The organism is Pseudomonas sp. R45(2017) (assembly GCF_002112305.1).
In the GTDB taxonomy this organism is placed as follows: domain Bacteria; phylum Pseudomonadota; class Gammaproteobacteria; order Pseudomonadales; family Pseudomonadaceae; genus Aquipseudomonas; species Aquipseudomonas paraglycinae.
Genome location: NZ_NEHH01000011.1, coordinates 57,264 through 114,934, shown reverse-complemented (window position 1 = coordinate 114,934; position 57,671 = coordinate 57,264). Strand labels below are relative to the sequence as shown.

General features: G+C 61.6%; 47 protein-coding genes (2 of these 47 cut by a window edge). 18 read left to right on the top strand and 29 right to left on the bottom strand.

Annotated features, from left to right (window positions below; genetic code table 11):
* Window positions 1-1,038 carry the 5' portion of a dihydrolipoyl dehydrogenase gene (gene lpdA, locus CAF74_RS23925; RefSeq protein ID WP_085747982.1) on the bottom strand. It extends 363 nt beyond the left edge of the window, so the window shows 1,038 of its 1,401 coding nt (coding positions 1-1,038); it begins with the start codon at window positions 1,036-1,038; its stop codon lies off the left edge, out of view.
* Between the two features lie 210 nt (window positions 1,039-1,248).
* Between lpdA and hflK (CAF74_RS23920) the strand changes: the two genes are divergently transcribed.
* From hflK (CAF74_RS23920) to cfaB, 5 genes are all read left to right on the top strand, one after another.
* A complete protein-coding gene (hflK, locus tag CAF74_RS23920; protein ID WP_085747981.1) occupies window positions 1,249-3,195 on the top strand; it encodes a protease modulator HflK in 1,947 nt (648 codons plus the stop codon).
* Window positions 3,192-4,238 carry a protease modulator HflC gene (hflC, locus tag CAF74_RS23915; protein WP_085747980.1) on the top strand — a complete coding sequence of 349 codons (1,047 nt, stop codon included), beginning with the start codon at window positions 3,192-3,194 and terminating at the stop codon, window positions 4,236-4,238. The genes hflK (CAF74_RS23920) and hflC overlap by 4 nt, the downstream gene beginning before the upstream one ends.
* Window positions 4,235-5,293 (top strand): protease modulator HflK, encoded by a 1,059-nt coding sequence (gene hflK, locus CAF74_RS23910; protein WP_085606271.1) that lies wholly within the window; start codon window positions 4,235-4,237, stop codon window positions 5,291-5,293. The genes hflC and hflK (CAF74_RS23910) overlap by 4 nt, the downstream gene beginning before the upstream one ends.
* Window positions 5,290-7,197 (top strand): heavy metal translocating P-type ATPase, encoded by a 1,908-nt coding sequence (locus tag CAF74_RS23905; protein ID WP_085747979.1) that lies wholly within the window; start codon window positions 5,290-5,292, stop codon window positions 7,195-7,197. The genes hflK (CAF74_RS23910) and CAF74_RS23905 overlap by 4 nt, the downstream gene beginning before the upstream one ends.
* Window positions 7,198-7,374: 177 nt before the next feature.
* Window positions 7,375-8,562 carry a C17 cyclopropane fatty acid synthase CfaB gene (gene cfaB / locus CAF74_RS23900; RefSeq protein WP_085747978.1) on the top strand — a complete coding sequence of 396 codons (1,188 nt, stop codon included), beginning with the start codon at window positions 7,375-7,377 and terminating at the stop codon, window positions 8,560-8,562.
* Between the two features lie 2 nt (window positions 8,563-8,564).
* Here the strand turns inward: cfaB and cls are convergent, their stop codons facing one another.
* Window positions 8,565-10,004 carry a cardiolipin synthase gene (gene cls / locus CAF74_RS23895; RefSeq protein WP_085747977.1) on the bottom strand — a complete coding sequence of 480 codons (1,440 nt, stop codon included), beginning with the start codon at window positions 10,002-10,004 and terminating at the stop codon, window positions 8,565-8,567.
* 146 nt (window positions 10,005-10,150) lie between these two features.
* On the opposite strand from cls, the gene CAF74_RS23890 reads away from it, so the two are divergent.
* On the top strand, window positions 10,151-10,669 hold the full coding sequence (locus CAF74_RS23890; protein WP_007954220.1) for a DUF3617 domain-containing protein: 519 nt from the start codon (window positions 10,151-10,153) through the stop codon (window positions 10,667-10,669).
* Window positions 10,670-10,714: 45 nt separating this feature from the next.
* Here the strand turns inward: CAF74_RS23890 and CAF74_RS23885 are convergent, their stop codons facing one another.
* Genes CAF74_RS23885 through folE2 form a run of 6 tightly spaced genes read right to left on the bottom strand, consistent with a single transcriptional unit; the run spans window position 10,715 to window position 15,927 of the window.
* Window positions 10,715-12,052, bottom strand: a complete 1,338-nt coding sequence (locus CAF74_RS23885; protein ID WP_085747976.1) for a dihydroorotase — start codon at window positions 12,050-12,052, stop codon at window positions 10,715-10,717.
* 3 nt (window positions 12,053-12,055) lie between these two features.
* Complete coding sequence (locus CAF74_RS23880) at window positions 12,056-12,616, bottom strand: carbonate dehydratase (protein WP_011336655.1); 561 nt, start codon at window positions 12,614-12,616, stop codon at window positions 12,056-12,058.
* Window positions 12,613-13,488, bottom strand: coding sequence for a metal ABC transporter substrate-binding protein (locus tag CAF74_RS23875; RefSeq protein WP_085747975.1), 876 nt, complete (start codon window positions 13,486-13,488; stop codon window positions 12,613-12,615). Before CAF74_RS23875 ends, CAF74_RS23880 begins: the two co-directional genes overlap by 4 nt.
* A gap of 11 nt (window positions 13,489-13,499) precedes the next feature.
* Window positions 13,500-14,366, bottom strand: coding sequence for a metal ABC transporter permease (locus CAF74_RS23870; RefSeq protein ID WP_085747974.1), 867 nt, complete (start codon window positions 14,364-14,366; stop codon window positions 13,500-13,502).
* Window positions 14,366-15,034 carry a metal ABC transporter ATP-binding protein gene (locus tag CAF74_RS23865; protein ID WP_085747973.1) on the bottom strand — a complete coding sequence of 223 codons (669 nt, stop codon included), beginning with the start codon at window positions 15,032-15,034 and terminating at the stop codon, window positions 14,366-14,368. The genes CAF74_RS23870 and CAF74_RS23865 overlap by 1 nt, the downstream gene beginning before the upstream one ends.
* A complete protein-coding gene (gene folE2, locus CAF74_RS23860; protein WP_085747972.1) occupies window positions 15,031-15,927 on the bottom strand; it encodes a GTP cyclohydrolase FolE2 in 897 nt (298 codons plus the stop codon). Before folE2 ends, CAF74_RS23865 begins: the two co-directional genes overlap by 4 nt.
* 84 nt (window positions 15,928-16,011) lie before the next feature.
* Here folE2 and CAF74_RS23855 point away from each other — a divergent pair, with 84 nt between their 5' ends.
* A complete protein-coding gene (locus CAF74_RS23855; protein ID WP_085747971.1) occupies window positions 16,012-17,211 on the top strand; it encodes an N-acetylmuramoyl-L-alanine amidase in 1,200 nt (399 codons plus the stop codon).
* On the opposite strand, the gene CAF74_RS23850 is transcribed toward CAF74_RS23855, so the two are convergent.
* Window positions 17,208-17,582, bottom strand: a complete 375-nt coding sequence (locus tag CAF74_RS23850) for a glutamine synthetase (RefSeq protein WP_085747970.1) — start codon at window positions 17,580-17,582, stop codon at window positions 17,208-17,210. The genes CAF74_RS23855 and CAF74_RS23850 overlap by 4 nt on opposite strands.
* Before the next feature lie 224 nt (window positions 17,583-17,806).
* Between CAF74_RS23850 and zigA the strand changes: the two genes are divergently transcribed.
* Together zigA and CAF74_RS23840 are read left to right on the top strand one after the other, a co-directional pair.
* A complete protein-coding gene (gene zigA, locus CAF74_RS23845) occupies window positions 17,807-19,012 on the top strand; it encodes a zinc metallochaperone GTPase ZigA (protein WP_085747969.1) in 1,206 nt (401 codons plus the stop codon).
* Window positions 19,012-19,662, top strand: a complete 651-nt coding sequence (locus CAF74_RS23840; RefSeq protein WP_085747968.1) for a DUF1826 domain-containing protein — start codon at window positions 19,012-19,014, stop codon at window positions 19,660-19,662. Before zigA ends, CAF74_RS23840 begins: the two co-directional genes overlap by 1 nt.
* Window positions 19,663-19,693: 31 nt before the next feature.
* Here the strand turns inward: CAF74_RS23840 and CAF74_RS23835 are convergent, their stop codons facing one another.
* A complete protein-coding gene (locus tag CAF74_RS23835; protein WP_085747967.1) occupies window positions 19,694-20,023 on the bottom strand; it encodes an NADH:ubiquinone oxidoreductase in 330 nt (109 codons plus the stop codon).
* Window positions 20,024-20,048: 25 nt separating this feature from the next.
* Here CAF74_RS23835 and CAF74_RS23830 point away from each other — a divergent pair, with 25 nt between their 5' ends.
* The gene (locus CAF74_RS23830) at window positions 20,049-21,020 is read left to right on the top strand and encodes a GTP-binding protein (RefSeq protein ID WP_085747966.1); all 972 of its coding nucleotides are present in this window, start codon (window positions 20,049-20,051) and stop codon (window positions 21,018-21,020) included.
* A 1-nt stretch (window position 21,021) separates the two neighbouring features.
* On the opposite strand, the gene CAF74_RS23825 is transcribed toward CAF74_RS23830, so the two are convergent.
* Window positions 21,022-21,435: a DUF3301 domain-containing protein gene (locus CAF74_RS23825; protein WP_085747965.1), complete on the bottom strand. Its 414-nt coding sequence runs from the start codon at window positions 21,433-21,435 to the stop codon at window positions 21,022-21,024.
* Between the two features lie 117 nt (window positions 21,436-21,552).
* Between CAF74_RS23825 and pdxY the strand changes: the two genes are divergently transcribed.
* Window positions 21,553-22,425 (top strand): pyridoxal kinase PdxY, encoded by an 873-nt coding sequence (pdxY, locus tag CAF74_RS23820; protein WP_085653923.1) that lies wholly within the window; start codon window positions 21,553-21,555, stop codon window positions 22,423-22,425.
* Between the two features lie 102 nt (window positions 22,426-22,527).
* Here pdxY and CAF74_RS23815 read toward each other — a convergent pair whose 3' ends face one another.
* Window positions 22,528-23,010 (bottom strand): acyl-CoA thioesterase, encoded by a 483-nt coding sequence (locus CAF74_RS23815; protein WP_003229693.1) that lies wholly within the window; start codon window positions 23,008-23,010, stop codon window positions 22,528-22,530.
* Window positions 23,011-23,292: 282 nt separating this feature from the next.
* Between CAF74_RS23815 and CAF74_RS23810 the strand changes: the two genes are divergently transcribed.
* Window positions 23,293-25,056: a cation:proton antiporter gene (locus CAF74_RS23810; protein ID WP_085686044.1), complete on the top strand. Its 1,764-nt coding sequence runs from the start codon at window positions 23,293-23,295 to the stop codon at window positions 25,054-25,056.
* A gap of 21 nt (window positions 25,057-25,077) precedes the next feature.
* On the opposite strand, the gene CAF74_RS23805 is transcribed toward CAF74_RS23810, so the two are convergent.
* The 4 genes from CAF74_RS23805 to uvrD all read right to left on the bottom strand — a co-directional run bounded on the left by CAF74_RS23805 (window position 25,078) and on the right by uvrD (window position 29,355).
* On the bottom strand, window positions 25,078-25,485 hold the full coding sequence (locus tag CAF74_RS23805; RefSeq protein WP_007954245.1) for an SMI1/KNR4 family protein: 408 nt from the start codon (window positions 25,483-25,485) through the stop codon (window positions 25,078-25,080).
* A 138-nt stretch (window positions 25,486-25,623) separates the two neighbouring features.
* Window positions 25,624-26,502 (bottom strand): Tim44 domain-containing protein, encoded by an 879-nt coding sequence (locus CAF74_RS23800; protein ID WP_085747964.1) that lies wholly within the window; start codon window positions 26,500-26,502, stop codon window positions 25,624-25,626.
* Between the two features lie 175 nt (window positions 26,503-26,677).
* Window positions 26,678-27,118 (bottom strand): EamA family transporter, encoded by a 441-nt coding sequence (locus tag CAF74_RS23795; RefSeq protein WP_064379739.1) that lies wholly within the window; start codon window positions 27,116-27,118, stop codon window positions 26,678-26,680.
* A gap of 53 nt (window positions 27,119-27,171) precedes the next feature.
* Window positions 27,172-29,355 (bottom strand): DNA helicase II, encoded by a 2,184-nt coding sequence (gene uvrD, locus CAF74_RS23790; RefSeq protein WP_007954248.1) that lies wholly within the window; start codon window positions 29,353-29,355, stop codon window positions 27,172-27,174.
* A gap of 259 nt (window positions 29,356-29,614) precedes the next feature.
* On the opposite strand from uvrD, the gene CAF74_RS23785 reads away from it, so the two are divergent.
* The 3 genes from CAF74_RS23785 (at window position 29,615) to CAF74_RS23775 (ending at window position 33,820) form a co-directional block, all read left to right on the top strand.
* The gene (locus CAF74_RS23785) at window positions 29,615-32,488 is read left to right on the top strand and encodes a bifunctional diguanylate cyclase/phosphodiesterase (RefSeq protein WP_085747963.1); all 2,874 of its coding nucleotides are present in this window, start codon (window positions 29,615-29,617) and stop codon (window positions 32,486-32,488) included.
* A gap of 150 nt (window positions 32,489-32,638) precedes the next feature.
* Window positions 32,639-33,505, top strand: coding sequence for a transcriptional regulator HexR (gene hexR, locus CAF74_RS23780; protein WP_007954250.1), 867 nt, complete (start codon window positions 32,639-32,641; stop codon window positions 33,503-33,505).
* A gap of 108 nt (window positions 33,506-33,613) precedes the next feature.
* Window positions 33,614-33,820 (top strand): PA3496 family putative envelope integrity protein, encoded by a 207-nt coding sequence (locus tag CAF74_RS23775; protein ID WP_007954251.1) that lies wholly within the window; start codon window positions 33,614-33,616, stop codon window positions 33,818-33,820.
* Here the strand turns inward: CAF74_RS23775 and CAF74_RS23770 are convergent.
* Window positions 33,762-34,724, bottom strand: coding sequence for a LysR family transcriptional regulator (locus tag CAF74_RS23770; protein ID WP_039765068.1), 963 nt, complete (start codon window positions 34,722-34,724; stop codon window positions 33,762-33,764). The two genes, CAF74_RS23775 and CAF74_RS23770, sit on opposite strands and share 59 nt — an antisense overlap.
* Before the next feature lie 190 nt (window positions 34,725-34,914).
* Between CAF74_RS23770 and CAF74_RS23765 the strand changes: the two genes are divergently transcribed.
* Window positions 34,915-36,330: an acetyl-CoA carboxylase biotin carboxylase subunit gene (locus CAF74_RS23765; protein WP_007954255.1), complete on the top strand. Its 1,416-nt coding sequence runs from the start codon at window positions 34,915-34,917 to the stop codon at window positions 36,328-36,330.
* An 11-nt stretch (window positions 36,331-36,341) separates the two neighbouring features.
* Window positions 36,342-38,150, top strand: a complete 1,809-nt coding sequence (gene oadA, locus CAF74_RS23760) for a sodium-extruding oxaloacetate decarboxylase subunit alpha (protein WP_011336637.1) — start codon at window positions 36,342-36,344, stop codon at window positions 38,148-38,150.
* 104 nt (window positions 38,151-38,254) lie between these two features.
* On the opposite strand, the gene CAF74_RS23755 is transcribed toward oadA, so the two are convergent.
* From CAF74_RS23755 to CAF74_RS23735, 5 genes are all read right to left on the bottom strand, one after another.
* Window positions 38,255-39,721, bottom strand: coding sequence for an autotransporter domain-containing protein (locus CAF74_RS23755; protein ID WP_085747962.1), 1,467 nt, complete (start codon window positions 39,719-39,721; stop codon window positions 38,255-38,257).
* Between the two features lie 200 nt (window positions 39,722-39,921).
* Window positions 39,922-42,879 carry an autotransporter domain-containing protein gene (locus CAF74_RS23750; protein ID WP_085747961.1) on the bottom strand — a complete coding sequence of 986 codons (2,958 nt, stop codon included), beginning with the start codon at window positions 42,877-42,879 and terminating at the stop codon, window positions 39,922-39,924.
* Window positions 42,880-43,100: 221 nt separating this feature from the next.
* Window positions 43,101-43,772 carry a GNAT family N-acetyltransferase gene (locus tag CAF74_RS23745; RefSeq protein WP_085747960.1) on the bottom strand — a complete coding sequence of 224 codons (672 nt, stop codon included), beginning with the start codon at window positions 43,770-43,772 and terminating at the stop codon, window positions 43,101-43,103.
* Window positions 43,773-43,784: 12 nt separating this feature from the next.
* Window positions 43,785-44,231: a GNAT family N-acetyltransferase gene (locus CAF74_RS23740; protein ID WP_085747959.1), complete on the bottom strand. Its 447-nt coding sequence runs from the start codon at window positions 44,229-44,231 to the stop codon at window positions 43,785-43,787.
* 10 nt (window positions 44,232-44,241) lie between these two features.
* Entirely contained in the window at window positions 44,242-44,865 is a 624-nt protein-coding gene (locus CAF74_RS23735; protein WP_085747958.1) for an FMN-binding negative transcriptional regulator, read from the bottom strand.
* Between the two features lie 92 nt (window positions 44,866-44,957).
* On the opposite strand from CAF74_RS23735, the gene CAF74_RS23730 reads away from it, so the two are divergent.
* Window positions 44,958-46,511: a PLP-dependent aminotransferase family protein gene (locus CAF74_RS23730; protein WP_085747957.1), complete on the top strand. Its 1,554-nt coding sequence runs from the start codon at window positions 44,958-44,960 to the stop codon at window positions 46,509-46,511.
* On the opposite strand, the gene CAF74_RS23725 is transcribed toward CAF74_RS23730, so the two are convergent.
* The 7 genes from CAF74_RS23725 to aspA all read right to left on the bottom strand — a co-directional run.
* Window positions 46,508-51,121 carry a dermonecrotic toxin domain-containing protein gene (locus tag CAF74_RS23725; protein ID WP_085748074.1) on the bottom strand — a complete coding sequence of 1,538 codons (4,614 nt, stop codon included), beginning with the start codon at window positions 51,119-51,121 and terminating at the stop codon, window positions 46,508-46,510. The genes CAF74_RS23730 and CAF74_RS23725 overlap by 4 nt on opposite strands.
* 117 nt (window positions 51,122-51,238) lie before the next feature.
* Complete coding sequence (locus CAF74_RS23720) at window positions 51,239-52,342, bottom strand: polyamine ABC transporter substrate-binding protein (protein WP_085747956.1); 1,104 nt, start codon at window positions 52,340-52,342, stop codon at window positions 51,239-51,241.
* Window positions 52,339-53,364 carry a histone deacetylase family protein gene (locus CAF74_RS23715; RefSeq protein ID WP_007954279.1) on the bottom strand — a complete coding sequence of 342 codons (1,026 nt, stop codon included), beginning with the start codon at window positions 53,362-53,364 and terminating at the stop codon, window positions 52,339-52,341. The genes CAF74_RS23720 and CAF74_RS23715 overlap by 4 nt, the downstream gene beginning before the upstream one ends.
* A gap of 132 nt (window positions 53,365-53,496) precedes the next feature.
* Window positions 53,497-54,495 carry an AraC family transcriptional regulator gene (locus CAF74_RS23710; RefSeq protein ID WP_085747955.1) on the bottom strand — a complete coding sequence of 333 codons (999 nt, stop codon included), beginning with the start codon at window positions 54,493-54,495 and terminating at the stop codon, window positions 53,497-53,499.
* Between the two features lie 88 nt (window positions 54,496-54,583).
* Window positions 54,584-55,588 (bottom strand): asparaginase, encoded by a 1,005-nt coding sequence (locus CAF74_RS23705; RefSeq protein ID WP_085747954.1) that lies wholly within the window; start codon window positions 55,586-55,588, stop codon window positions 54,584-54,586.
* A 100-nt stretch (window positions 55,589-55,688) separates the two neighbouring features.
* A complete protein-coding gene (locus CAF74_RS23700; protein WP_085747953.1) occupies window positions 55,689-57,134 on the bottom strand; it encodes a sodium:alanine symporter family protein in 1,446 nt (481 codons plus the stop codon).
* A gap of 442 nt (window positions 57,135-57,576) precedes the next feature.
* Window positions 57,577-57,671: the 3' portion of an aspartate ammonia-lyase gene (gene aspA, locus CAF74_RS23695; protein ID WP_039765095.1), read on the bottom strand. Its footprint extends 1,330 nt past the window's final position; the window shows 95 of its 1,425 coding nt (coding positions 1,331-1,425); its start codon lies off the right edge, out of view; its stop codon occupies window positions 57,577-57,579.

The window sequence follows — 57,671 nt, the reverse complement described above, 5'->3', positions numbered from 1 at the left end:
CAGGTCGTAATTGACCTCGCCGGCCTTGCCGACGATCTGTTCGATGCAGGCCATGGCTTCGTCTTCGGCCTTGTGCGCGAGCATCGGCCCGGACGTCACGTCACCAATTACCCACACGCCGGGTGCTTCGGTGCGATGCTGTTTGTTGGCGAGCATGCCGCGTTTGTCGGTGCTCAGGCCGACGTTTTCCAGGCCCAGGCCCTGGGTGTACGGACGACGCCCGATGGCCACCAGCACGTAGTCGGCTTCAAGGATTTCCGCGCTGCCGCCAGCGGCGGGTTCGACGCTGAGCTGTACGCCAGTGGCCGAAGAAGTGGCACTGGTCACTTTCGAGCTCAGCTTGAAGCTGATCCCCTGTTTGCTCAGCGAGCGTTGCAGAGTCTTACCGGCTTCGCCGTCGACGCCGGGGCAGATGCGATCGAGGTATTCCACCACCGTCACCTGCGCGCCGAGCCGGCGCCAGACCGAGCCGAGTTCGAGACCGATCACGCCCGCACCGATCACCACCAGATGCTTGGGCACTTCGCTCAAGGACAGCGCACCGGTCGAGTCGAGGATGCGCTTGTTGTCGATCTCCACACCGGGCAGGGGAGTGGGCTCGGAGCCGGTGGCGATGACGATGTCTTTTGCGGTGAGCTCGATCCTGCTGCCCTGATCGCCGGTCACGCTGACTTTTCCGGGACCGTCGATGTGGCCCCAGCCCTTGATCCAGTCGACCTTGTTTTTGCGGAACAGGAATTCGATGCCTTTGGTCAGGCCGCTCACGCTTTCGTCTTTCTGCTTCATCATTTGCGCGAGGTTGAGCGTGGGTTTGACCTCGATGCCCAGATTGGCGAACTCCGCGCCCAACGCCGCTTCGTAGAGCTCTGACGCATGCAAAAGCGCCTTGGACGGCATGCAGCCGACGTTCAGGCAGGTGCCACCCAGCGTGGCGCGGCCTTCGACACACGCGGCCTTGAGACCCAGTTGGCCGGCGCGGATCGCTGCGTTATAACCGCCGGGGCCACCGCCCAGAATCACCACGTCATAGTTGCTCATGCTCTTGCTCCTGGCTGAAGGATGCGGATCAGTAAAAGTAGTTCGTGCTAAAAATTACGAGCGTAATATGAGCGTTTCCCGACATTTCGGTCAAGGCTTCAGGCAAGCGACAGGTTGCGCATCTTTGAATGATGCAAATGAGTACAAATATTTCACGACTTTCGTTATATCGTAACGATATGTGCAGTGAGCCAAGGGTTTTGGGGGGATATGCAAGTCGATCTGGATGAAGGCACGCCAGTGACCGGGTTGCCGCGCTTTCAGCAAGCGGCGACGCAGGGCCGGCGCTTGCGTCGCCTGGCGATCGGTCTGGGTGCGTTGGCCGGGGCAGGGTGGGTGCTGGCGTTTTTTGTCGGGCTGTTTGCACCGCAATCGCTGTGGCCCGCGTTGCTGGTCAATCAGAGCGCGGCATTGCTGGTGCTGGTGGCCGGGCTGCAATCGGCGAGGTGGGTGACACAATGGCGGGCGCGGGTGATCAATCCCGTCGTGCCGGTGACGGCTGCTGAAGAACCTGCGCCGGATGGCTGGTACGAGCGACTGCTGGATCGCATGAGTCAGCGCAGTCTGCACCTGCTAGGGCAGATCGGCGCGGCCACATTGTGGCTGGGCGGGTGGTCGTTGCTGGTGCTGTTAAGCATCGAGCAAATGTGGAGCCTGACGCTGCCGGCGGCGGGAGTGGGGTTGTCCGCCACGGTCGGCGCGGCCATCGCGTTGCTGCTGGCGTTCGCTCTGCTGGTGCTGGAGCGGCAACTGGCGCAGGAAAACCCGGCGCAATGGCCCGAGGCCGAAGCGCTGGCACAACTGACGCGGGTGGCAATCATCAGTCTTGTGCTGGGCGCGTTGTGCCTGTTGTTCGCCAGTGACAGTGCAATCTGGCCGGTGCGTCTGGCAGTGCTGATTGGCATTCTGCCGGGTTTGGTCGCTGTGGAATTGCTGCTGCGTGCCTTGCTGTCGCTGTTCAGCCCGCGCCGCGAACAACTCGAACCGGTGCTGCTGGCGCGCAGTTTCGTTGCCGATTTGCTGCGCTGGCCGCCACAACCTTTGCTCGCGTTACAGCATGAATTGCACAACCGCTTCGGCATCGATCTGCGTCAGATCTGGGCCTTCAGTTACATGCGCCGCGCCTTCTTGCCGGTGTTGGTGTTGGTGGCAGCGGTGGGCTGGTTGCTCACCGGCCTTCACGAAATACCGATGCAAAGCCGTGGCATCTACGAGCGCTTCGGCAAACCGGTGCAGGTGTTCGGTCCGGGTTTGCACGCTGGTTTGCCCTGGCCGTTGGGTCGTGTGCTGAACGTTGAAAACGGCGTGGTGCATGAACTGGCAACCAGTGTCGGCGAGAACCCGGCACTCGTGCAGTTGGATCCGGCAGAAGGCCCGGCGCCATTTACTGCCAACCGTTTGTGGGACGCCAGCCACGTCAATGACAAGTCCCAGGTTATCGCCAGCAGCCGGGGCGATCAGCAGAGCTTTCAGATCGTCAACATGGACGTGCGCTTCGTCTATCGCATCGGCCTGAGCGATCAAGCCGCACTGGCCGCCAGCTACAACAGCGCGGATGTGCCGACGCTGATCCGCAGCACCGCCAGCCGGATTCTGGTGCATGACTTTGCCTCGCGTACCCTCGACGGATTGCTTGGCGAGGACAGGACCGGGCTCGCCGAAGAAATCGGCCGTGCCGTGCAAAGCGATCTGCAGAAACTCGACAGCGGTGTGGAAATTCTTGCCACGGTGGTCGAAGCGATTCACCCGCCGGCCGGGGCGGCCAATGCCTATCACAGCGTGCAAGCGGCGCAGATCGGCTCTCAGGCGTTGATCTCCCGCGAGCGCGGCGCTGCCGCCGAAGCGAGTAACCAGGCGCAGTTGCAGGCCAGCCTCGCTCGGGATCAGGCCAGTGCCAACGCCCATGAAATCAACGCCACCGCCCGAGCGGCGGATCTGAAATTCAGCGCCGAACAAAAGGCCTACGCCAGTGCCGGCCAGGCCTTCGTGCTGGAGCAATACCTCAGCCAACTCAGCCAGGGTTTGAGCAAAGCCAAACTGTTGGTACTCGACCATCGTCTGGGCGGCAGCAGTAACGCACCGACCATCGACCTGCGTACGTTCACGCTGCCGGCAGATCCGGCGCGCACCACCGCTCAGCCAGGAGCCACCCATTGAGCCAGTCGCACACTCACGATCACCATGACCACAGCGGCCACGATCATGCTCATGCCGGCGGTCATCACCATCACGGGCATCATCACCATCACCACGGTGCGCCGGAGGAGGTGGGTCCTTTTCCGTGGAGACGCATGGGCTGGGCAGCGTTACTGGTGGCGTTCGCCATCGCGGCGGCGAGCCTGGTGCAAGTGCGCTCCGGTGAAGCCACGGTCATCACCCGGTTCGGCAATCCATCCCGCGTGTTGCTGGATCCGGGTCTGAGCTGGCGCTGGCCGGCGCCGTTCGAAGCGGCGATTCCGGTGGATCTGCGTTTGCGCACGACCTCCAGCGGCTTGCAGGATGTCGGCACCCGCGACGGTTTGCGCATCATCGTTCAGGCTTACGTGGCCTGGCAGGTGCAGGGCGATCCTGACAACGTGCAGCGCTTCATGCGCGCTGTGCAGAACCAGCCGGACGAAGCGGCCCGGCAGATTCGCACGTTTGTCGGCTCGGCACTGGAAACAACCGCCAGCAGTTTCGATCTGGCCAATCTGGTGAACACCGATGCCAGCCAGGTTCGCATCGCCGATTTTGAAGCGCAGTTGCGTCAGCAAATCGATCAGCAGCTGCTCGCCACTTACGGCGTGCGCGTGGTGCAAGTGGGCATCGAACGGCTGACCTTGCCATCGGTGACCCTCACCGCAACGGTTGACCGGATGCGTGCCGAGCGTGAAACCATTGCCACCGAACGCACGGCTATCGGCAAACGTGAAGCGGCGCAAATCCGCTCCGCCGCCGAACGCGATGCGCGCATCGTGCAAGCCGATGCCACGGTGAAGGCCGCCGATATCGAAGCCCAATCGCGAGTGGAAGCGGCGCAGATTTACGGACGCGCTTATGCCGGTTCGCCGCAGCTGTACAACTTGCTGCGCTCGCTGGACACCCTCGGCACCATTGTTTCGCCGGATACCAAACTGATCCTGCGCACCGACGCCGCGCCGTTCCGGGTGTTGGTCGACGGTCCGCCGAATCTCGACAGCAAAAGCGGATCGCAGCCATGAATGAAGTTCCACGTGGAACACATTCGCTGAACAGTCCATGGATTCAAGCGGGACGTCTGGCGTTTTTCGCGCTGTATGCGGTAACCGTGCTCGCGGCATTGGCCTGGGCGTTTTCCAATGTCCGGCAGATCGACCCGCAAAATCGCGCGGTGGTTTTGCATTTCGGAGCGCTGGATCGCATTCAGAATGCCGGGTTGTTATTGGCCTGGCCGCAGCCGTTCGAGCAGGTGGTTTTGTTGCCGGCGGCAGATCGTGTCATCGAACGCAGGGTAGAAAATCTGCTGCGCAGTGATCAGGCCTTGCAGGCGGATCGCGTCGCGACCTTCGCCACGCCGCTGAGTGATGCCCTGGCCGGCTCCGGCTATCTGCTCACGGGTGATGCCGGAGTGGTGCAACTGGATGTGCGGGTGTTCTACAAGGTCACCGATCCCTATGACTTCGTACTTCAAGGCGAGCATGTGTTGCCGGCGCTGGATCGAGTGGTGACGCGCAGCGCGGTGGCGCTGACGGCGGCGCGGGATCTGGACACGATTCTGGTGGCGCGGCCGGAGTTGATCGGCGCTGATAATCAGGCCGCCGAACGTCGTGAACGGTTGCGCGGCGATCTGGTGCAAGGCATCAACCGACGTCTCGCCGAGTTGAAGGCGAGCGGTCAGGGCATCGGCATCGAAGTGGCTCGGGTCGATGTGCAATCGAGTCTGCCGGAGCCGGCGGTCAGTGCGTTCAACGCCGTCCTTACTGCCAGCCAGCAAGCCGACAAAGCGGTCGCCAATGCCCGCACCGAGGCCGAGAAACTTACCCAGTCCGCCAATGAACAGGCTGACCGCACGCTGCAAGTCGCTCATGCCCAGGCGGGTGAGCGCCTGGCCAAAGCCTCCGCCGACACGGCGACGGTGTTGAGCCTGGCCAAGGCGCAACAGCAGGGCACTGACCCGCAAATGCTGTTGCGTCTGTACCGCGAGCGGATGCCGAAGATTCTCGGTCAGGCCGGTTCGGTGACCACGGTCGATCCGAAAGACGATTCACGCCTGATCATTCAGGGAGCCAGCAAATGACTGCTACCACCTCATCTCCGAGCCTGTTGTCCTCGGCCGAACAACGCCGCGCCGCCCGCCAGTTGACCCTGGCGATGCTCGCCCTCGGCTTGCTCGGTCTGGGGCTGATCTGGCGCTGGTTGATGCCGGAACAGACGGGCGTCAGTCAGCTGTTGCTCGGATTCGCTTCTTTATTAGTCGCGGTGCCGGTGATGCGTTCGGCGTGGTTCAGCCTGCGTTATCCGAGCCTGCACGGCATCACCGATCAGTTGATCGCCCTGGCGATGATCGGGGCCTGGGCCACGGGCGATCTGCTCACCGCGGCGTTGTTGCCGATCATCATGATCTTTGGCCATGTGCTGGAAGAGCGCAGTGTGATCGGTTCCCAGGAAGCGATTCATGCCCTCGGCCAACTCACGCGCAGCCATGCACGCAAAGTGCAGGCGGACGGTTCGATCATCGAAGTCGAGAACGGCACGCTCAAGGCCGGCGACAAAGTCGAAGTGCGCGCCGGTGATCGGGTGCCGGCGGACGGTCGGGTTTTGTCCGGCCAGGCCAGCCTCGATACGGCGTCGATCACCGGTGAGTCGGTTCCGATGGAGGCGGGCGTCGGCATGGCGGTATTCGGCGGTGCGATCAACCTCGACGGGCTACTGCGAATTGAAGTAACTCGCACCGGGGATGAATCCACCCTCGGCAAGGTCATCGCGCTGATGCAGAACGCCGAACGCTCCAAGCCACCGATCACCCGGTTGCTCGAACGCTATGCCGGCAGTTACATGGTGTTGGTTTTGTTGCTCGCGGCGGTGACCTGGTTCATCACCAACGATGCACAGGCGATGCTCGCGGTGCTGGTGGCGGCATGCCCATGCGCGCTGGTGTTGTCGGCACCGGCCACGGCGATTGCCGGGGTGGCGGTGGCGGCGCGGCACGGGATTCTGATCCGCAGTTCGGCGTTCCTTGAGGAGCTGGCCGATCTCACCTCGCTGGTCGTCGACAAGACCGGCACCCTGACTTACGGCACGCTGCGCTTGCAGTCGATCAAAAGCCCGCGAGCGGATCACGGTTCGGTGATGGTGCTGGCTGCAAGCCTGGGGGCGGCGAGCAGCCATCCGGTCAGCCGCGCGCTGGCCGGACTGGTCAGCGCGGAAGAAGTGTTGGTGCTGACCGATATCCATGAGCGGCAGGGGTTGGGCGTTGTGGCCAAGACCGCGCAAGGCGAGGCCGCGCTCGGGCGCCCGGAGCTGTTTGCGCAGTTGGGCATCCCGACCACGGCGATCCCCGAACACGACGGCCCGATTGCCGGGCTGGCGTTGAACGGCGAATTCCTCGCCTGGCTGTTACTGGCCGACACGGTCAAACCGGAAGCGCGATTTGCCCTGAGTGAATTGCGTGGCCTCGGGCTGGGGCGGCAACTGCTGTTGACCGGTGACAGACAGAGCGTCGCGCAAACCCTCGCCAGTGATGTCGGCCTGCACGAAGTCGAAGCCCAGGCGTTGCCCGAAGACAAACTGAACCGAGTGCTCAAGGAAATCGACAACGGCTTCCGGCCGATGGTGGTCGGAGACGGGATCAACGATTCGCTGGCGCTCAAGGCGGGCGTGGTCGGTGTGGCGATGGGAGCGGGCGGCGCGGACATTGCGCTGGCCTCCGCCGACATCGTGCTGATCGGCAGTGACCTGCGTCGGCTCGGCACCTGCGTGCGCCTGAGTCGTCAGTGCCGACGCACCTTGCAAGTGAACGTGATCATCGGCCTGGGCTGGACGCTGGCCATCGTGGTATTCGCGGCCTTCGGCTGGCTCGGTGCAGCGGGGGCGATGATCGCTGCGTTGCTGCACAACCTGAGCACGTTGCTGGTGCTCGGCAATGCCGGTCGCCTGCTCCGTTTTCAAGAGCCACTGCTGAAGCTGAAAGCGTTGGATTGATCATTTTTCGAACTGTGCGCCGCTCTCGCAGTCATTTGAAAAGGCGCACTGAAACAGGGATGACAGCGCGGTGACAGCCGATGTGGCTGATAGTCGGCGACTATCAAATCGATAGCCTGCTAATTTTCAAGGATGGTCTACCCTCAGATCAGACGTCTGAAACCAGGGGGATATTCCATGCTCGCGCAACTTCCACCGGCCTTACAGAATCTGCAGCTTCCGCTTCGCCTGCGACTCTGGGACGGCCATGAATTCAATCTGGGCCCGACGCCCAGCGTCACCATTGTGGTCAAGGACCCATTGATGGTGTCCCAGTTGACTCATCCAAGTCTCGACGCGCTGGGGGCGGCGTTCGTCGAGGGCAAGCTCGAACTGGAGGGCTCGATCAGCGAAGTCATCCGGGTGTGCGATGAGCTGAGCTCCGCGCTACTCGATGAAGACGATGACAGTCAGCCGGTGCGCACGCTCCACGACAAGGAAACCGACGCCAAAGCCATCTCCTATCACTATGACCTATCGAACGCGTTCTACCAGCTGTGGCTGGACAGCGACATGGCGTATTCCTGCGCGTATTTCGAAACCGGCAGTGAATCCCTGGAGCAAGCCCAGCAAGCCAAGTTCCGGCACCTGTGCCGCAAGCTGCGTTTGCAGCCCGGCGATTATCTGCTGGACGTCGGTTGCGGCTGGGGCGGATTGGCGCGTTATGCCGCCCGCGAATTTGGCGCCAAGGTCTTCGGTATCACCCTGAGCAAAGAACAACTGGCCCTGGCCCGCGAGCGAGTCAAAGCCGAAGGTCTGGAGGATCAGATCGAACTGCAACTGCTCGACTACCGCGATCTGCCCCAGGACGGGCGTTTCGACAAAGTGGTCAGCGTCGGCATGTTCGAGCACGTCGGTCATGCCAACCTCGCCGAATACTGCAAAACCCTGTTCGGCGCGGTGAAAGAGGGCGGTCTGGTGATGAACCACGGCATCACCGCCAAGCACACCGATGGCCGCCCTGTAGGGCGCGGCGCTGGGGATTTCATCGAGAAATATGTGTTCCCCAACGGCGAACTGCCGCACCTGGCGATGATCTCGGCCGAGATCAGCGAAGCGGGTCTGGAGATCGTCGACGTCGAGAGTCTGCGCCTGCACTACGCGCGCACCCTGGACCACTGGAGCGAACGGCTGGAGGACAACCTTGAAGCCGCCGCGAAACTGGTGCCGGACCAGGCGCTGCGTATCTGGCGTCTGTACCTGGCAGGCTGCGCTTATGCATTCGCTCGCGGCTGGATCAACCTGCACCAGATCCTCGCCGTGAAGGCCCATGCCGACGGCAGCCATGAACTGCCGTGGACGAGGGACGACATCTACCACCCTTGAATCTAGAGAATCGGTGAAATCAGCCGGGCGATCCGCATGCCGACCTGTTGCAGGCGGTGGATCTCCCGGCTTTCTTCTTTGGCGACTTCATAGGCCTGGGTGAAGTCATCGTTGAGCATCTGTTCCACACTGGCGGCGAACTCGCTGTCGACGGTCAGCAGCATCACTTCGAAATTCAGCCGGAACGAACGGTTGTCCAGATTGGCGCTGCCGATCGCGCTGATTTCGCTGTCGATCAACACCACCTTCTGATGCAGGAAGCCCGGTTCGTAGCGGAATACCCGCACGCCGGCACGCACCGCTTCGAACGCATAAAGGCTGGAGGCGGCGTAGACGATGCGGTGGTCGGGACGCGAAGGCAGCAGCAGGCGCACATCGACCCCGCGCAGCACCGCGAGGCGTAATGCTGCGAACACGGCTTCGTCGGGAATGAAGTAGGGGCTGGTGATCCACACGCGCTCGGTGGCCGCGTGGATGGCTTCGACGAAGAACAGCGAGCAGGTCTCGTAGGCATCCGCCGGGCCGCTGGCGAGCAATTGGCAAAGCACGCCGTCCTCCGGGTATGCGTCCGGCAGGATCAGCGGCGGCAATGACCGTGCGGCCCAGAACCAGTCTTCGGCAAATGACTCCTGCATGCACGCCACCACCGGGCCGCGCACCTGGACGTGAGTGTCGCGCCACGGCGCCAGCGGTGGTTTTTCACCCATGTACTCGTCGCCGACGTTATGCCCGCCGACAAACCCGATCAGCCCGTCGACCACCACGATCTTGCGGTGGTTGCGGAAATTCACCTGGAACCGATTGAGCCAGCCGCTGCGGGTGGCGAATGCTTTTACCTCGACACCGCCGTCGCGCAGCGCCTGCACATAACTGTGGGGCAGGGCGTGGCTGCCGATGCGGTCGTAGAGCAAATGAATCACCACGCCTTCGGCCGCTTTCTTCAGCAGCAGGTCACGCAGGCGTTGACCGAGACGATCGTCGTGAATGATGAAAAACTGGATCAGCACCGCTTCCCGTGCCTGGTCGATTGCGTGGAAAATCGCCTCGAAGGTGGCCGCGCCGTTGATCAGCAATCGCACTTCATTGTTCGCCAGGCACGGCATGCGTCCCAGCTTTGGCATCGCGCGCAACGAGTCATAGGCATTCGAGGCGCGGGCGGTCAGGGCTTCTTCCACCCACGGGCGCCAGTTGAGTTCGGAAATCGCCTGGCGCATCTGTTCGTTGGCCTGGCGGCGGGCCTTGATGTAGCCATCGAAGGTGCTGCGGCCGAACACCAGATACGGGATGAGGGTGAGATAGGGAATGAAGATCAACGACAGCGCCCAGGCGATCGAGCCTTGGGCGGTGCGTACGGTCAATACGGCATGGATCGCGGCGATCGAGCCGAGGGTGTGTATCAGGGCGATCAGATAACCGAAAATGTGCGGTCCGAAATAATCCATGGGGCAACCTTGCTCCTGAAGATTCAATGCTTAACAGACCATGTTCCATGGCGATTGTCGCTATTTGTTTTCAAGCCGCCAGCGCCCGCCATGAACCGAAACAGGCGGCCGGCGTCTAACGGCCACTACTGATCAGGAGTTTTTCAATGAACGTTCGTCTGCTGGGTTTGGCGCTGGGCCTGGGTTTGGCCTTGCCGGTGGTTGCTCAGGCGCAAATGCTGCAGCCGGGGTTATGGGAAATGACGTCGAGCAATGTGAAGGTCGACGATCAGGTGATGGATGTGCAATCGATCCTCGGTCAGATTCAAGGCCAGATCACCCCGCAACAGCGGGCGGAACTGGAGAAGCAGGGGATCAACATCGGTGGCAAGGGCATCCGCGCCTGCCTGACGCCGCAGCAGGTGGCGACCAACGATATTCCGCTGGCGGACCCGCAGTCGGGCTGCAAACAGCAGATCACCGAGCGTGTCGGCAACCAGTGGAAATTCCGCTTCAGTTGCCCGAAAGCCCAGGGCACTGGCGTCGCGACGTTCCTCAGTGACCGTGAGTTCACCACCGTCGCCAATGGCACCTTCAATGCCATCGGGATCAACCAGAAGGGCAGTCTGGAAACCCGGGCAGTCTGGCTGGGTCAGGATTGCGGCACGGTCAAACCGCGAGCGTAACGTCACCATCGAAACCGCCTCCACATCGAGTGGAGGCGGTTTTTTTCAGCGCATGAACCGCAGCGGCAATCCCTGGCAGTTGTCATGGATCCGATGGTCATGCCACGCGATCTGCCCAGACACCATCGTCGTGCTGACCCGATGCCGAAAGCTGCGCTGAGCGAAGGGCGTCCAGCCGCATTGCGACAGAACCGGCTGACGTGACACAGCGACACCCTTGGGCTCCGGTTGAATCAACACCAGATCCGCCCAATATCCCTCACGCAAATAACCGCGATCCGGAATGGCAAACAGATCCGCCACCCGGTGGCTGGTCTTCGCCACCAGCGTGGTGATCGGCAACACGCCATCCGCCACCAGTTCCAATAACGCCGGCAGCGCGTGTTGCACCAGTGGCAGTCCTGACGGTGCCTGTTCATACGCTTGCTGTTTTTCCGCCCAGGTGTGCGGCGCGTGATCGCTGCCGATCACGTCCAGTCGATTGCTCAGCAGCGCCTGGCGCAGGGCGTCACGATCGCTCTGGGACTTGATCGCCGGATTGCATTTGATCAGGTTGCCGAGGTTCGGATAGTCACGGTCATCAAACAGCAAGTGATGCAGGCAGACTTCGGCAGTGATGCGTTTTTGCGTCAGCGGTTTGTCTTCGAACAGGGCCAGCTCGCACGCCGTGGTCAGGTGCAGGACGTGCAGACGAGTGCCGTAACGTCGGGCCAGATCCACCGCCAGAGACGATGAGCGAAAGCAGGCGTTGGCATTGCGGATCAGCGCATGGGCGTCGGGTGGCAGTTGGTTGCCGAAGCGTTCGCGAAGGTTTGCGGCATTCGTTTCGATGCTCGGCGTGTGCTCACAGTGGGCCAGCAGAATCGTCGGCACTTCTGCGAACAGGCGCTCGAGGGTGTTGGGGTCGTCCACCAGCATGTTGCCGGTGGACGCGCCCATGAACACTTTGACCCCGGCCACTTCGCTCGGATTGAGCGCCGCGACAATGTCCAGATTGTCGTGACTGACACCAAAGTGAAAACCGTAGTTGGCCACCGAATTGATCGCTGCCCGGCGCTTTTTGTCGGCCAGCGCGTCAAGGGTCAGGGTGGCAGGGTTGGTGTTCGGCATGTCCATGAAACTGGTGATGCCCCCGGCCACGGCTGCACGGGATTCGGTGTGGATACTGCCCTTGGCCGGCGCACCCGGCTCACGGAAATGCACCTGGTCGTCAATCATTCCCGGCAGCAGCCATTGGCCGGTGGCGTCGATTTCACGGGTCGCGTTTTCACCTTCGATGCTGCCGGCGATCTTGACGATGCGCCCGTTGCTGACCAACAGATCGGCGTCGAACTCACGCCCCTCGTTCACCAGCCGCGCATTGCGAATCAGCACACTGCTCATGGTTCAGAACTCGTTCTGCAGGGCTTTGTAGCCGCGCACCAGGTCGACGTTGGTGCGCGCAACGTCCTCGGAAAACTCCGAAGCGCTGACGCTCACTGGCGGGAATTGCGAGAGGTCGGTGCCCGGGCCGATGCGGGTGGTGGAGGGCACGTAGAACGCGTCCGGCAGATCTCGGCCGTCGACCACCGAGTTGTGCCGCACCACACAACCGTTGCCCACGACGCAATTGAACAGCACGCTGTTGAAACCGATGAACACCCGGTCGCCGACCGTGCACGGGCCATGCACGATCGAGCGGTGGGCGATGGAGCTGAATTCGCCGATGGTCACCGCCGCGCCGGATTTGGAGTGGATTACCACGCCGTCCTGGATGTTCGAATTGGCGCCGATGGTGATCGGTTCCATCTCGCCCGTGGCGTCCACTTCATCAGCGCGGATCACCGCGTACGGGCCGACGAACACGTTTTCGCCGATCACCACTTTGCCGCAGATGATCGCGGTTTTATCGACGTAGGCAGACTCGGCAATCTGCGGCAAATCACCGGAAGGATTTTTACGGATCATGGTTGGCTCAGGGCTTGGTAAAGAGTGTTGAGGTTGTATTCGAACAGCCCGGTGAAGGTGCTGGCCGGGCCACTGGCGGCGAGGGCGTCGGAGTACAGCGTGCCGCCGATGTGTGCGCCGCTTTCGTCGGCAATCTGTTTCAGCAGGCGCGCGTCCTTGATGTTTTCCATGAACACCGCTTTGACCTTGGCCTGGCGAATCTGGGTGATCAGCGCGGCGACTTCGGCAGCGGAAGGTTCGCGCTCGGTGGACAGACCTTGTGGCGCCATGAAGTCGATGCCGTAGGCCTGACCGAGATAACCGAAGGCATCGTGACTGGTGACGATCTTGCGGTTGCCCGGCGGCAGTGAACCGAGCTTGGCTTTCGCTTGGGCGAGGAGGGCGTAGATCTGTTTCAGGTAGGCCTGGCTGTTGCGCTCGTAGTCGGCTTTGTTTGCCGGGTCAGCGGCGATCAGCGCCTTGGTGATGTTGGCGATGTAGAGCTCGGCGTTCGCCAGGTTGTGCCAGGCGTGAGGGTCGGGAACGGTTTCGCCGTCCTCATCCAGCGAGCGCGGAATCACGCCGCGACTGGCGCTGATTACCGGAGCTCTGGTGTCGGTGCTGGCGACCAGCCGATCCAGCCACGGCTCGAAACCCAGTCCGTTCTTGACGATCAGTTTCGCCTTGAGCAGGGCCTTGGCGTCGTCCGGCGTCGGTTCGTAAGTGTGGGCATCGGCGTCAGGGCCGACCATGTTGGTGATCTGGATATGCTCGCCGCCGATCTGATGCACCATGTCGGCAAGGATGCTGAAACTGGTGACCACCGGCAGTTTTTCCGCCGCCGATAACGACATCGACAGCATCAGGCTGAACAGCACGAGTAGAGCGCGCATCGGGAAACACCTCATTGGGATGTGAGCATAGGTGGGCGGCGCAGCAGACCGTGCACCGGTCCGAACACCACGGACAACAGGTAACCACCACCGGCGACCAGCACGATGGCCGGGCCGCTGGGTAGCGAGTAGTAGAACGACAGCAACAGGCCGAGCCATACCGATGCGCAACCGATGAGCGCGGCGATGGCAATCAGGATCGGCAGGCGCCGGCTCCAGAAGCGTGAAGCGGCGGCGGGCAGCATCATCAGGCCGACCACCATTAGGGCGCCGATCGCCTGGAAACCGATCACCAGATTCAGAACCACCAGCGTCAGGAACACGCCATGGGCAACGGGGCCGAGTCGACTGACCGTGCGCAGGAAAAACGGATCGAGGGTGTCGAGCAACAACGGTTTGTAGATCAGCGCCATGGCCATCAGACTGAGCGCCGATACCCACAACATGCCGTTGAGGGTCGGGCCGTCCACCGCCAGTGCGGAGCCGAACAACAGGTGCAGCAAATCGAGTCGCTTGCCGGCGATGCCGAGAATCAGCACGCCGCTGGCCAGCGAGATGGGATAGATCGCGGCGAGGCTGGCGTCTTCGCGCAGGCCGGTGCGTCGGGTGATCCACGCGGCGAGTCCGGCCATGCTCAGGCCGGCACCGAGTCCGCCGAGGGTCAGCGCCGGCAGACTCAGCCCGGCGAACCAGAACCCCAACGCGGCGCCGGGGAGGATGCCATGGGCGACGGCGTCGCCGATCAGGCTCATCCGGCGCAAGATCAGAAACACGCCCAGTGGTGCTGTGCTGCACGCCAATACCAGGCCGCCGAGCAGGGCCCGGCGCATGAAGACGAACTCGTGGAACGGTTGCCATAAATGGCTCAGCGTGAGCATCAGGCCACCTGCGTGTGAGGCGTTTGCTGGATGAGATCGATGCTGCTGCCGAATGCGCAGCCGTTCTGTCTGATCAGCAAGGTCTGTGGAATGTGTTGGCGCACGGCGGCAAGGTCATGGCAAACCACGACCAGGGTTCTTCCTTGTTCGTGCCAGGCGTGCAGGTGTTGCCACAACAGTGCCTGACCCAGTTCGTCGAGCGCGGCATGGGGTTCGTCGAGCAGCAGCAACGGTGTGTCGGCCAGACTCAATCGGGCGAGCAGGGCGCGTTGCAGTTCTCCGCCGGAGAGGGCCATCAGGGGGCGATGTTCCAGTCCGCTCAGGTGCCAGTCTTCCAGTGCGGACTCGAGACGTTGGGCTCTGAGTTGCGACGACAGTCGTCGTCCCCAGAAACCGGCCGCCACCAATTCCTGAAGGCTGATCGGGAACTGTCGATCCAGATGCTGTTGTTGAGGCAGAAAGGACAAACCGCTTTGGCGTGGAACACCCAACTCGACCTTGCCGGCCAACGGTCGCTGTAACCCGGCGATGACTTTGAGCAGGCTGCTTTTGCCGCTGCCGTTGATGCCGATGATTGCCGTCAGGCTGCCGCTTTCCAACTTCATGTTAAGCGGTGCGGTGAGCGGTTGGCCGGGTGCTCCCCAGCTCAGGTTCTGGCAGCGGATCATGGCTGCTCCCGGCGCCAATGACTCTCGGCGACAGCGTCGTGAGCATGAAGACTTTCGGCGTGGATGACTCGGACATGGAATTCGCTGACACCGGGTGAGCGGCGCAGTGCCTGGTTCAGGCGACGGGCAGCGTCTTCGCAGAACATCAGGTTCTGGCCATTGGCGAGGGCGAAGGCTTGTTCGTCGGCGCGCTTTACGGCGGTTTGTACGGCGGTGCCGAGGGCTGCTTCGGCGTCGTTGATGATGGACGTCAGGGGTAGTTCGTCGACAAATTCATCCAGGTACAGTTTCAATTGAGCGGTACTGCGTTGGCTGTGAGGTGTGGCCACGATGCCTTGGGTCGAGCCCAACCACGCCAACACATCGGCGTGTTGCAGCGGTTTGTTGGCAAAGTCGTCGACGAATTGTTGCTGGATCAACTGCCTCGCCAATGCCGCAGAACACGGGCAAGTTGAGGAATACGCGACGTCGATTTTCAGTTCCACGTGGAACACTTTGTTTTTTAGCTGGGCTGAAACGGTGACGGGATAGGTTTTCCACCCCGCCAAAGGACTGACCAATGCCGACCTTCTCAGCAACAAATCAGTTTGGATATTCAGATAAGCGGTTTCGGACAGATCTTCGTGGCTGTCGAGGAAACGCTTTAGGACCTGGCGTAAAACAGCAGGAGAAAGGTTCTGCTGCTCCAGCGCTTCCAGCCCAAGATAGAGCCGTGACATGTGAATGCCGCGTGCGTCTCCATCATCCAGGCTGACGCCTGCATCCGCTTTGGCAGCCAAGCGTTGGCCTTCGATAAACACAGGTAATGCGATGCCGCACATCCCCACCCATTCGAGAGGCAGGGCCTGGCGGGCGGCTTGAGCCGCGACATCCGGCAAAGTCAGCGCGTTCATGAGCAGTTCCATCATGGTGATTGAATTTGATGTTACATTATAACAATACAAACCACGATGCCTTTTTCATGAACAGGCTTTCATATGCACAGACGCCACTTGCTCAACCTGATGCTGGCCAGCGCGGCCTTTGTTTTGCCTTTTTCGGTGTCCGCCACGCAGATACGCAATGCGCGGCTTTGGCGTTCGGATGACAAGCTTCGGCTGGTGTTCGATCTGAGTGGTCCTGTGAGCTACAAGACCTTCACCTTGAGTGCGCCGGAGCGGTTGATCATCCATTTGAGCGGCGCCAGCCTGAGTGGGGATTTCAGCCAGTTGGCGTTATCCGGCACCCCTATTCATTCGATCCGCTCCGGCCATTTTGGCCAAGGGAACACCCGGATCGTGCTGGATCTAAGCAGCCCGGTTCAGCTCAATTCATTCTTGTTGGCGCCTCAGGATGGGCAAGGACATCGCCTGGTTTTGGACTTGATGAGCGCATCATCGGGACTGCCTCCGAGCGTTCCACGTGAAACACCCCAGGAAAAATCCCACCCCAAGCGCGACATCATGGTGGTGGTCGACCCTGGTCATGGCGGAAAAGATCCGGGTGCAATCGGCGCCAAAGGCGAGCGGGAAAAGGATGTGGTTTTGTCCATCGCGCAATTGCTCGCGCGTCGGCTTAAACGAGAGAAAGGCTTTGATGTGAAGCTGGTTCGTAACGACGATTTCTTCGTCCCGTTACGCAAGCGTGTGGAGATCGCGCGCCAGCACAAGGCTGACATGTTCATCTCGGTGCACGCCGATGCTGCGCCGCGTCTGACCGCCTCTGGCGCGTCGGTGTATTGCCTGTCCGAAGGCGGCGCAACATCCGCGACCGCGCGGTTCATGGCGCAGCGTGAGAACGGTGTGGATCTGCTTGGCGCCACCAGCCTGCTCAATCTCAAGGACAAGGATCCGATGCTCGCTGGCGTGATCCTCGATATGTCGATGAACGCAACCATCGCCGCCAGTTTGCAACTCGGAAGCACAATGCTGGGCAGCTTGGCCGGCATCACCACGCTACACCAAAAGCGCGTGGAACAGGCTGGATTTGCCGTTCTGAAATCGCCGGATGTGCCGTCAATCCTGGTGGAAACCGGTTTCATTTCCAACGCACGGGACAGTCAGCGCCTGGTGACGGCGCGTCATCAGCAAGCCGTGGCAGACGGTTTGTTTGAGGGCTTGCAGCGCTACTTCCAGAAGAATCCGCCTGTCGACAGCTACATGGCCTGGCAACAAGAGCAGAAAGGATCGCAGGTTTAGCAGCCAGTGATCCGGCTGCAGGTGAACTTCGCACTGCTGCCGCCTGAGCTGGAGAACCGATTGATCGTCGTCCAGCCCACGCGGCGGTTGTAGCCAACCCAGGCTTCCCCATCGGAAGCGATGCCGGTGAAAAAGGTCAGTTGCCCGTAGCGGCTGTTGGTTTGTGCCCAGTAGCGGTTGCCCGCTTTCTCGAATCCGCGCAGGTAAATCGTGCTGCCGACCGTGTTGACGCTATAGGCGTTGCCGTTGCCATCGATGCACGCCAGAAGGTTCGCGCTGCGCGTGCAATTGGCGAGCCCCGGCACTTGTGCTTCGGCAGTCAGCGTCAGCAATGCCAGGCAGATAAACGAGTATTTCAACGCGGTTTTCATGACGTAACTCGGCGGCGATCTGATTACAGCTTCGGGCCCTTTGTCACTTTGGGCAAGAAGAGAGTGGATTGATTTTGTTGTTATACTATAACATTAATCGGACAAGGCTTTCCGTGGCTTCCATTTCAAGCGTCCGCTTCCCTGGTGATCTCATCGAAGCCCAAGAACGCAGGCCCCTGAGAGCCTCCAGCGCTGTTTAGCGACCGTCTGATGAGGTTTATCCAATGTCTTCCCGACTTCCCGTGACCGTTTTGTCCGGCTTTCTCGGCGCCGGAAAAAGTACACTTTTGAATTACGTACTACGTAACAGAGACGATCTGCGCGTGGCCGTTATCGTTAACGATATGAGCGAGATCAACATCGATGGCGGCGAAGTCCAGCGTGATGTCAGCCTGAATCGTGCAGAAGAGAAGCTCGTGGAGATGAGCAATGGCTGTATCTGCTGTACGTTACGTGAAGACCTGCTTGAAGAGGTCAGCCAGTTGGCTCGTGAAGGCCGCTTCGATTACCTGCTGATCGAATCCACTGGAATCTCCGAGCCGTTACCCGTGGCCGAGACATTCACCTTCCGTGATGAGCAGGGACAAAGCCTCGCCGACATCGCTCGCCTCGACACCATGGTCACTGTAGTCGATGGCATGAACTTCCTGCCGGACTACCAGGCCGCGGAAAACTTAGCGTCCCGTGGCGAATTCCTCGGTGAAGAAGATGAGCGTTCGATCACCGATCTGCTGATCGAACAGATCGAGTTCGCCGACGTCCTGTTGATCAGCAAGATCGACTTGATCAGCAGCCGCGAGCGGGAGGAGTTGATGGCCATTCTCAGACGCCTCAACGCTCAGGCTGAGATCATCCCGATGGTCATGGGTGAAGTATCGCTGGCGAAGATTCTCAATACCGGTCGTTTCGACTTCGAAAAGGCCGCCCAGGCCCCGGGCTGGCTACAGGAACTGCGTGGCGAACATGTGCCAGAAACCGAGGAGTACGGCATCGCATCCACGGCTTATCGGGCACGCCGGCCCTTCCATCCGCAGCGTTTCTTCGACTTCATCGATCGCCCTTGGGTAAACGGCAAACTGCTGCGCTCCAAAGGCTTCTTCTGGCTGGCCAGCAAACCCACAGACGCCGGCAGCTGGTCCCAGGCAGGTGGCCTGATGCGTCACGGTTTCGCCGGACGCTGGTGGCGTTTTGTGCCAAAAGAACAGTGGCCGCAGGATCAGGAAAGTACCGCCGCGATCATGGAAAACTGGATCGCCAGCGTAGGTGATTGTCGCCAGGAGCTGGTGTTTATCGGGCAGAACATCGATTTCGCACAGCTGTCGTCGGAACTCGATGATTGCCTGCTGACCGATGACGAGATGGCGCTCGGTACTCAAGGCTGGCTACAGCTACGTGATCCTTTTGGCTCCTGGCACGACGAGGTCGCTTGATGCTCGCCCTGAAACCGCTGCCAGGCAGCACGCGTCATCAGTCTTTCGGCCAGACCCCTCAGGCGCTGGCAAACATACTCGACGATGAAATCAACCTCGCGGTCTGGCAACGCCAGCTTCCGCTGCACATTGCCGAATTTGCGGACTTGTTGCTGTCTCTGAACGAACCTTACGCCGAGGCACTGTGCCTGGAATTGCCGGACGAAGACGCAGAACCGGATCTCACGGGACTGGCCAGCGGCTTTCGCGATCTGGAAGGCTACGAAGGGTTTATCGCCGACCTGAAATGGCTGGTCAGTGCCTTCGCCTGCCTGCTGGGCGCGCGGCGGATCGGCTTGCGCCTGCGGGTATTGGACAAGGCCATGTGTCCGCGTTTTCACGTCGATCATGTGCCAGTGCGGTTGATCACGACATACGCCGGTGTCGGCAGTGAATGGCTAAGGGAAGGGGAGATGGATCGTCGGCAACTGGGAAAGCCGCAAGCCGAGCCGCAGGAAGCGTCACGGATTCAGCAATTGAATCGGGGCGAAGTGGCATTGCTCAAGGGCGAGAAATGGCACGGCAACGAAGGTTTCGGGCTGATCCATCGCTCGCCGCAACCGGCGCCGGGAGAGCGGCGGCTGATGCTGACCCTCGACTGGCTCGGATAGCGCCTCAGGGCTTGAGCCATTTCCCCTGGCTCTAAGCCTCGCAATAAGGCTGCAAATACGCCGCATCGGTGGCCACGCCGTAATAGTGGATATCCTGGCGATAAGGCATATTGGCGACTTGCGCGTTGCTGCACACGCCGAATGCGCCGGTGGGGCACTGGTCGACGTATTGAACCTCGACTTTCTGCCCGGCCAGGGTCGGCTGACAGAAGCCGTCGTTGAACAGTTTTTCCGGGATGTTGCGGTTCTGCTGGCAGACTTTCACGTCAAGCCGCTCCGCCTGGCTGTGCACCACGCAGGCCTGTGCCAGCGCCTCGCCCGACATCAGCGCCAGCAGCAACGACCATCCCATCCACCGCATCTTCGACCTCCAGAAAACCTTGATCATGTTGCAGAACATTCCCACCCACGTCATCGCCGGCCCTTTGGGTGCGGGCAAGACCAGCCTGATTCGCCAGCTCATGGCGCAGCGCCCGGCGGGTGAGCGCTGGGCGGTGCTGATCAACGAGTTCGGCCAGATCGGGCTCGACGCTGCGCTGCTGACCCGCGACGCCGATGGTATCGCACTGGGCGAAGTGGCCGGGGGCTGTTTGTGTTGCGTGAACGGTGCGCCGTTCCAGATTGGTCTGGGGCGTTTATTGCGCAAGGCGCGGCCGGATCGCCTGTTCATCGAGCCCTCGGGGCTTGGGCATCCGGCGCAGCTGCTGAAGCAACTGAAAGAGGCGCCGTGGCAAGGCGTACTCGCCGTACAACCTTGCGTGCTGGTGCTGGACACCCAGGCCCTCGCCGCGGGCAAACCGCTGCCGGACGCGCAGCAGGAAACCTTGTCCAGCGCAGGCCTGCTGCTGTTGAACAAGGCAGAAAACCTCGACGAGCCTACGCGTGAGCGAATCATCCGACAGTTGCCGCCTGTCCGGCTGATCTGGACGCAGCAGGCGACGTTGCCGCTCAGCGAGTTGCCGGGTCTGGCGGTACAGGCGCAAGCCGGTGTGGATAAGTTGATCGTCCCCCAAGGGCTGGCGCAGATGCCGGCCATCTGGAGCGATCCGGCGTTGCCGATCTGCTTGAGTCAGGCGCAGGAGGGTGGTTGGAGCATCGGTTGGCGCTGGCATCCGAGCCAGGTGTTCGATGTGTCGGGAATAACTCAATGGCTGAAAAGCCTGAACTGGCGCCGGGCCAAACTGGTGATTCACAGCCCGGACGGCTGGCAGTCAGCCAATGCCCTGGACAATGCCGAGCCCAGCTGGCTGCCCAGTGAATGGCGCAAGGATTCCCGGATCGAGCTGATTTTCGACGAACCGCAAGCGGTCGGTGAATTACAGGCCGGACTGGCCCGGTGTCGGCTTCAGGCGAGCTGATTCAAGGCTTCCACTTGGTGTGTTCCTGACGCCACTGGCTCAGCTCGATCACTTCACCACGCGGTTTGGTCACTTCTACCACCGGCGGTGAGTCATCGAACGGTGCCGGGTAGGGCGCCAGCTCAATCTGGGCGCTGTGCGCACCGAACTGGGTGATGGTGCCGTTGTGCCGGGTTTCGCCGGTCACGGTGAATTCGAAATTGTAGACCCGGGCCAGACGTCGCCGACCGCTGGCGTCCCTGATCAGGCCGATCTTCTTCAGCGCCACGTTACCGTCGAGCAACTCGACGCCGACATTAACGCAATGCTGTTTGACCCGCTCCAGCGCCCGCTCGCGCAAGCCGTGGTTGTGCCAGAGCCACGCACCGGCGACGGCGAACAGCATCAGCACGAAAATGTTTTCCAGGGTGAGCATCAACACGAAACTCCAAATGATGGCGTCAGCTTAACTGCGTCGCCGGTCTGTCGTACAGGCTGCGTTTCGTCGCATACTGCGCGGCTTGAATTTCAATCGTTTTACGGAAAAACCCGAATGAAACGTACGCCTCATCTGCTCGCCATCCAGTCCCATGTGGTGTTCGGCCACGCCGGCAACAGCGCTGCGGTTTTTCCGATGCAGCGGGTCGGGGTAAATGTCTGGCCGCTCAATACGGTGCAGTTCTCCAACCACACACAGTACGGCCAGTGGGCCGGCGAAGTGCTGGCGCCGCAGCGGATCCCCGAACTGGTCGAAGGCATCGCCGCGATCGGTGAGCTGGGCAATTGTGATGCGGTGCTGTCCGGCTATCTCGGCAGTGCGGCGCAGGGGCGGGCGATTCTCAGTGGCATCGAGCGGATCAAGGCAGCCAACCCGAAAGCCCTTTATCTGTGCGACCCGGTGATGGGGCATCCGGAAAAGGGCTGCAGCGTTCCTGCTGAAGTCAGTGATTTTCTGTTGGACGAAGCCGCTGCCGTTGCGGATTTCATGTGCCCGAACCAGTTGGAGCTGGACAGCTTCTCCGGACGCAAGCCGCAGTCGCTGTTCGATTGCCTGGCGATGGCGCGGGCGCTGCTGGCACGCGGGCCGAAAGCGGTGCTGGTCAAGCATCTGGATTATCCGGGCAAACCGGCGGATGGCTTTGAAATGTTGCTGGTGACGGCCGAGGGCAGCTGGCATCTGCGACGCCCGCTGCTGGCGTTTCCGCGTCAGCCGGTGGGGGTGGGCGATCTGACGTCCGGTCTGTTCCTGGCGCGTGTGCTGCTCGGGGATAGCCTGGTGGCGGCGTTTGAATTCACCGCAGCAGCGGTGCATGAAGTGCTGCTGGAAACCCAGGCCTGCGCCAGTTACGAGCTGCAGCTGGTGCGAGCGCAGGACCGGATTGCGCATCCGCGGGTGAAATTCGAGGCCACGCCGATCAGCCTCTGATGCCGCGTCGGCTTCAATCGCGAGCAGGCTCGCTCCCACGGATAAAACATCACCTGTGGGAGCGAGCCTGCTCGCGATAGCGGTCGTCAGATCGCTAAAATCTCAGGCGTCGCCCTTGATTTCCTGATAGCGCTTTTCCAGCTCCTGACGGATCTGCCGGCGTTGTTGCGCCTGCATGTAGCGGCGCTTGTCTTCGCTGTTCTGTGGTTGCAGCGGCGGTACGGCGGCGGGTTTGCGCTGATCGTCTACCGCGACCATGGTGAAGAAGCAGCTGTTGGTGTGGCGTACCGAGCGCTCGCGGATGTTCTCGGTCACCACTTTGATGCCGACTTCCATCGAGGTGTTGCCGGTGTAGTTGACCGACGCCAGGAAGGTCACCAGTTCGCCGACATGGATCGGCTCGCGGAAAATCACCTGATCCACCGACAGGGTCACCACGTAGCGGCCGGCATAACGGCTGGCGCAGGCGTAGGCCACTTCGTCGAGGTATTTGAGCAGGGTGCCGCCATGGACATTGCCAGAGAAGTTGGCCATGTCGGGGGTCATCAGTACCGTCATCGACAGCTGGGCGTTTCCGGGTTCCATAACGTTCTCACGGGTCAAGGCAGGGTTGCTGGAAGAAACACCTCTGCGGGTGCCTGGTCGCTTTTCAAAAGCACCGTTATCGGGACGCCAGGCAACTGGCCGCCGTCACGCCCGAAGCGATCTGTTTCCATATATTGCACCGCCTTTCAGCCGGAAGTCGCGGTGTTACCCTGCAAAAGCGCCTTCCCAAGGGCGATTCCTACACCCAAAGCGGATTTTTACTCAGCTCGCCCAGACATTTCCCATGCCTGCGTGAGCCTCGTCATTCAAGGAGCCCACACCATGCATGCCATCAGCTTTATTCAGGATCTGGCGGTGATCATGTTGGTCGCAGGTGTGGTGACCGTGCTGTTCCACCGCTTCAAGCAGCCGGTAGTGCTCGGCTACATCGTCGCCGGCTTCATCATCGGCCCGCACACACCGCCCTTCGGCCTGATCCACGACGAAGAAACCATCAAGACCCTCGCCGAGCTGGGGGTGATTTTCCTAATGTTCTGCCTGGGCCTGGAGTTCAGCCTGCGCAAGTTGTTCAAGGTCGGCGCCACGGCCTTCATCGCAGCGTTTCTCGAAATCGTGCTGATGATCTGGATCGGCTACGAAATCGGCCGCTGGTTCGACTGGAACACCATGGATTCGCTGTTCCTCGGCGCGATCCTGGCGATTTCCTCGACCACCATCATCGTCAAGGCGCTCAACGACCTGAAGATGAAAAACGAGCGCTTCGCGCAGTTGATCTTCGGTGTGCTGATCGTCGAGGACATTCTCGGCATCGGCATCATCGCCTTGCTGTCGAGCATCGCGGTCAGCGGCACGGTGAGCTCCGGCGAAGTGTTTTCCACGGTCGGCAAGCTCTCGCTGTTCATGATCGTCGCGCTGGTAATCGGCATTCTGCTGGTGCCGCGACTGTTGGCCTACGTGGCGAAATTCGAAAGCAACGAGATGCTGCTGATCACCGTGCTGGGCCTGTGTTTCGGCTTCTGCCTGCTGGTGGTCAAACTCGAGTACAGCATGGTGCTCGGGGCGTTCCTGATCGGCGCGATCATGGCCGAGTCGCGGCAACTGCTGAAAATCGAGCGCCTGATCGAGCCGGTACGCGACCTGTTCAGCGCGATCTTCTTCGTCGCCATCGGACTGATGCTCGACCCGATGATTCTTCTGCAGTACGCGTGGCCGATCGCGGTGATCACTGTGGCCGTGGTGCTGGGCAAGATGCTGTCCTGCGGCCTCGGGGCGTTTATCGCCGGCAATGACGGACGCACCTCACTGCGGGTCGGGATGGGGCTTTCGCAGATTGGCGAATTTTCTTTCATCATCGCGGCGCTGGGGATGACCCTGCAGGTCACCAGCAACTTCCTGTATCCGGTGGCCGTGGCGGTTTCGGTGATTACCACGTTGCTGACGCCGTACCTGATCCGGGCTGCCGATCCGCTGTCGATCAAGCTGTCCGCCGCGATGCCGCAGCGCCTCGGTCGAGTGTTCGGAATGTACGGCGAATGGCTGCGCAGCATTCAGCCGCAGGGTGAGGGCGCGATGCTGGCGTCGATGATCCGGCGGATCCTGCTGCAGGTCGGGGTCAATCTGGCGCTGGTGATCGCGATTTTCTTTGCTGGCGCTTTCTTTGCCGGACGCCTCTCGATCTGGATGCAGGACTGGATCAGCGATCCTAGCTGGCAGAAGGCGTTGATCTGGGGCGGGGCGTTGCTGGTGTCGTTGCCGTTCCTGATCGCGGCCTATCGCAAGCTCAAGGCGCTGTCGATGCTGCTGGCGGAGATGGGCGTGAAGCCGGAAATGGCCGGGCGTCACACGCAGCGAGTGCGCCGGGTGATCGCCGAAGTGATCCCGATCATCTCGCTGCTGGTGATTTTCCTGCTGTTGGCAGCCTTGTCGGCCAGTATCTTGCCGACCAACAAGTTGCTGGTGCTGATCGCCGTGGTCGCGGCCGCCGTGGCGGCGCTGCTCTGGCGCTGGTTCATCCGGGTGCACACGCGGATGCAGGTGGCCTTGCTGGAAACCCTCGACAACCACAAGGAGCCGTCGGGGCACTGACCACCCATGGGGAGAGGCGTTTCAGCTTTCCAGCCAGACGTCCCGAGCCCAGTGCCAGACCGATTCCCAGGACTCTTCGGTGATCAGTTCTTCTTCGCCCGACCACAGCACCACGGTGCCGTCTTCTTCGACGCAGTAGTAGTCATCACCGTCCTGGCAGATCGGAATCAGGTCGCGCGGCACGCCGGCATCCCAGGCGTTGGCGGCAACGTCCGGCAGGTAGGTGTGGGATTGCGGGTCGGTGACGGTCACCGGCTCCAGGCTGCCGTAAACCACGTCGCTGACGGTCAGCAGAAACTCTTTGAAGACGAACGGGATGTTGATGAAGAGCTCTTCTTCGATTTCCACCAACTGGTCTTCGTCGGGCAACTCCAGGGGAACCGGTACGGGTTCGTTGGCTTCGCGCAGTTGTTCGATGATTTCTTCCACGTCCGGGATCCTCTTGCTTGAATGGCGCGGTTTATATGGGGCGGTTTATACAGTAGCTCGCTATAGATGCAACCGCGAAATAGAAAACCCCGGCCGAGGCCGGGGTTTTCATTACTGCGGGTAAAACGTCGGAGGTGATCAGCCGTTCTGGCGGATACCGGCGACCAGCCAAGGCTGGTTGTCGCCCTGTGGACGTTCCATGTTCCAGCTTTCGCTGAACACTTCGCCCTGCTGGTCGAAACGCGAAGTCTTCGACACGCCGCTGAAGGTCAGCGTGGCAATGGTCTTGTCCGCACGGTCATCCACGCCATCCAGTTGCACCTGGAGATTGTCGATGTAGGTGGACTGGAACGCATCACCCAGTTCCGCACGCTCGCGCTTGAGGAACTCGAACATTTGCGGAGTCACGAACTCGGCGATCTTGTCCATTTCGTTGGCGTCCCAGTGCTGCTGCAGCGCCTGGAAGTGGCTGCGGGCGGCTTCAAGGAAGCGCTGTTCGTTGAACCAGGCCGGCGCGTTGATCACCGGACGGGTGGCAGCAGGCGCGGCCGAACCACCAAAGATCGAACCCATGGCTGCCGGTTTCTGTTCGAACACTTCACGCTGCATCGGCGCGCCGGCCGGAGCGAACTGCTCCTGCTGCTTGCGACGACGGGCGGCGATGAAGCGGAAGATCACGAACGCGATCACGGCCATGATCAGGATGTCGAAGAACTGCATGCCTTCGAAGCCACCGCCCATGAACATGGAAGCGAGCAGGCCACCGGCCGCGATGCCGGCCAGAGGGCCGAGCCATTTCGAAGCACCGCCGGCCTTGGCCGCAGCGCCTGCGGCACCGGCAGCACCAGCGGTCGCCGCAGCGCCGCCCATGCCTGGGGAAGAAGGAGCCATCTGGCTGGTCTGGTGCGTCGGCGCAGCGCCGGCGCTTTTGCCACCACCAAAGCGCTTGGCGTTGGCGTCGAGGCTCATCGTCAGGCCGATGCACAACGCCATGGCGATGCTAAGAAAACGTTTCATAAAGGGAATTCCCGTTTGTGGAGACACGCGCGCCATGTTGCACAGCTGAAGTGTTACTGGCTAGCGAGAGAGTGTTTCGGGCTTTTGCCTGACAGGTTACGTTCAGCTCGGTCGGGGCAATAAGGCCATTTACTTTTGTCTGTAGGAAAAGGCGATAGGTTCAGCAGGAAATGGATCAGCGCCGCAAGGCCAGCATCACCACACCGGCGGTGATCAGGCCGATGCCGCCCCACTGGCGCAGGTCGAGTTTCTCGCCCAGCAGGATCACACCGAGCACCGCCACGAAGACCACGCTGAGCTTGTCCACCGGGGCGACCAGCGATGCCGGTCCGACTTTCAACGCCCGGAAGTAGCACAGCCACGAAGCGCCGGTTCCCAGGCCCGACAACAGCAGGAACAGGTAGCTCTTGGCGGAGATCGATCCCAAGGACTGATATTGGCCCGTGGCGTACAAAATCAAGGCCAGACTGACCAATACGACGATTGTGCGCAGTAGGGTAGCGAAGTCGGAGTTGACGTTTTCGATGCCGATCTTGGCGAAGATGGCCGTCAGCGCGGCGAAAGTCGCCGAGAGCAGGGCCCAGAACGTCCAGGAAGAAAAGAAGCCCGAGCCCATCGATGTTGCCTCCAGTGCCCGTTCCCGCGCCGGGCGCGGGAACGAACGGTGACTTATATGGCTTCCAGCTTCGCGTACCCGAGCATCAGCCACTTGCTGCCTTCGGCGAAGTTCACCTGCACCCGCGCCTGGGCGCCGGCGCCCTCGAAATTGAGGATCACGCCGTCGCCGAAGATCGAGTGACGGACAGCCTGACCAAGGCTCAGGCCGGTTTCCGGAATCTCGCTGCCGCTGAACAGGTTGCTGCCGCCCATCGACTGGTTGCCGCCGAACGGCCGGCTGACGCTGTTGGACAGACGCACTTCCTGAATCAGGCCTTTCGGTACTTCCCGTACGAAACGCGACACCTTGTTGTAGGTTTCGCTGCCGTACAGGCGTCGGGTTTCAGCATAGGTCATCACCAGATTCTGCATCGCCCGGGTAATGCCGACATAGGCCAGTCGCCGCTCCTCCTCAAGGCGCCCCGGTTCTTCCAGGCTCATCTTGTGCGGGAACAGGCCTTCTTCCATGCCCACCAGGAACACGTAAGGGAATTCCAGGCCCTTGGCGCTGTGCAGGGTCATCAACTGAATGCTGTCTTCGTGCTCGTCGGCCTGGGTGTCGCCGGCCTCCAGCGAAGCGTGACCGAGGAACGCCGCCAGCGGCGTCAGCTCTTCGTCTTCTTCGGTGTTCTCGAAGTTGCGCGCGGCGCTGACCAGTTCCTCAAGGTTTTCCACCCGGGCCTGGCCTTTCTCGCCTTTTTCCGCTTCGTGGTAGGCGATCAGTCCGGATTGCTCGATAACGGTCTGGGTCATCAGGTGCAACGGCATCTCGGCGCACTTGGCGGCGAGATTTTCGATCAGCTCGATAAACGCGCCCAGCGCACCGGCGGCGCGACCGGTCAGACCCTTGTTGGCCACCAGCTGGCGCATGGCTTCCCACATCGACACATCGCTGTGACGGGCATGGTCGCGGATCGCTTCGACGGTTTTCTCGCCGATGCCGCGAGCCGGGACGTTGATCACCCGCTCCAGGGCCGCATCGTTGCCGCGACCTTCCAGCAAACGCAGGTAAGCCATGGCGTTCTTGATTTCCGCCCGTTCGAAGAAGCGCTGGCCGCCATAGATGCGGTACGGAATGCGTTCGCGCAGCAAGGCTTCTTCCAGAACGCGCGATTGGGCGTTGGAGCGGTAGAGAATCGCGATATCGCTGCGAGCCAGGCCGGTTTTCAGCGCACTTTCGATGGTTTCGACAACGTAGCGCGCTTCATCGTGTTCGTTGAAGGCGGCGTAAAGATTGATTGCTTCGCCGTCGCCACCATCGGTCCACAGCTCTTTGCCGAGACGTCCGGTATTGTTGGCGATCAGGGCGTTGGCAGCCTTGAGAATGCCGGCCGTGGAGCGGTAGTTCTGTTCCAGACGGATGGTCACCGAATCCGGGAAGTCCGAAGAATACTGGTGAATGTTTTCGATTTTCGCGCCGCGCCAGCCGTAGATCGACTGGTCGTCGTCGCCAACCACCATCAGGCTGTCGCCACCCTTGCCCAGCAGACGCAACCAGGCGTACTGCACGGCGTTGGTGTCCTGGAATTCGTCCACCAGAATATGTCGGAAACGCTTCTGGTAGTGCGCCAGCAGGCCCGGGTGGTCGCGCCACAGGTCGAGGGCGCGCAGCAGCAGTTCGGAGAAATCGATGACGCCGGCACGCTGGCACGCCGCCTCGTACGCTTCATAAATGCCGCGCATGGTGGCCAGGAACAGATCGCCGCTGGCTTGAATGTGTTGCGGACGCAGACCTTCGTCTTTCTGCCCGTTGATGAACCACTGGGCCTGACGGGCCGGCCAGCGTTGCTCGTCCAGCCCCAGCTCGCGGATCACCCGCTTGACCAGTCGTTGCTGGTCGTCGCTGTCGAGAATCTGAAAGGTCTGGCTCAGCCCGGCTTCCTGCCAGTGCGCCCGCAACAGGCGGTGCGCCAGGCCGTGGAAGGTACCAACCCACATGCCGGCCGGGTTGATGCCCAGCAATTGCTCGATGCGGTGACGCATCTCGGCAGCGGCTTTATTGGTGAAGGTCACCGACAGAATCGAGTGGGGCGAGGCGTTTTCGACCTGGATCAACCAGGCGATACGGTGCACCAGCACTCGGGTTTTGCCGGAGCCGGCACCGGCCAGGACCAATTGACGACCAACGGGAGCCGCTACGGCCTGGCGTTGGGCATCGTTGAGGGAGTTCAGCAGAAGGGAGAGATCATCGCGCATCGGGGCATTCTAGGGTGCGCCGCAGGCCCGGGCAAACCGAGCTTTGCATTAGCCGATGAAAGTCCTGCCGATGACGACCGGTCGGTCACCGGCTACAGGCGTTGGCCCGCCTCGCTTGGGGGCTTTTGCGGGTGTCGGGAGGCTGAAAAGTTTCGGTGAAATTATGATCTGGGGCAGTTTGGCAAGTGGTTCGGCTTGTGTATGCTCCGTCCACGTTTCCGGGCGCATGCTCACACTTATAAGAACAAGAACGTTGCCTATGACCCTCAGCTTCGACCTGTCGGGCCCCTCCGTGGAGCCTCGGGTGATCCGCAAGCTTTACGCCACCCAGATGGCGGTCGAGCGCACGCGCCTTCTTTATCAGGGTTCGCTGTTGCCAACCCTGTTCATGTTGATCAATGGTCTGGTCTGCGCCGGTCTGCTCTGGAGTCCGCAGCGTTACTTCGTGGTCAGCGTCTGGCTGGTGTGGCTGCTGTCGCTGGTGGCGTTGCGGGTGATTCAGGTCGCGGCCTTCGATTCGGCGATTCCCGATCGCCAGGCCCAGCCGATCTGGGGGCGGATGTTCCTGCTCGGCTCGACCATGACCGGCCTGACCCTGGCCGGTGCCGGCATCGCGTTGGTCCCCGCCGACAACTTCATGCAGCAAGCCTGGGTGTTCGGCCTGATCGGTGCCGCGACCCTGTCGGCCAGCGTGGCCTACGCCGTGAGCATTCCGGCCTTCCTTTCCTTTACCTTGCCGTGCCTGCTGCCGGCCATCGGCTACCTGTTCTGGGGCGGTGACGAACTGGCGCGCGGCTGGGGCTGGCTCGGGCTGATCCTGCTCGGCTCGCTGAGTGTGGTGGCGTGGCAGGTCAATCGGCTGATTGATCGCGGTTTGCTGCGGCGCTTCCAGAACCAGCATCTGATCGAACACCTGCAACAAGCGCAAACCCGCAGCGAACAGCTCAATCAGGAGCTGGCGAAGGAAATCGAACATCGGCGTTGCGCCGAGGGCAAGTTGCGTGAAGCCCAAGTTGAACTGGAGGACCGAGTCGCGCAGCGCAGCCGGGAACTGGACGTCGCCAACCAGGCCCTGAGCAAGAGCGAGGCGCGCCTGGCCCTGGCGTTGAAAGCCAGTGAGCTGGGGCTGTGGGACTGGAACCTGCAGACCGACGAAGTTCACCACACACAGATTCAGGAACTGTTTGGCATTGACCCGGAATACGTCACCGGGCTGCTCAGGCATCTGCGGCCACGCCTGCACCCGGAAGATGTGCCACCGCTCAAACGAGCACTGATTGAGCACTTGAAGGGGCGCACCGAGGATTATCAGATCGAATACCGCGTGCGCCACGGCGACGGCCACTGGGTCTGGATCGAAGACCGTGGGCGAGCGGTGGAGCGCGACGAGAACGGGCGGGTCATCCGCATGGTCGGCACCCGCCGCGACATCAGCGTCAGCAAAAGCCTGGAAGCCCAGCAACAACTGGCGGCGACGGTGTTCGAGGCCGCCAGCGAAGGCATCGTGATCCTCGACCCGAATTATTCGCTGATCGCCATCAACCAGGCCTTCAGCCGGGTCACCGGGTATGACATCGACGACATGCTCGGGCGCAACGTCGTCGAACTGCCGTGCAGCCGCGACGCCCGTCGACACTACGTCGCGATCCGCCACGCGCTGGAGCAGCACGGCAGTTGGCAGGGCGAATTGGTGGAAACCCGCAAGAACGGCGAGCTGTATCCGCAATGGCTGCAATTGAATGCCGTGCGCGACAGTCGGGGAAATGTGAGCCATATCGTCGGCTTCTTCGCCGATCTGTCGGCGCGCCGTGAATCCGAAGAGCGCATGCGCTACCTGACCCACTACGACGAACTCACGGGTCTGGCCAACCGCTCGCTGTTCCGCGAACGCCTGCACGAAGCCCATCAGCGCGTGCGGCAGGGCGGGCGCCGGAGTCTGGCGCTGCTGCATATCAATCTGGATCGCTTCAAGCTGCTCAACGACAGCCTCGGTCATGAGATCGCCGACCAGTTGCTGCAAAAGATGTCGCGGCGGCTGGTCAATGCTCTGCCGGAAGCCGACACCATCGCCCGGCTGTCCGGCGATGAGTTCGCGGTACTGTTCGACGCCTACGGCAACCTGTCGAGCCTGGCGCGGGTCGCCACGCGACTGTCGAGCAAGCTGCGCCTGCCGTTGACCGTGGAAGGGCATGAGCTGGTAGTCAGCGCCTCGATGGGCATCAGCATGCTGCCGGACAACGCCCGGGAGATTTCCGCGCTGGTCAGCCAGTCGAATATGGCCATGCAACATGCCAAGCACCTGGGCGGCAACAACTTCCAGTTCTACACCGACAGTCTGCAGGCCAGCACGCTGGAGCGCCTGCAACTGGAAAACCAGCTGCGCAAAGCCATTGAGGAAAAGCAGCTCAACGTCTTCTATCAACCGAAACTGTGCCTGGCGACCGGGCGTCTCGACGCGGCGGAAGCGCTGGTGCGCTGGGATCACCCGACCATGGGCCGGGTACCGCCGGGGGATTTCATCGGTCTGGCCGAAGAAACAGGGCTGATCGGGCCGATCGGCGAATTCGTCCTGCGTCAGGCCTGCTGGCAGGCGTGTGAATGGCAGCGTCAGGGGCTGGCGCCGATCCGGGTTTCGGTGAACCTGTCGGTGCATCAACTGCGCCAGGGCAAACTGGTCAGTCTGGTGCGTCAGGTGCTGGAGGAAACCGGCCTGGCACCGCACTACCTCGAACTGGAACTGACCGAAAGCCAGCTGCTCGACAGCGTCGAACACATCATCGCCACGTTCCAGCAGTTGCGGGATCTGGGGGTGAAACTGGCGATCGACGATTTCGGCACCGGCTATTCATCGCTGAGCTATCTGAAGCGGATTCCGGTGGACTACGTGAAGATCGATCAGGCCTTTATTCGCGGGTTGGGCGAGGGCAGCGAGGACGCGGCGATCACCCGGGCGATCATTGCGATGGCTCACGGGCTGTCACTGAAAGTTGTCGCCGAAGGTGTCGAGCGATCCGAGCAGCTGGCGTTTCTGAAAGCTGAAGGTTGCGACGAGGTGCAGGGCTATCTGATCAGCCGTCCGGTGGAGGCGGTCGGCCTTGCCGCGTTGCTGCGTGAACAGGAAAAACCGTTGTAAAGGGCTACATGCAGCGCATGTCGCCTGATCCGGGGGGATCGAGTTACGCATTGAGCAGGCAAAAAGCCGATTCATGTAGTATAACTACAAACTTGCTACATCCCCGGCATCTGGCCAAAGCACATCTTTCCATAACAAGAGTCCAGCCCCTTGAATCTGCTGCAACACATCGCCCAGTCACGTCACCTGTTACGCAAGTCGGAGCTCAAGGTCGCCGACCACGTGCTGCTTGACCCTGCGGCAGTGATGCACAGTTCCATGGCCGACCTGGCTCACAGCGTCGGCATCAGCGAGCCGACCATCGTGCGCTTCTGCCGGGCCATCGGTTGTTCCGGTTTTCAGGATCTGAAACTCAAGCTCGCGCAAAGCCTCGCGGCCGGCGCCAGCTTCGGTCAGTTCGCGATCCATGAAGACGACTCCGTCGCCGACTACAGCCTGAAGATTTTCGACACCACGTTGCACACGCTGATGGAGGTTCGCGAGAAGCTCGATCCTCTGGAGCTGCAACGCGCGGTGACGCTGATGTCCCAGGCCCAGCGCGTCGAGTTCTACGGTTTCGGTGCGTCGGGCGCGGTGGCGGCGGATGCGCAGCACAAGTTCTTCCGTCTGCTGCTGACCGCCGCGGCGTATTCCGACCCGCATATGCAGGCGATGTCGGCGGTGACGCTGAAGCCGACAGACGTGGCGATCTGCATTTCCCAGTCCGGCCGTTCCAAAGACTTGCTGATCACCGCCAACCTCGTTCGCGAGAGCGGTGCGTCGCTGATCACCTTGTGCCCGAGCCAGACACCGCTGGCCGAGCTGTCGACCGTCAACCTGGCGATCGACGTTCACGAAGACACCGAAATCTACACGCCGCTGACCTCGCGTATCGCTCACCTGGTGGTGATCGACGTACTGGCGATGGGCGTGGCCATGGCGCGCGGGCCGAGCCTGGTCAACCACCTCAAGAGCGTCAAGCGCAGCCTGCGCAGCTTGCGGCTGTCGCCAAAATCGGTGAAAGCGCTGGATGACTGATTGTCGTGGGGTGATGGCAATCTTCATCTGCCTGTAACCCCGACGCAGCCAAATCGTCATCCACCGCGCCTATCGTGAAACTCCCGTAAACGCCTTGGGAGACTCGAAATGGCTCAGCCTTACGAAGAACGCAACAGCGCCGCGAAAACCCGTCGTCAGCAGGAAGACCAGCGCCGCATGGAGTTTCGCCGCGCCATCGAAGATCGCTTCGAACTTCGCCAGCTTCAGGCCGAAATCGGCGATTTTCCCGAGGATATCAATCACTGGCAGGCAGCGCCGGCAGCTTCCCGTCGAAGCGCTCAACCAGCGCGCTGATCTGCACCCGTTCGCTGCGGATAAACGCCAGGAAGGCGTGCGCCACCGGTGACAGCCGCTTGGCTTTGGCTTGCACCAGGCACCAGCTGCGAAACAGCGGCAATTCTTCGACCGGCAGCTCGACCAGGCCGCCGGTCGCCAGCTCCAGGTTCAGGGCGTGGCGCGTCAACAGCGCCAGGCCCAGACCCGCTACCACGCATTCACGCTGGGCTTCGGCCGACGCCACTTCCTGGGTCTGGGTGAAGTGCACGCGCTTCTCCTTGAAATACTCCTCGCAGGCCAGTCGCGTGCCCGAGCCGGGTTCGCGGATCAGCAGGGTGTACGGCTCAAGGTCCTGCAAGCGCAGTGGGCCCATGTGCGCCAGCGGATGATCCGGCCGCGCCACGGCAACGATCGGGTTGTTGAGGAACGGCAGGAATTCCAGGCCCATGTCCTGGGGCACCATCGACATGATCACCAGATCGTCGCGGTTGTCGGAGAGCCGGCGGATCACCTGGCCACGGTTGACCACCGTCAGTTGCAGATTTACTTCCGGATGCTGACGCTTGAACGCCGCGAACAGGTGCGGCACGAAGTATTTGGCGCTGGATTCCACCGCCAGCTTCAACTGGCCCTGCAGCGAGCCCTGCATGTCCGAGAGCTGCATGTCGAGGTTTTCCAACCGGCCGAAGATGTCCCGGCTGGCGCGCTGAAGTGCTTCGGCCGCTTCGGTCATGTAGAGTTTTTTGCCCACGTAATCGAATAATGGCTGGCCGATCAGCTCTTCGAGCTGACGAATCTGTAGGCTGACGGCCGGTTGTGTGAGCGACATTTCCTCGGCGGCACGGCTGTAGGAGCGCAAATCGCACACTTCGTTGAAGATCTGCAATTGACGCAATGTCATACGCATCAGGGACTTACGCATTTTCTACTGACTCTGGCCATTGGCTGATGCACTGACTATAAGTCTTTCCTTATGCCTGACCCAATTTTTATTCATTTTTGTTAATCCCTTGTCAGCGCTAGTGTGGAGCCGAGACCAGATTGAAACATTTGGTCACGTGCCGACCTGGGTCTAGCAGGTCGTGGTGCCACCGGCTCAAGGGAACCTCCAAGTGATAACAAAGATCCTGATCGCCAACCGTGGTGAGATTGCCGTACGAATCGTGCGTGCCTGCGCCGAGATGGGCATCCGTTCGGTCGCGATCTATTCCGACGCCGACCGGCATGCCTTGCATGTGAAGCGTGCGGACGAGGCCCACAGCATTGGTGCCGAGCCGCTGGCCGGTTACCTGAACCCGCGCAAGCTGGTGAACCTGGCCGTGGAAACCGGCTGCGATGCGCTGCACCCCGGCTACGGTTTCCTCTCGGAAAACGCCGAGCTGGCAGACATCTGCGCCGAACGCGGAATCAAATTCATCGGCCCGTCGGCGGAAGTCATCCGCCGCATGGGCGACAAGACCGAAGCGCGCCGCAGCATGATCAAGGCCGGCGTACCGGTCACGCCGGGCACCGAAGGCAACGTTTCGGGCATCGAGGAAGCATTGAGCGAGGGCGACCGCATCGGTTACCCGGTGATGCTCAAGGCCACTTCCGGTGGTGGCGGTCGCGGTATCCGTCGCTGCAACAGCCGCGAAGAACTCGAACAGAATTTCCCCCGGGTCATTTCCGAAGCCACCAAGGCCTTCGGTTCGGCGGAAGTGTTCCTGGAAAAATGCATCGTCAATCCGAAACACATCGAAGCGCAGATCCTCGGCGACAGCTTCGGCAACGTCGTGCATCTGTTCGAACGTGACTGCTCGATCCAGCGCCGCAACCAGAAGCTGATCGAAATCGCCCCGAGCCCGCAACTGACCCCGGAACAGCGCGCCTACATCGGCGACCTGTCGGTGCGTGCAGCCAAGGCCGTAGGCTACGAGAACGCCGGCACCGTGGAGTTCCTGCTCGCCGAGGGCGAGGTGTACTTCATGGAGATGAACACTCGGGTGCAGGTGGAACACACCATCACCGAAGAAATCACCGGGATCGACATCGTCCGCGAACAGATCCGCATCGCCTCCGGCCTGCCGCTGTCGGTGAAGCAGGAGGACATCCAGCACCGCGGTTTTGCCCTGCAATTCCGGATCAACGCCGAAGACCCGAAAAACAACTTCCTGCCGAGCTTCGGCAAGATCACGCGCTACTACGCCCCCGGCGGCCCTGGCGTGCGTACCGACACGGCGATCTACACCGGCTACACCATCCCGCCGTTCTACGACTCGATGTGCCTGAAATTAGTGGTGTGGGCGCTGACTTGGGAAGAGGCGATGGACCGTGGCCTGCGCGCCCTCGACGACATGCGTCTGCAAGGCGTGAAGACCACCGCCGCGTATTACCAGGAAATCCTGCGCAACCCGGAATTCCGTAGCGGCCAGTTCAATACCAGCTTCGTTGAAAGCCACCCTGAACTGACCAACTACTCGATCAAGCGCAAACCCGAAGAGCTGGCCCTGGCCATCGCCGCCGCCATCGCCGCCCACGCAGGCCTGTGAGGAATAGAACAATGACTAAAAAGATTTTCGTAACCGACACCATCCTGCGCGACGCTCACCAATCGCTGCTCGCCACCCGCATGCGCACCGAAGACATGCTGCCGATCTGCGACAAGCTCGACAAAGTCGGCTACTGGTCGCTGGAATGCTGGGGCGGCGCGACCTTCGACGCTTGCGTGCGTTTCCTGAAAGAAGACCCGTGGGAGCGTCTGCGCCAACTGCGCGCTGCGTTGCCCAACACCCGCCTGCAAATGCTCCTGCGCGGCCAGAACCTGCTGGGCTACCGCCACTACAGCGATGACGTGGTCAAAGCGTTCGTCGCCAAGGCCGCAGTCAACGGCATCGACGTGTTCCGCATCTTCGACGCGATGAACGACGTGCGTAACCTGCGCGTGGCGATCGAAGCGGTGAAGGCTGCCGGCAAACACGCCCAGGGCACCATCGCCTACACCACCAGCCCGGTGCATACCATCGACGCGTTCGTCGCCCAGGCCAAGCAAATGGAAGCCATGGGTTGCGACTCGGTGGCGATCAAGGACATGGCCGGTCTGCTGACCCCATACGCGACCGGTGAGCTGGTGCGTGCACTGAAAGCCGAGCAGTCGCTGCCAGTGTTTATCCACTCCCACGACACCGCCGGCCTGGCAGCCATGTGCCAGCTCAAGGCAATTGAAAACGGTGCCGACCACATCGACACCGCCATCTCCAGCTTCGCTTCGGGCACCAGCCACCCTGGCACCGAATCGATGGTCGCTGCACTCAAAGGCACCGAGTTCGATACCGGTCTGAACCTGGAGCTGTTGCAGGAAATCGGCCTGTACTTCTACGCCGTGCGCAAGAAGTACCACCAGTTTGAAAGCGAATTCACCGCCGTCGATACCCGTGTTCAAGTGAACCAGGTGCCGGGCGGGATGATTTCCAACCTGGCCAACCAGCTGAAAGAGCAGGGCGCTCTGAACCGCATGGGCGAAGTGCTGGCGGAGATCCCGCGTGTGCGCGAAGACCTCGGTTTCCCGCCGCTGGTGACCCCGACTTCGCAGATCGTCGGCACCCAGGCGTTCTTCAACGTGCTGGCCGGCGAGCGCTACAAGACCATTACCAACGAGGTGAAGCTCTACCTGCAAGGCGGCTACGGCAAGGCGCCGGGCACCGTGAACGAGAAGCTGCGTCGCCAGGCCATCGGCAGCGAAGAGGTGATCGACGTACGTCCGGCCGATCTGCTCAAGCCGGAAATGACCAAGCTGCGTGCCGATATCGGCGCACTGGCCAAGTCCGAAGAAGACGTGCTGACCTTCGCCATGTTCCCGGACATCGGTCGCAAGTTCCTCGAAGAGCGTGCCGCCGGCACCCTCACTCCGGAAGTGCTGCTGCCGATCCCGGAAGCGGGCAAGGTGGCTTCGGCCGGCGGCGAAGGCGTACCGACCGAGTTCGTCATCGACGTCCACGGCGAAACCTACCGTGTGGACATCACCGGTGTCGGCGTCAAGGCTGAGGGCAAGCGTCACTTCTACCTGTCCATCGACGGCATGCCGGAAGAAGTGGTGTTCGAGCCGCTCAACGAATTCGTTGGCGGCGGCAGCAGCAAGCGCAAGCAGGCTTCGGCCCCGGGCCACGTCAGCACCACCATGCCGGGCAACATCGTCGATGTGCTGGTCAAGGAAGGCGACACCGTCAAGGCGGGCCAGGCTGTGCTGATCACCGAAGCGATGAAAATGGAGACCGAAGTCCAGGCCGCGATTGCCGGCAAGGTCACCGCCATTCATGTCGCCAAGGGCGACCGGGTGAACCCGGGCGAAATCCTGATCGAGATCGAAGGCTGAGATAACGGCCTCGATACAACGCTTTAAACCTCGGGGGGGCATGTGCTCCCCTTTTTTTTGCTTTCAAAGTGCTGCCGCACCGTGCGGCAGCAACCCGTCCGGACTTAGAACGCCATTCGCCATTGCCCCGATACGCCGTGGTTTCGGCTGTCGCTACCGATCTCACCCGACAAGCCAACACCGAGTGTGTGGCTGGACGAGACGGCCAGATCAAGCCCGGTGTCGAGCGTCAGGCTGTTGCGATCCAGCTCCGCGCCGTAAACGGTGTAGTCATGGCCGCCGGTGACCAGACGTTGCCGGGTGCTGGTGTAGGTCTCGCCATAAACGTGTTTCCACCCCGCGCTGAGTCGTGGCGTGAGGCGCATGCCGTTATCCAGCGTGCTGACTTTCGCCATGCGCAGGCCGACGGTGGTGTTGAAGTTGCCTTGGGATTGAGCGTGAACCTTGAGCGCCGCCGCTCCGCCCTTCTCGGTGTAGCCGTCGCGCTGGTAGCGTTGGTAACCGAGGCTGGCAAATGGCTCGATGCTGACGTTGGCCCGACCCAGGTTGTATCCCGACTCGATGAACACTTGCTGGGTGCTGGCCTGGTAGTTGCCTTTCAGTCGGTCATGCAAGCGGCCGAACGCGACTTCGCGGCGGGTACTGCCTTCATGGTTGCTCCAGGCTGCGCCGAGCCGAAGTGACAGCGGGCCGGTCTGACGCAAGGCGTAAGCGCCGAGGTGCCAACTGTCGAGGTCTCCGTCCAGTTCCTTGCTGTCCATGCGCGTATCGGAGGTGCCGCCCATCAAACCCAGTCGCCATTCTTCGTCGAGGCGCCAGTCCGCACCGAGCAGCAGGCCTTTGGTGGAATGCTGCATGGGCTCCACATCGCGATCCAGTTTCCCGCTGTGGCCGAGGGCCTGCAGCCAGACCCTGCCGCTCTCGGCATTTCCGGCCGCGTGGCGCGGTGCGTTTGGCTGGTTTTCATGCAGGTTATCGAGCTGGTGCATGGCCGACAGCAGGCTGGCGCTGACCGGTGTGACGCTGCTCAAGGTGGCCTTGGCGAGGTTGGCGTTGCTGCCGCCGGCCAGTTGATCGTAGGCGAGGGCGGCCGTAGTTTCGTCGGCAGCGAGCAGGGCTTCGATGGCTGCGTTTCCCGGAGGTAGAGGGGAATCCGTTGACGGCGGCTGGTCTACCACTTGGGTTTGTTGAGATGCGGACGTTTCGGCCAGAACCGATTCCGGTAAGGGCGCTGGTTTTTCCAGGCTTTCTTTGAGTGCGCTGCCGCTTTGCGTCGTGGCGACCTTCTCGGAGGGAATGTCATCGGGTGCAGGAAGGGGTGCCGCTGGAATCTCAGTGCTGACCGGAAATGTTTCTGGCGTCGGAGCGATACTTTCTGCAAGCAGTGGCTCTGGAGCGAGACTGGGCGGAGCAGGTTTTTCTTTCTTCTTGCGCGCAGGCTTGGGTTTCACTTCGTCCATGACGGGCGCATCGGGCTCCGACTGCTCCGCCAGAGAAAATTCCACGCAACCGACTGCCAGCGCAACCGCCAGCACAAGATGTTGAAGCTTGTATTTGCATTGAATGGGCATTCAGTTCGTCTCATGTGAAATGAGGCCAAACTGTAAAAGTCGATGCCGGTCCACCGATGCCGGGCAATTCCGAGTCGGATGCAGGTGATGGCGTCTGCTTTTGTAGCCCGGGCGCTGGCAGGTAATGAACCCGCCATGATTACCCGATCGACCAGACGCCTTTACCTACAACTCCCGCTGAAATCCGGATTGGCGAAATCTCAAAAACTCATCTGCCACTGTCCGATCAACCCGTGATTACGGCTGTTGCTACCAATCTCGCCGCTGTATCCCAGCCCCAGCGTATGCCGCGCGGAAATGCCAAGATCCAGCCCTGCTTCGAGTACGAGGCTGTCGCGATCCAGCGAGCTGCCATCGACGCTGAACGCCGTGCCACCGACCACAAATGCCTGACGGGTCGAGCTGCTGACATCGCCGTAGGTGTGCTTCCAGCCGGCGGCCATCCGCGGGGTCAGGCTCATGCCATTGTCCAGCGAGCTGAGGTGCGCCAAGCGCAGGCCGAAGGTGCTGCTGAAGTTGTCCTGGGTCTGACTGTCGACCTGCAAGGCCGCGGCGCCACCCTTTTCCTGATAGCGGTCGCGGTGATAGCGCTGGTAGCCGAGGCTGGCGAACGGTTCGGCGCTGAGTCGGCCGCTGCCCATGGCGTAGCCGAGTTCGGCGAACGCTTGCTGGCTGTCGGCGTCGTAATCACCCTTGGGGCGATCGCTGAAACCATTGAACGCGATGGTGCGTTTGCTTTCGCCCTGATGACCGCTGTACGCCGCGCCCAAGCGCAAGGCGATCGGACCGTTTTGATGCAGCGCATAAACGCCGGCGTGCCAGCTCTCGACATTGCCGTCGAAGCCGGTGGCGTCCAGGTCAGTCTTCGAATAGCCGCCGAGCACGCCCAGACGCCATTGTGGATTCAGTGACCAGTCGGCACCGAGCACGCTGCCCTTGGTGCGTTGTTCCAGACCGCTGCTGCCGTGTTCGCCATCTAGCTTGCCGTAGCCGCCAATGGCCTGCAGCCAGAGCCGGCCCCGGGCGTTCGGATCGTTCAGGTTTCGTGCTTCGGACGGTACGCCGTTGGCGGCGAGGATCGGCGTATCACGCTGATCGAGGCCGACCATCAAGCCTGGGCTGCCGCCCATTTGCTGCATCGCCGAGAGCATGCTGCTGCCGACCTGGCTGCTGGCGCCGAGAGTGGCGCTGGTCAGGTTGGCGTTGCTGGTGCCGGCCAGTTGCTCGATGGCCGCGCCTGCACTGTTTTGAGTGGTGTTGAGCAAGGCGTTGTACAGCGCGTTGTTCTTGCCGATCGAGGCCAGGCTGTTGGCGGCGTTGCTGCCGTTGCCGGTGGCGGCGAATTCATTGAACGCCACGTCATTGCGGGTGTAAGTCAGGTCGACCTGCGTTGGCGTGTAAGCGAGGGTCGGCGTGAGGAACGCGTAGTCGCTGGTGACCGCGCCGAACGTGCCGTTGACCCGCGCTGCCTGCAGCACTGTGTAATGGCTCTGCCACGGATAAGTGCCGCTGCCGGGATTGACCGCCAGCGTTGCGCCGTTGAGGTTGGCCGTGCCGCCGACCTGGACCGGCGCGCTGCTGCCATCGGCATTGACGCCATAGGCGAGGGTGGATGCGCTGCCCATGTTCAAGTCGTGCACGATGGCCGCGGTGCCGAGGCGGGTGTCGGTGCGCAACGTGCCATTGACGTTGAGGTTGCCTACCGAACCGCCACCCGCATACACACCACCGGCGTCCACGGTCAGGTTGCCGGCGATACCGCCCTGGTTGATCAGCGTGGCGCCGTTGCGCACGGCACCACCGTCGCTGAAGTCGCCGCTGCCGGTGAGCGTCCAGGCACCTTGTTTGACTTCCAGCCATTCAAAGTTGCGGCTCGCACCGAAGCTGCCGCCCGCCGCGTCGTCCATTACCACGCGGTCATAACCGCTGCCGCCATCGACCACGCCGACAAAGCGGCTGCCGTTGCGCAGGGTCAGGCTGTCATTGCCGCCGCCCAGATCCAGCGCCAGCCCGTTACTGCCGCTGACGGTGCCACCGTTGATCACGTTGTCGGCGAACTCACCGACGAATTTCACCCCGAAACCGTCGAGGCCCTGGATGGTGCCGAAGTTCTCCAGCGTGGTGGCCGCCAGCCCAGAACCACCGCTGCCGTCGTCCACCAGAATTGCGCTGTTGGCGCCGCTGATCAGCGCATCCATGGCGTTGAGGATATAGCCGCCGCCCAGCGCAATGCCTTCACTGCCATTGGCGAAGCCACCCTTGTCCACACCGCCGGCGCCGGCGCCCTGGATGGTGCCGTAGTTTTCAATGTGGGCGATCTTGTCGATGTCCACGCCGTCGCCGTCGCCATTGGCTTGTAAACCGGAATAGGCGCCAGTGATGGTGCCGTGGTTGATCACCGTGCCGTCGCCATCGGAACCGAAACCGGAGCCGTTGCGCCCGGTGATTTGCCCGTAGTTGACCAGCGTCGCTCCCAGGTCGGTGGTGATGCCATGGCGCCCGCCCGAAATCACGCCGTAGTTGGTCACGCTGACACCGGTCGCGGTGTCGATATCGATGCCGTCGAACTTCTGGTCGGCGTTGTGCGAGTCACCGGTGGAGATCTCGCCGTAGTTGCTGATGGTCGCGTTGGCGCCGGTTTTCATGCCGTCGCTGGCGTCGCCACGAATCAGCCCGCCCGCGCGGTTGATGATCGTGGTTTTGACCCCGTCGCTGCGCAACGCATCCAGATCCAGGCCTTGGCCTGTGGTCGAGCGAATGGTGCCGCTGTTGTCGATCAGCAGGCTGGCGCTGACGAAGTTGCTGTCGATGCGAATCGCGTCGTTGGAGCCGAGAATCTGCCCGCCGCTGCGGTTATAGATGGCGTAGTTTCGCGCCTGGGTCAGGTCGCCGCTGCTGTCGATGGCACGGCCACCGGTAGAAATGATCTTGCCGGCGTTGTCGATGATCACGCCGACACCGCTGGTGCCGTCCTTGAGGCTTACCGCCTTGCCGCTGTTGGTGATGCTGCCCGGCGCCGAAATTGTCAGCGTGTCGCTGCCACCCAATGTCTGCGATGCAGTCGTGGCGGTGTCGATTTGCACGGTCTTGCCGTGGGCGGCGCTGGCGGCGATCAGCAGGGCAATGGCAAACGACAGGCGCTGGGGCGGGAAGGGCATGGGGCGGACGTCCTTTTTGTTATAAGCGGGGCGTCCTGTATAGCGGAGGGTTTTTACAGAATGATGTACGGACTATGTGCATTCTTTTGCAGTTCAGGCCTCAGATTTGGACGTTCATCTGCAATTCATTGCAGATCCGACGGTGGCGAAGAGTCGAAATCGCAGCCTTGGACATCGCTTGAACGAGATGCCACAGGCTGCGCTCTTTTACGTTCACTGGTTCAACCGCGGCACTCAACCAACCCCTTCACCTGCCCATCCGCCGCCTGATTCTCATCGCTCAACCAGCGTTCGAACCCCGCCGCAATCGCCGGCCATTCCGAGTCCAGAATCGAGTACCACGCGGTGTCGCGGTTCTGGCCCTTGACCACCATGTGCTGGCGAAACACACCTTCGAAGCTGAAGCCCAACCGCTCGGCCGCGTATTTGGAGCGGGCGTTGCCGTTGTTGCATTTCCATTCGAGGCGGCGGTAACCGAGGGCGAAGGATTCTTTGGCCAGCAGGTAGACCGCCTCGGTGCTTTTCGGCGAGCGCTGCATCGGGGCGCCGAAGGTGACGTGGCCGATTTCGATGCGGCCCTGGGCCGGGACGACCGACATCAGGCTGAGGATGCCTTGCACCTGGCCGCTGGCGCGGTCGATGACGCTGAAGAAATACGGATCGCTGTGGGCGGCGTGGTTGTTCAGCCAGTCATTGAAAGCACTGCGCTCCGGAAACGGGCCGTAGGGCAAATAGTCCCAGAGTTTCGGGTCGGCGCCGGGGCCTTGCAGGGCATTGAACAGGTCGTCGCCGTGGCGTGCCGGGTCGAGTTTTTCCAGGCGGATGAAGCGGCCTTCGATCAGGGTGGTGGAGGGCGGCGGCACGCCTTTCCAGTCAGCGAGAGAAATCGTCATGCACGTGGCTCCTTAAATGGCTTTGCGAAACTGGATGAAACCCGGGCGTTCGGCGATGCGCTCGTAGAGCTGGATCGCCGTGGCGTTGGTTTCGTGGGTCAGCCAGTGCACCTTGCAGCAACCGTCGGCCTTGGCCGTGGCGTACACGTGTTCGATCAGCAGGCGACCGACGCCGGTGCCACGGGTTTGCGGCTCCACCAGCAGGTCTTGCAGGTAGCAGGAGTTTTCGATGCTCCAGTTCGAACGATGGTAGATGAAATGCACCATGCCCACCGCTTTGCCGTCAGCCCAGGCGAGGGCGGCATGGGTCGGTTCGTTCGGGTCGAGAAAACGCTGCCAGGTGCTCTGGCTGACGGCGTCCGGCAATTCAGTGTTGTAGAAGCGCAGGTAGGCCTGCCACAGCGGCAGCCAGGCCGCGTGATCGACGGCGCTGACCGGACGGATGTCGATCTGACTCATGGTGATTTCCTTAACGCATCAAGTGAGCGAGGGTTTGATCGTTGATGTCGGAGCTGGCAGCCAGGCCTTCGCGCACGCCGGCGATGTCTTCGGCGCTGCGGTTCTGGCTGAGCTTGCGCTTGCCTTCGAGGCGATCGATCGGAATGGCGAACCCGACGATGGCCTTGAGCATGCCGTCGATGTAATCGGCCGGGGCATCGTCAACCGACCAGGGCTGGGCGCGGCCGGCCTCATGGCGGTTGGTGAGGGTGCTGACGATGTCCAGCAGGCGACCACCGTCGCTGAAGGTTTCGGCGTGACCGTAGGCGTGCACGGCAACGTAGTTCCAGGTCGGCACGACTTTGCCGTGCTCGGCCTTGCTCGGGTAAAAGCCCGGGCTGACGTAGGCATCGGCACCGGGGAAAATCAGCAGGGCCTCGGCGCCGTCGCGCAGGTCTTTCCACTGCGGATTGGCCTTGGCCAGATGCCCGTACAGCGTGCCGTTCGGACCTTGTTCGCGATGCAGCAACACCGGCACATGACTGGCTTGCAAGCCTTGTTCACCGTGGGTCACCAGGATGGCGAGGCGGGTGGCGAGGATCAGTTCGTGCAGTTGGGACAAGTCGTCGATGGCAAAGGCGCGGGGCGTGTACATGGAGATGATTTCCTTGGCGAATGGCTGCATCGTAGGCAGGCTATTGGTCTGTTGTAAGAGCCATTGATGACCAATTTCATAGGTCCATTGTCATGCCCGATTCGACCACGCTGTCACTGCCGTTCAACCCTGCCGGTATCGAGCTCGACCGCCGCAAAGGGCTGAGCCGTCAGCTCTATCAGGCCTTGCGCCTGCGGGTGCTCGACGGACGTCTGGCCAGCGGCACGCGCCTGCCGGCCAGCCGCGATCTGGCAGCGGCGCTGGGGATTTCCCGCAACAGCGTGGTGCGCGCCTACGATCAGCTGTATGCCGAAGGTTTCATTGAAGGCCGGGTCGGGGACGGCACTTATGTGGCGCAGTTACCGCAATCGGTGGCGCCCGCGAAAAAATTATCCACAAAAGTATCCACAGGGTTTTCAACAGGCTTACCCACAACCTTATCCACAATTTCGGTCAATTCCACTGGGGATTTATCCAGCAAAGTTATCCACAGTGGTGCATTGCAGCGGCTTGAGCAGAACCATTTACCGACGCCACCGAGCGGTCCGCCGCGAGCATTCCGGGTCGGTGTTCCGGCGTTTGATCTGTTTCCGTTCGACGTCTGGGCCAAGCTGAACGCGGCGTTCTGGCGCAAACCCGATTTGCAGCAACTGTGTTACGGCGACCCGGCGGGCGATGCGCGCCTGCGCGGTCTGATCGCCGCTTATTTGCGCAGTTCGCGCGGCCTGCAGTGCTCGGCTGAGCAAATTGTGATCACCAGTGGCGCGCAACAGGGCATCAGCCTTTGTGCACAGTTGCTGGTGGAGCCGGGCGCCGGGGTGGGCATCGAGAATCCCGGCTATCGCGCAGCGGGTCATGCGTTCGCCTTGGCCGGCGGTCGATTGCACGGTATTGCCGTGGACGAAGAGGGCATCGACTGCGCGGCACTGGCGGCCGCCGAAGATTGCCGGGTGGCTTATGTCACGCCGTCTCATCAATACCCGACCGGTGTGGTGATGAGCCTGGCGCGACGTCTGGAACTGCTGGCCTGGGCCGAGCGCACCGGCGGCTGGATCGTCGAGGACGACTACGACGGCGAATATCGCTACACCGGCGCGCCACTGGCTCCGCTGGCTGCGCTCGATCGCCAGGGTCGCGTGTTGTACGTCGGCACTTTCGGCAAGGTCGCGTTCCCGGCGCTGCGCCTGGGGTATCTGGTGTTGCCGCCGGGGCTGGTGGAAGCCTTTGCCCAGCGACGCGCGGTGGATGTCCGGCATTCCGAAGTGAGCACTCAAGCGGTGATGGCCGAATTCATGGCGGCCGGGCATTTCCAGCGGCACATCCGGCGGATGCGTCGGGCAGCCCTCAGTCGGCGTAACGCCCTCATCAACGGTTGGCCGCAAGGATTGGCGGGCGTGGGTGAGCTGCCGGCGGTGTCAGCGGGACTGCATCTCACCGTGGCGGTCGACAGCGTGGCCCGCGAACAACAGCTGATCGAGCAGGCCGCCAGCGTGGAAGTGGAAGTCCACGGCCTGAGCAAGTATTGGCTGCCGGACTCGACGACCCTGATCGATCAGCGCGCCGGTCTGGTGCTGGGTTTTGCGGCGGTGCCGGAGCCGGCGATCGAGTCGGCTCTGGCCCGTCTGCGTGAAGTCTGGCGCCCTTAAGCGTCTTTCGGTTGAGCCTGCGGCTGCGATTTCAGGAACAGATCGCGTACCTGCGGATCGACGATGCGCCGTAGTGCATTGTCGACGGCATCGAAGGTGCTGAGTGACTGCCGCGTTTTGTCATCGAGCGTCTGCAGATAGGCATCGGCCGGTTTCAGGTGGGCGGTGGTGTACAGCTCATCTGCATCCCCGAGCTGGTCGTAGTGGAAGTGCGCCACCCACAGCGGCTTGTCAGCGTTGTTCCTGTCGAGAATCCGATACTCCTGAAAGTAGTCCCCGCGATAACGGGTACGAATGCGCCCGCGAGGGTCTTTGCTGACCTTGACCTGCCCGTTGTCGTGCATCCAGTGGAAATAGGTTTCCCGAGGTTTGCGGTGTTTAAGCATGGTCGCATAGACCGCTATGCCTTCGGCCTGTGTGCGGATGGCACCCGCGCGCAGGTTCGGGATGAGGGAGGTGACGGGCCACGGATCCTTCCTGGCGTTTTTTCTTCGGGTGATAGCGCTTTCGACGTCATTGGCCGCTTGCTTGAGCCGCTCGACTTGCTGTTCGAACATGTCGCGGATGTCGGCGGGAATGCGCCCTGGTCGCTTGGCATCCTCGCGGGTCTTCCTGTTGAATCGGTCGATGTCCGCTTCAAGCTGGATGGCCGATGAAAGAAGGTCCTCGTCATCCTTGGGCATCTTCGGGTCAGGTCGTCGAGTGGACAGTTTGACGAACGGGACCTCTGCGCTGGAGTCGCCCTCCGGGGCAGTGGAAGCCTGCTCGTCCACCTCTGGGCGGGGGCGGCTCTTGGAGACCTTCACTTTGGACTGCGATGTGGAGGGCTGCGGTCTGGACTTGACGGGTGCCGGTCGTTCCTCAGGTTCAGGCAGTTCCGTGGTCAGTCGATTGCGAGCCAGCAGGTGGAACTCGCCGATCAGCTCGCGAACCCTGTCGAGTCTGTCCTGGACGAACTGGCCGGGATGGTCGGCAGGCAGCTGTTCGACGCGTTCACCGAGGCTGGCGAAGAGGTCGTTCCATTGCGACAGGCGTTCGAGACGCGCTGGCTGTCCGTCTGCGGTCACCGCTGTTTTGCTCAACAGGATCAGCTCATGGCTGGCGTCGGCGGCAGCAGCCGTAATGATCCCGATGGCAATACGGGCGGCATTCATGGCGGCCCCCGGTTGATCCACGACACAGCGTTCATAGGACATGCCGATTTCATTGGCCTTGAGATCGAGCGGGCTGAAGTCTGGCAGCAGCAATTCCAGTCGTGTGGCCACTTCTCTGGCCTTGGCCGAGTGGCTGTTCAAGACGTGCAGCGAACGATCCAGGGTCTGCAGGGTGGCAATCATTTCGTCGCTCATCGCGGTGGCGACGGTGGCTATTTCGATCTGCTTGTTTCGCGGTATCGCTGTCTGGTTGATTGCGCTGTCAACGAATATTTGCGTGGTCTTGGCATAAGTCCGCATCTTCACTCGCAGCCACGAGCCAAAACAGCGGTGCTGACCCAGAGTAAGGCTCATCAGTCTGGCCTGGTGTACCGAGCCGCCGCCCCCTGCCTCGCGCCAGATCTCGAGTTGGTCCAGGGCCTTGGTGTAGTCATTGCCCAGCTTCGTGGCGCGGTCCAGATAAATGGATGCGGAGTGCTCGAATCCGGCTTCGCTGATATCCCGTGGAAGGGCGACCAGTGCTCGCAGCAGCAGTGTTTTCGCTTCGGTTTCGCCTGCTTCAAATTGTTCCAGCTCAGTCCACGCTGCATCCATGATCTGTTTTTTGGATCGACGGAATGCCTCGATCCGGCTTCTCGGCATGCCGCCGCGCAAGCGCAGTTTCGGGTCCCAGTGCCATTGTCCGGCCGTCTCGTCGTATTTCAGGGCCATGCCGATACGCTGTGGGTCGGCCGGGTCAACGATGTGAACCGGCTCGCCTGGCCGGGCGATCACTTCAAACCAGCGCATGCCGACCTGGACGCACGTCTTGCCGTCGAGGGTGTAGAGGTGAGTGACCGACGAGGCTCGTTTGCCGCTCAAGTCAGGTGCGGCGATGCTGAAACGGTCGAGCATCGCGATGAAGCGTGCGCTGGTGCCAGGTCGCAACAGCGTCCCCTGTTCGAGTTGAGTGAAATGATCGGCAGGGACTTCGCCGGTGACAACCAGCGGATCGAGGACGACGGATGGCGCGACCGCTGGCGCAGGTTGCGGCGTTCTCGCGGACGCCACGCTCTCCGGCGTCCCTTGCTCGAACTCGTACGATTTACTCCGGCGCGGCGACCAGGAGCGGTTGCGTCGTACCACGGCGTGCTGAGTCATGATGATGCCGAGGGTGAGCAGAACATCGGCGGTGGATTGCCAGGCCACCAGATTGTCGTCGCGTTCATGGGCATCAATCGCCTGCTGGATCTGCGTGATGGTCTGCCAGACCCAGACAGCGGTGCCGGCTGCGCCGCTCATGAAATTTGCGGCGACGCTGAAAATGGCCCAGCCGCTGTCCGCCAGAAGTGCCCAGCGACGCTCACGGTTGGACTGTGACTGACGGTTCGCAAGCTCGACCAGTGCCTGACTGTTCGCCGCGTACAGCGCAGCGAGGATGTCGCCGTCGAGCGGCGCATTTTCCAGTTCGATCGGGCCGGTCAGGTCCAGATGCATGAACGGTTCCGTGGCCAGTTGAGTGACGATCCACGGCGAGGGCAGACCCACCGGGAAGGCGTATTGCGAGTACTCGAAACTCAGGGCCGCGCTGCCCATCCAGGCGAGTACCGAATTGCGCAGTTCGCCCGCCTGATACAGCGCATACATCAGGTTCTGCAACGAAGCGAACTGCATCAATGGGGTGTCCAGCAGCGGTCGGTACAAAAGACAGGGACCGTGTGCGTGATCTCGCGGACAAATGATGAACATGTTGGCGACCACATCCGAGCGCCGGCTCAAGCGGCGGCGCGGGACGAACGCCAGAGGCCGGATGGTCACCGGATGTTCGGCCGCCGGCAGTTTGCGGTTGATGGCATCCATCAACTGGCAGACATAGGTATAGCCACGCTCATCGATTGCACCCTGGCGTCTGAGTTTGCACTCCAGCGCGAGCATCGGCAGAAGCGTCGGCAGCTGGCGCAGATAGCGAGTCCGGTGCGCGGTCGAACGGATCGGGTCATCGATCAGCGCGCGTTTGATCAGTTGCGGATAGTGACCACCGATGTCGACCTTTTCCGCGACGGCGGTCAGAAAATCCACCGTCAACCAGCCAGGTACGGCTCGGCCATCGTCGAAGGCGATCGTGGCCTGGTAGGGCGTGGCGTTTTGCAGGGCAAATTCACCCAGGGTTTCGTGTACCTGATCAAATGGATTGGGCAGCGTGAAGCCGCCGGTTTCGAGGCTGTTCGTCACCGTGATTCGCAGCTGTTCCAGAGGCAGGTCGGCGGCGCCTTCAGCGCTTTCGTCGGCAATGATCGCTTCACGCATCCGGCGTTCGGCGTAGGGTTTGATCAGGGGAATGTCGTCTTCCCTGAACGCGCCATTCCCGGCTTCGTTGCGCAACGTGCCGAGCTCGGCAACGTAGCGACTGTAGTCCTGCAGGTCATGCGCCGACCCATCGAGCAACCAGTCGGGAATGGCCTCTTCCAGCTGGTCGAGCCGAGCCCGCTCAAGTGGGCTGAATCGACTGCGGCGCTGGCGGCCGGAACCGGCGTGGGCACTGATCGACCGGCTGGCGGGATCCAGTGCCTCGATCGCGCCGAGCTGGTTGCTGATCTGCGCCTGGGCGACGGCATCGAAGATGTTTCCTTCGGGCTCGATCAGGCGCCATTTCAAGGAGCGATCGGACAGCCGGGGATCGAGTCGCTGCGGCAATGTTTCTCCCAGCGCGGTCAGCGAGTCGAATGATTCATAGCCATCGGCAACGGTGTACATCAGGATCCGGTTTCGTTTTTTGACGGTGGCGGTCAGCACGAGAGCGCCGGCGACAAGCAGGTGTGTGCTGTCCTCACCGTCGACCAGTTCGATGTCCATCAGGCAGGCTTTCAGTCCGACGAAATCGTTGGCTGCGGTCGAGCGCTCACTCCGGTCCGGATGCTGCGCGACAAATCGTGCGAATGCGCATTCGTCGGCGTCCCAGCCGCTGGCCGACTGCACATTTGCCGCCGAGCACAACTGATCGGACAGCTCTTGCCAGCGTGGCTGGCCATTGGCGGACTCGTTCCAGTAATCGAGCTGACGCTGCTGATATTCGAGGAACAGAAAAGGTGCGAGGTCGTTCACCAGCGCAGTGATGTCGTCCATGCTCACCGGCAGAAGAGTGGGAGGAACTGCGTTGGGTGTTCGGGTCAGGAAGTGCTCGCCTTCGATGTAATCGGCTGTGGTCTTGTGCAGGCAGTGCTGGATGAAGGCATGGGTCAGCGACTCGAAGGCGAAGACCCTGGCGGTGTTCTCTGAGGTGTCGGCCTCGCGCAGAGGTGTCGCGAGCATGCAGTGATCCGGATCGATGTGTTGGTCGGGATAGCTTTTGTTCAGTCCTTCGCGCAACAACGTCGAGGCGACTTGATGCAGCGAGTAGCCCTGGCCGGTCAGTTCGACCAGCCGGCTCTGTTTCAGCAAAGGAGGGGAAACGTCTGGGGCGGCGGCAGGTTCAGTCATGTTCATGTCCACGGGGAAAAATCGGACACTAAAATCCTGGCCGCGCTGCGATGCGGTACATAGATCTTGCAGGCAAAAAAAGACCCGCGGCTGCGGGTCTGGTCGGGTTGCAGCGCTTCAGGTGCCGGACTTGATCTTGGTCCAGGCCCGGGTGCGCGCCCGTTCCGCATCACGCGGCAACGGTTGCAGGGTGTAGAGCGTGTTCATCGCCGCATCGGTCGGGTACAGATTCGGGTTGTTGCGAATCGCCGGGTCGACAAGTTCGGTGGCGTCCTTGTTCGGGTTCGGATAACCGACAAAATCGCTGACCGGCGCAATCACCTGCGGTTGCAGCAGGTAGTTGATGAAGGTGTAGGCATCCTGCGGATTCTTCGCACCTTTCGGGATGGCAAGCATGTCGAACCAGATCGGCGCGCCTTCTTTCGGCAGACGCATGTCCACCACCACGCCATTTTTCGCTTCCTTGGCGCGGTTGGCCGCTTGCGAGAAGCTGCCCGAATAGCCGACGGCAACGCAGATGTCGCCGTTGGCGATGTCGGCCATGTACTTGGACGAATGGAAGTAGGTCACGTACGGACGAATCTTCATCAGCAGCGCTTCAGCCTTGGCGTAGTCCGCCGGGTTCTTGCTGTTGGGATCCAGACCGAGGTGTTGCAGGGCCAGCGGCAGAATCTCCGATGGCGAGTCGAGCAGGGCCACGCCGCACTGCTTGAGCTTGCTGATGTTCTCTTCCTTGAAGATCAGGTCCCAGCTGTCCAACGGCGCGTTGTTACCCAGCGCGGCCTTGACCTTGGCCGGGTTGAAGCCGATCAGGATGGTGCCGTACATGTACGGCACGGCGAACTGGTTGCCCGGATCGTTGGCTTCGATCAGCTTCATCAGTTTCGGGTCGAGGTGGTTCCAGTTCGGCAACTGGCTGCGATCCAGCGGCTGGAACACCCCGGCCTCGATCTGCTTGGCGAGGAACACGTTGGACGGCACTACCACGTCATAGCCGGAGTTGCCGGTCAGCAGCTTGGCCTCCAGCGCTTCGTTGGTGTCGAAGATGTCGTAGACCAGTTTGGTCTGGCTGTTCTGCGCCTTGAAATCTTCCAGTGCCTTGGGAGTGATGTAGTCGAACCAGTTGTAGACGCGCAGGGTACGTTCTTCCGCATGAGCGCCGCCGCTGCTCAGCAGCGCCGCGCACAACGCCGGCGCGATGAAGTGCTTGAGTCTGCTCATTGTTCGAAACCTTCAAGCACGTTCACCGCGTTGATGCCGATTTCTTCCACCGCGTAGCCACCTTCCATGACGAACAGGGTCGGTTTGCCGAGGGCCGCGATGCGTTTGCCCATCGCCAGGTAATCCGGACTGTCGAGCTTGAACTGCGAGATCGGATCGTCCTTGAAGGTGTCCACACCCAGCGACACGACGATGATGTCGGCGCCGTAGTTGTCGATCTCCTGGCAGGCCTGATCCAGTGCCGCACTCCAGACGTCCCAGCCGGAACCGGCCGGCAGTGGATAGTTGAAGTTGAAGCCTTCACCGGCGCCTTCGCCGCGTTCGTCTTCGTAGCCGAGGAAGAACGGGAATTCCGCTTCCGGATGGCCGTGGATCGAAGTGAACAGCACGTCGCTGCGCTCGTAGAAAATCGATTGGGTGCCGTTGCCGTGGTGGTAGTCGACGTCGAGGATAGCGACCTTCTTGTGGCCCTGATCGAGGAACGCTTGAGCGGCGATGGCGGCGTTGTTGAGGTAGCAATAACCGCCCATCAAATCACCGGCAGCGTGGTGTCCCGGTGGACGGCACAGGGCGAAGGCACCACGGGCGCCACGCTGGATTTCCGCTTGTGCGGTCAGTGCCACTTGCGCCGCGCTGTACGCCGCTTGCCAGGTGCCGGCGGTGATCGGTGCGCCGCCGTCGAAGCTGTAATAGCCGAGCTGGCCGTGCAGGCTGGTCGGTTTGACCTGACGCAAGGTGCGCGCCGGCCAGGTGTAGGGCAGCAAGTCACCGTCGGTGTTGAATTCGGTCCAGCGCGCCCAGGCGCCTTTGAAGAAGTCGAGGTAGTCGCGGCTGTGAATGCGCTCGATCGGCCCGAGGCCGAAATCCTTCGGCGCCTCGACCGGGCCGAGGTTTTGATTTTTTACCCGTTGCAGCACGTGGTCGGCGCGTGACGGCATCTCGAAGCAAGGCTTGAGTTGCCCGTCGATCAATTCGCAGCGGCCATGGTGCAGGTGGTGATCGTCAGAGTAGATCGTCAGCATTTGTTGTTCTCCGCAGGGGCTGATTCGGTTGGCTCCAGTGTTGCGGCGCGGGGCGAATCGGAGAACGGCCAGAGAGGCCAAAAGGGGATCGATATGGCCAAAAATACTGACCTGATATCGCCCCTCGACGGTTTAACCGTGTGGTCGGAACTGACTCGGCGCCACACCGCTCCAGCGCACGAAGGCATGGCGGAAGCTCGCAGTCTCGCTGAAACCGAGGGTTTCGGCGATGCGGTAGATCGGCAATTGATCCTCGCAAAGCATCTGCTTGGCTCGCTCGAAACGCAGTTCGTCGAGCAGCTCCTGATAGCTGCAACCCATGTCTTTCAGATGCCGGCGCAGCGTGCGTGGCGAGCAGTTCATCTGCTGCGCCAGACCTTCCAGCCCCGGTGCGGCATTGAGTTGTGCGCTGAGCAACTGGCGGATCCGCCCCAGCCACGCCTGGCGGCCGGTGAACTCGGTGTTCTGTTTGCGGCAGCGTTCGGCCATGGCCTGGTGGGTGATGATGTCGGCCAGCGGCAGCGGCTGGTCGAGCCAGCGCCGGTCGAAGGCGAAGGCGTTGTCCTTGGCGCCGAAGTGCAGGGGCGCCTTGAAGTGTTCGGAATAGCTGTCGCGATAGTCTGGCGCGCTGTGTTCGAAGCGGGCAGCCAGCAATGGCAACGGATGGCCGAGCAGGTCGTCGCAGATGACTTTCAGCGACACCAGACAGAACTCCGCGTTGAACACCGCCATCGCCGGGCTCTCGCGATAATCGGCGGCGACAAACCAGACGCGCTCGCCGTCATCTTCCAGGCTCAGCTCGAAAAGTGTTCCCAGCAGCGCCGGATAACGGATCGCCAGGCGCAAAGCGTCACCGAAGGTGGCACAGGTCAGCAGCGCGTAACCGAGGATGCCGTAGCAGGAAACATGCATGCGCCGGCCCAGCTCCAGACCGATGTCGTGTTTGAGCGCGACCGCGTTGGCGCAGACCTGCATCTCCTGATTGGTGGTGATGCGGGTGTCGGCCCGGCTCAGATCCGCCGCGCTGATGCCGCTGCCGGCCAGTAACGCTTCGCTGGACAGGCCTTGATCCCTGAAGGTGTTGAGCACCAGTGAGACAGCGTTGAGGGTGGTGAGGTGGGAGTGGAGCATCGGGGACTTCCAGCCTTGGGGTGCTGGAAACGGCAGCAAGTTGCATGCCGGGCTGTGGGAGCAGAGGTGCTCCCACAGCTTGTTGCGATCAGATGAGCTCGCCGCACAGATCGAGTTCGACCAGTCGCCGCACTTCAGCTGTCTCAAGACCCGCACCAAGCAATCCGTTCAACTTGCCGAACGCTGCTTCGCGGGTCATGCCGCCACCGGACAGCACGCCAACGCCACGCAAGCGGCTGCCCGCTTCGTAGACATCCAGCTCAACACCGCCTTCATGGCACTGCGTGACCGCAACCACCACGACACCGTTGTCCCGCGCCCGGCCAAGGCTGGCGAGGAATTGCGGGTTGTCGCTTGGCCCGGTGCCGCTGCCGTAGCACTCCAGCACCAGACCCTGAATGCCGCTGTCGAGCAGGCCGTCGATGATCTCGGCGCCGATTCCCGGGAACAACGGCAACACGGCAACCTTGACCAGTTGCTTGGGCTGGTTGTAGTTCAGCGCGGCCGGCAAGGAAGTGGCTTTCACGCCGCCGCCCTGACGCTCCAGGCGTTTGAACGGATGACGGCCGAAGCTGCGCACTTTCGCGCAACGGGTCGGCGCCAGCAGTTCGCCGTGGAAATACAGATGCACGCCCGGCGCCAGGCCGTGGCCGAGGGCGACCAGTGCGCCGCTGAGGTTTTCCCAGGCGTCGCTGTCGGTGACGCCGGCCGGCAGCATCGAACCGGTGAAGCACACGCGGGCATGCAGGCCGAGCAACTGGAAGCTCATGGCGGCGGCGCTGTAGGCCAGGGTGTCGGTGCCGTGCAGGATCAGCACGCTGTCGCAACCTTGCACATCGACGGCATCGACGACGGCTTCACGCAGTTGCTGCCAGTAGGCCGGGGTCATATTGGCGCTGTCGATCAGCGGCGACATCTCGCGAAAGCGCCACTGCGGCACCACCAGCTCTGGCTGGCTGTGCAGGTAATCGCGCATCCGCGCTTCGAAACCGGAAGCCGGGGCCAGGCCATTAACGCTGGCCTGCATGCCGATGGTGCCACCGGTGTACAGCACCATGACGTGCTGGGCGGCAGGGTAGGTCGAGGAATTCATGGGGAGTTCTCCTGAACGAGGACAGCATGCGGTCGAGCATGACGCCGACCGCCGCCTGTGTCACGCCGGGCGCAAGACCTGCGCCCGGTTTTTTACCCGATCAGCGTTGCGCTGCAGGGATGCCTTGCGGCTGAGCGTCGGCTTGGGTGTCGGCCGACGGATTGGCAGGCCAGGCCTTCAGGTCCAGATCCAGGTCGCTGAACTTGCTGGAGTCGAACACCGGCTGGTCGACGCCGGCGCGACGCTGCGCATCGTAGTCGCGCATCACGCGCATGCCGACCTTGAACAGCATGGCCAAGGCCACCAGGTTGACGAAGGCCAGGCAGGTCATGGTGATGTCGGCGAAGGCGAACACGGTCGACAGATCCTGCATCGAACCCCAGACCACCAGCGCCAGCACCAGGCCGCGGAACGTCATCAGCGCAGCGCGGTTGCGGGTGAGGAACTGCAGGCTGTTTTCGCCCAGGTAGTAGTTGTAGAGGATGCACGTGAAGACGAACAGCGACAGCGCGACGCTGACGAACATGCGGCCCCAGTCACCCACCACGGCGGCCAGCGAGTTCTGGGTCAGGACGATGCCGTCACCCTCGAAGCCCGGGGTGTAGAAGCCCGACAGCAGGATCAGCAGCGCGGTGCAGGTGCAGATCACGAAGGTGTCGAGGAACACGCTGAACGCTTGAACCACGCCTTGAGCGCCCGGGTGCTTCACGGCGGCCACGGCGGCGACGTTCGGCGCACTGCCCAGGCCCGCTTCGTTGGCGAACACGCCACGTTTCACGCCCATCACGATGGCGCTGCCGAGCAGGCCGCCGAAGGCCGGGTCGAGACCGAAGGCGCTCTTGAAGATGGTTTCCAGCATGGCTGGCACGTGTTCGATCTGGGTGCCGATCACGTACAGGGTCACGCCGATGTAGGCCAGGGTCTTGATCGGTACCAGCAGGTCGGACACCGAAGCGATGCGCTTGATGCCACCGATGAAGGTAATGGCCAGCAGCACCGCCAGGACGATACCGGTGTGTTGCGGATCAAAGGCAAAGGCGTTTTGCAGCGAGTGGGTCACGGTGTAGGACTGCAGGCCGATGAAGGCGAATCCGTAAGTGACCAGCAGCAGAATCGAGAACACCACCGCCATGCCTTTGAGTTTCAGGCCGTGCTGGATGTAGTAAGCCGGACCGCCACGGTACAGGCCATCGCCATCGGCGCGCTTGTAGACCTGGGCCAGCGTACATTCGAAGAAGCTGCTGGACATGCCGACCAGAGCGGTCACCCACATCCAGAACACCGCACCCGGACCACCGAGAGTCACGGCGATGCCGACACCGGCGATGTTGCCTGCACCGACGCGGCCGGCGAGGCTGAGCATCAGGGCCTGGAACGAGCTGAGTTGCCCGGCGCTGCCTTTGAGGCTGTCGCGGAACACCGCGAACATGTGGAAGAAGTGGCGCAATTGAACGAAACGCGAGCGAATCGTGAAGTAGCTACCGAGCCCGACAATGAGCACGATCAGTACTTTCCCTGAGAGGAAGTCGTTGATGACTTCGAGCATGGATTTTTCCTCGCTGTTTATTGTGTAAGCAAATGCTGGATGGTCGGAAACATCGCGTTACACCGGTGTGCGTGCGGCACAACGGGCGAGGCGAGGGTTTCGTCCCGGATCCATATCGCGGGTTTGTTATTAGTTCGGGTTTCGCATGGGTTATGGCCTCGTTACCGACGACCGCTCACGCGAAGAGGGGCGGCACTATACCGATCAGTGCGGCGCCCGTCTGCACGGTTGTGGTGCAAGCGACGAAACGAAGCTTTGAAACACCCGACGTTACCGGCGTCGGGCTTGTCTGGGAGCCGGTTTGCAGCCAGCTTCCATACATACGGTTCTCAGGTTCAAACAGTTAAAAAAAAGGGCTCGGGGAATGCTCCCCAAGCCCTCAAAAGGTGAGAGGTGTCTAGTCCCTCGACCTGGTGAGCGGTGCTACAAGTAACGCGTCGGATCAGGCCTTCAGAGGCACCAGACGCGGAGCAATCATGTTTTCCGGGCGCAGGATGTCGGCGAGCATGGCTTCGTCGAGCAGACCTTCTTCGCGCA

Bases quoted from the DNA above. Each gene is read 5' to 3' on its own strand.
- CAF74_RS23870 (WP_085747974.1), bottom strand. From the start codon at position 14,366: ATGCTCACGCTGAGCCATTTATGGCAACCGTTCCACGAGTTCGTCTTC.
- CAF74_RS23880 (WP_011336655.1), bottom strand. From the start codon at position 12,616: ATGATCCGTAAAAATCCTTCCGGTGATTTGCCGCAGATTGCCGAGTCT.
- CAF74_RS23730 (WP_085747957.1), top strand. From the start codon at position 44,958: ATGCCCGATTCGACCACGCTGTCACTGCCGTTCAACCCTGCCGGTATC.
- CAF74_RS23740 (WP_085747959.1), bottom strand. From the start codon at position 44,231: ATGAGTCAGATCGACATCCGTCCGGTCAGCGCCGTCGATCACGCGGCC.
- folE2 (WP_085747972.1), bottom strand. From the start codon at position 15,927: ATGAACGCGCTGACTTTGCCGGATGTCGCGGCTCAAGCCGCCCGCCAG.
- CAF74_RS23875 (WP_085747975.1), bottom strand. From the start codon at position 13,488: ATGCGCGCTCTACTCGTGCTGTTCAGCCTGATGCTGTCGATGTCGTTA.
- CAF74_RS23795 (WP_064379739.1), bottom strand. From the start codon at position 27,118: ATGGGCTCGGGCTTCTTTTCTTCCTGGACGTTCTGGGCCCTGCTCTCG.
- CAF74_RS23700 (WP_085747953.1), bottom strand. From the start codon at position 57,134: ATGCTCGAAGTCATCAACGACTTCCTCTCAGGGAAAGTACTGATCGTG.
- CAF74_RS23890 (WP_007954220.1), top strand. From the start codon at position 10,151: ATGAACGTTCGTCTGCTGGGTTTGGCGCTGGGCCTGGGTTTGGCCTTG.
- CAF74_RS23840 (WP_085747968.1), top strand. From the start codon at position 19,012: ATGCTCGCCCTGAAACCGCTGCCAGGCAGCACGCGTCATCAGTCTTTC.
- CAF74_RS23800 (WP_085747964.1), bottom strand. From the start codon at position 26,502: ATGAAACGTTTTCTTAGCATCGCCATGGCGTTGTGCATCGGCCTGACG.
- CAF74_RS23905 (WP_085747979.1), top strand. From the start codon at position 5,290: ATGACTGCTACCACCTCATCTCCGAGCCTGTTGTCCTCGGCCGAACAA.
- CAF74_RS23720 (WP_085747956.1), bottom strand. From the start codon at position 52,342: ATGAGCAGACTCAAGCACTTCATCGCGCCGGCGTTGTGCGCGGCGCTG.
- CAF74_RS23735 (WP_085747958.1), bottom strand. From the start codon at position 44,865: ATGTACACGCCCCGCGCCTTTGCCATCGACGACTTGTCCCAACTGCAC.
- CAF74_RS23705 (WP_085747954.1), bottom strand. From the start codon at position 55,588: ATGAATTCCTCGACCTACCCTGCCGCCCAGCACGTCATGGTGCTGTAC.
- cfaB (WP_085747978.1), top strand. From the start codon at position 7,375: ATGCTCGCGCAACTTCCACCGGCCTTACAGAATCTGCAGCTTCCGCTT.
- CAF74_RS23865 (WP_085747973.1), bottom strand. From the start codon at position 15,034: ATGATCCGCTGCCAGAACCTGAGCTGGGGAGCACCCGGCCAACCGCTC.
- CAF74_RS23745 (WP_085747960.1), bottom strand. From the start codon at position 43,772: ATGACGATTTCTCTCGCTGACTGGAAAGGCGTGCCGCCGCCCTCCACC.
- oadA (WP_011336637.1), top strand. From the start codon at position 36,342: ATGACTAAAAAGATTTTCGTAACCGACACCATCCTGCGCGACGCTCAC.
- CAF74_RS23830 (WP_085747966.1), top strand. From the start codon at position 20,049: ATGTTGCAGAACATTCCCACCCACGTCATCGCCGGCCCTTTGGGTGCG.
- CAF74_RS23715 (WP_007954279.1), bottom strand. From the start codon at position 53,364: ATGCTGACGATCTACTCTGACGATCACCACCTGCACCATGGCCGCTGC.
- CAF74_RS23750 (WP_085747961.1), bottom strand. From the start codon at position 42,879: ATGCCCTTCCCGCCCCAGCGCCTGTCGTTTGCCATTGCCCTGCTGATC.
- CAF74_RS23850 (WP_085747970.1), bottom strand. From the start codon at position 17,582: ATGAAAACCGCGTTGAAATACTCGTTTATCTGCCTGGCATTGCTGACG.
- CAF74_RS23775 (WP_007954251.1), top strand. From the start codon at position 33,614: ATGGCTCAGCCTTACGAAGAACGCAACAGCGCCGCGAAAACCCGTCGT.
- CAF74_RS23725 (WP_085748074.1), bottom strand. From the start codon at position 51,121: ATGACTGAACCTGCCGCCGCCCCAGACGTTTCCCCTCCTTTGCTGAAA.
- CAF74_RS23855 (WP_085747971.1), top strand. From the start codon at position 16,012: ATGCACAGACGCCACTTGCTCAACCTGATGCTGGCCAGCGCGGCCTTT.
- uvrD (WP_007954248.1), bottom strand. From the start codon at position 29,355: ATGCGCGATGATCTCTCCCTTCTGCTGAACTCCCTCAACGATGCCCAA.
- CAF74_RS23835 (WP_085747967.1), bottom strand. From the start codon at position 20,023: ATGCGGTGGATGGGATGGTCGTTGCTGCTGGCGCTGATGTCGGGCGAG.
- hflK (WP_085606271.1), top strand. From the start codon at position 4,235: ATGAATGAAGTTCCACGTGGAACACATTCGCTGAACAGTCCATGGATT.
- CAF74_RS23770 (WP_039765068.1), bottom strand. From the start codon at position 34,724: ATGCGTAAGTCCCTGATGCGTATGACATTGCGTCAATTGCAGATCTTC.
- CAF74_RS23785 (WP_085747963.1), top strand. From the start codon at position 29,615: ATGACCCTCAGCTTCGACCTGTCGGGCCCCTCCGTGGAGCCTCGGGTG.
- pdxY (WP_085653923.1), top strand. From the start codon at position 21,553: ATGAAACGTACGCCTCATCTGCTCGCCATCCAGTCCCATGTGGTGTTC.
- cls (WP_085747977.1), bottom strand. From the start codon at position 10,004: ATGGATTATTTCGGACCGCACATTTTCGGTTATCTGATCGCCCTGATA.
- CAF74_RS23825 (WP_085747965.1), bottom strand. From the start codon at position 21,435: ATGCTCACCCTGGAAAACATTTTCGTGCTGATGCTGTTCGCCGTCGCC.
- hflK (WP_085747981.1), top strand. From the start codon at position 1,249: ATGCAAGTCGATCTGGATGAAGGCACGCCAGTGACCGGGTTGCCGCGC.
- CAF74_RS23815 (WP_003229693.1), bottom strand. From the start codon at position 23,010: ATGGAACCCGGAAACGCCCAGCTGTCGATGACGGTACTGATGACCCCC.
- CAF74_RS23885 (WP_085747976.1), bottom strand. From the start codon at position 12,052: ATGAGCAGTGTGCTGATTCGCAATGCGCGGCTGGTGAACGAGGGGCGT.
- zigA (WP_085747969.1), top strand. From the start codon at position 17,807: ATGTCTTCCCGACTTCCCGTGACCGTTTTGTCCGGCTTTCTCGGCGCC.
- CAF74_RS23755 (WP_085747962.1), bottom strand. From the start codon at position 39,721: ATGCCCATTCAATGCAAATACAAGCTTCAACATCTTGTGCTGGCGGTT.
- CAF74_RS23810 (WP_085686044.1), top strand. From the start codon at position 23,293: ATGCATGCCATCAGCTTTATTCAGGATCTGGCGGTGATCATGTTGGTC.
- CAF74_RS23710 (WP_085747955.1), bottom strand. From the start codon at position 54,495: ATGCTCCACTCCCACCTCACCACCCTCAACGCTGTCTCACTGGTGCTC.